General features: G+C 74.6%; 42 protein-coding genes and 2 pseudogenes. 12 read left to right on the top strand and 32 right to left on the bottom strand.

Translation table 11 applies throughout. The features are described from left to right. Positions 1-124: 124 nt before the first annotated feature. Positions 125-1,843 (top strand): right-handed parallel beta-helix repeat-containing protein, encoded by a 1,719-nt coding sequence (locus KMS84_RS13705; protein WP_256916467.1) that lies wholly within the window; start codon positions 125-127, stop codon positions 1,841-1,843. Beyond that, positions 1,840-2,247 (top strand): hypothetical protein, encoded by a 408-nt coding sequence (locus KMS84_RS13700; protein WP_256916466.1) that lies wholly within the window; start codon positions 1,840-1,842, stop codon positions 2,245-2,247. Before KMS84_RS13705 ends, KMS84_RS13700 begins: the two co-directional genes overlap by 4 nt. Before the next feature lie 104 nt (positions 2,248-2,351). Here KMS84_RS13700 and KMS84_RS13695 read toward each other — a convergent pair whose 3' ends face one another. The 5 genes from KMS84_RS13695 to KMS84_RS13675 all read right to left on the bottom strand — a co-directional run bounded on the left by KMS84_RS13695 (position 2,352) and on the right by KMS84_RS13675 (position 8,544). Next, on the bottom strand, positions 2,352-2,780 hold the full coding sequence (locus KMS84_RS13695; protein WP_256916465.1) for an OsmC family protein: 429 nt from the start codon (positions 2,778-2,780) through the stop codon (positions 2,352-2,354). A 71-nt stretch (positions 2,781-2,851) separates the two neighbouring features. After that, positions 2,852-4,648 carry a vWA domain-containing protein gene (locus tag KMS84_RS13690; protein WP_256916464.1) on the bottom strand — a complete coding sequence of 599 codons (1,797 nt, stop codon included), beginning with the start codon at positions 4,646-4,648 and terminating at the stop codon, positions 2,852-2,854. Continuing rightward, positions 4,645-5,706, bottom strand: a complete 1,062-nt coding sequence (locus KMS84_RS13685) for an ATP-binding protein (RefSeq protein ID WP_256916463.1) — start codon at positions 5,704-5,706, stop codon at positions 4,645-4,647. Before KMS84_RS13685 ends, KMS84_RS13690 begins: the two co-directional genes overlap by 4 nt. Before the next feature lie 108 nt (positions 5,707-5,814). Beyond that, the gene (locus KMS84_RS13680) at positions 5,815-8,103 is read right to left on the bottom strand and encodes a phage holin family protein (RefSeq protein ID WP_256916462.1); all 2,289 of its coding nucleotides are present in this window, start codon (positions 8,101-8,103) and stop codon (positions 5,815-5,817) included. Between the two features lie 30 nt (positions 8,104-8,133). After that, entirely contained in the window at positions 8,134-8,544 is a 411-nt protein-coding gene (locus KMS84_RS13675) for a hypothetical protein (RefSeq protein ID WP_256916461.1), read from the bottom strand. An 84-nt stretch (positions 8,545-8,628) separates the two neighbouring features. Here KMS84_RS13675 and KMS84_RS13670 point away from each other — a divergent pair, with 84 nt between their 5' ends. Both KMS84_RS13670 and KMS84_RS13665 read left to right on the top strand, forming a co-directional pair. Continuing rightward, positions 8,629-9,402: an MBL fold metallo-hydrolase gene (locus tag KMS84_RS13670; RefSeq protein ID WP_256916460.1), complete on the top strand. Its 774-nt coding sequence runs from the start codon at positions 8,629-8,631 to the stop codon at positions 9,400-9,402. Next, positions 9,399-10,025: a DedA family protein gene (locus KMS84_RS13665; RefSeq protein WP_256916459.1), complete on the top strand. Its 627-nt coding sequence runs from the start codon at positions 9,399-9,401 to the stop codon at positions 10,023-10,025. Before KMS84_RS13670 ends, KMS84_RS13665 begins: the two co-directional genes overlap by 4 nt. A 19-nt stretch (positions 10,026-10,044) precedes the next feature. Here the strand turns inward: KMS84_RS13665 and KMS84_RS13660 are convergent, their stop codons facing one another. The 4 genes and pseudogenes from KMS84_RS13660 to KMS84_RS13645 all read right to left on the bottom strand — a co-directional run. After that, positions 10,045-11,184 (bottom strand): MBL fold metallo-hydrolase, encoded by a 1,140-nt coding sequence (locus KMS84_RS13660; RefSeq protein ID WP_256916458.1) that lies wholly within the window; start codon positions 11,182-11,184, stop codon positions 10,045-10,047. After that, the gene (locus KMS84_RS13655) at positions 11,181-12,518 is read right to left on the bottom strand and encodes an aminotransferase class I/II-fold pyridoxal phosphate-dependent enzyme (RefSeq protein ID WP_256916457.1); all 1,338 of its coding nucleotides are present in this window, start codon (positions 12,516-12,518) and stop codon (positions 11,181-11,183) included. Before KMS84_RS13655 ends, KMS84_RS13660 begins: the two co-directional genes overlap by 4 nt. Before the next feature lie 250 nt (positions 12,519-12,768). Then, positions 12,769-13,515: a hypothetical protein gene (locus tag KMS84_RS13650; protein WP_256916456.1), complete on the bottom strand. Its 747-nt coding sequence runs from the start codon at positions 13,513-13,515 to the stop codon at positions 12,769-12,771. 486 nt (positions 13,516-14,001) lie between these two features. Next, a pseudogene (locus tag KMS84_RS13645) lies at positions 14,002-14,793 on the bottom strand (RNA polymerase sigma factor SigF); the annotation flags it as partial. 265 nt (positions 14,794-15,058) lie between these two features. On the opposite strand from KMS84_RS13645, the gene KMS84_RS13640 reads away from it, so the two are divergent. From KMS84_RS13640 to KMS84_RS13630, 3 genes are all read left to right on the top strand, one after another. Then, on the top strand, positions 15,059-16,948 hold the full coding sequence (locus tag KMS84_RS13640) for a thiamine pyrophosphate-binding protein (protein ID WP_256916455.1): 1,890 nt from the start codon (positions 15,059-15,061) through the stop codon (positions 16,946-16,948). 117 nt (positions 16,949-17,065) lie between these two features. Next, a complete protein-coding gene (locus tag KMS84_RS13635; protein ID WP_256916454.1) occupies positions 17,066-17,446 on the top strand; it encodes a DUF2795 domain-containing protein in 381 nt (126 codons plus the stop codon). A gap of 92 nt (positions 17,447-17,538) precedes the next feature. Then, on the top strand, positions 17,539-18,081 hold the full coding sequence (locus tag KMS84_RS13630) for a type 1 glutamine amidotransferase domain-containing protein (protein ID WP_256916453.1): 543 nt from the start codon (positions 17,539-17,541) through the stop codon (positions 18,079-18,081). A gap of 201 nt (positions 18,082-18,282) precedes the next feature. Here KMS84_RS13630 and KMS84_RS13625 read toward each other — a convergent pair whose 3' ends face one another. The 3 genes from KMS84_RS13625 to KMS84_RS13615 form a co-directional block, all read right to left on the bottom strand. Beyond that, positions 18,283-18,582: a DUF6158 family protein gene (locus KMS84_RS13625; protein WP_256916452.1), complete on the bottom strand. Its 300-nt coding sequence runs from the start codon at positions 18,580-18,582 to the stop codon at positions 18,283-18,285. Between the two features lie 170 nt (positions 18,583-18,752). Next, the gene (locus KMS84_RS13620; RefSeq protein ID WP_256916451.1) at positions 18,753-20,372 is read right to left on the bottom strand and encodes an ABC-F family ATP-binding cassette domain-containing protein; all 1,620 of its coding nucleotides are present in this window, start codon (positions 20,370-20,372) and stop codon (positions 18,753-18,755) included. 101 nt (positions 20,373-20,473) lie between these two features. Then, positions 20,474-21,133, bottom strand: a complete 660-nt coding sequence (locus KMS84_RS13615) for a histidine phosphatase family protein (protein ID WP_256916450.1) — start codon at positions 21,131-21,133, stop codon at positions 20,474-20,476. 256 nt (positions 21,134-21,389) lie between these two features. Here KMS84_RS13615 and KMS84_RS13610 point away from each other — a divergent pair, with 256 nt between their 5' ends. Next, complete coding sequence (locus KMS84_RS13610; protein ID WP_256916449.1) at positions 21,390-22,211, top strand: class I SAM-dependent methyltransferase; 822 nt, start codon at positions 21,390-21,392, stop codon at positions 22,209-22,211. A 124-nt stretch (positions 22,212-22,335) separates the two neighbouring features. On the opposite strand, the gene KMS84_RS13605 is transcribed toward KMS84_RS13610, so the two are convergent. The 13 genes and pseudogenes from KMS84_RS13605 to KMS84_RS13545 form a co-directional block, all read right to left on the bottom strand. Then, positions 22,336-22,620 carry a gas vesicle protein K gene (locus KMS84_RS13605; RefSeq protein ID WP_256916474.1) on the bottom strand — a complete coding sequence of 95 codons (285 nt, stop codon included), beginning with the start codon at positions 22,618-22,620 and terminating at the stop codon, positions 22,336-22,338. After that, entirely contained in the window at positions 22,617-22,805 is a 189-nt protein-coding gene (locus tag KMS84_RS13600; RefSeq protein WP_256916473.1) for a gas vesicle protein, read from the bottom strand. The genes KMS84_RS13605 and KMS84_RS13600 overlap by 4 nt, the downstream gene beginning before the upstream one ends. A gap of 43 nt (positions 22,806-22,848) precedes the next feature. Next, positions 22,849-23,598, bottom strand: a pseudogene (locus KMS84_RS13595) (GvpL/GvpF family gas vesicle protein); the annotation flags it as partial. After that, positions 23,595-23,966: a gas vesicle protein gene (locus KMS84_RS13590; RefSeq protein WP_256916448.1), complete on the bottom strand. Its 372-nt coding sequence runs from the start codon at positions 23,964-23,966 to the stop codon at positions 23,595-23,597. The pseudogene KMS84_RS13595 and the gene KMS84_RS13590, both read right to left, overlap by 4 nt. Further along, entirely contained in the window at positions 23,963-25,144 is a 1,182-nt protein-coding gene (locus KMS84_RS13585) for an SRPBCC family protein (RefSeq protein WP_256916447.1), read from the bottom strand. Before KMS84_RS13585 ends, KMS84_RS13590 begins: the two co-directional genes overlap by 4 nt. Next, positions 25,141-25,842 (bottom strand): DNA primase, encoded by a 702-nt coding sequence (locus KMS84_RS13580; protein ID WP_256916446.1) that lies wholly within the window; start codon positions 25,840-25,842, stop codon positions 25,141-25,143. Before KMS84_RS13580 ends, KMS84_RS13585 begins: the two co-directional genes overlap by 4 nt. After that, the gene (locus tag KMS84_RS13575; RefSeq protein WP_256916445.1) at positions 25,839-26,102 is read right to left on the bottom strand and encodes a gas vesicle protein GvpG; all 264 of its coding nucleotides are present in this window, start codon (positions 26,100-26,102) and stop codon (positions 25,839-25,841) included. The genes KMS84_RS13580 and KMS84_RS13575 overlap by 4 nt, the downstream gene beginning before the upstream one ends. Before the next feature lie 7 nt (positions 26,103-26,109). Further along, on the bottom strand, positions 26,110-26,865 hold the full coding sequence (locus tag KMS84_RS13570) for a GvpL/GvpF family gas vesicle protein (protein ID WP_256916444.1): 756 nt from the start codon (positions 26,863-26,865) through the stop codon (positions 26,110-26,112). Then, on the bottom strand, positions 26,862-27,293 hold the full coding sequence (locus KMS84_RS13565; RefSeq protein ID WP_256916443.1) for a gas vesicle structural protein GvpA: 432 nt from the start codon (positions 27,291-27,293) through the stop codon (positions 26,862-26,864). The genes KMS84_RS13570 and KMS84_RS13565 overlap by 4 nt, the downstream gene beginning before the upstream one ends. Positions 27,294-27,351: 58 nt before the next feature. Next, entirely contained in the window at positions 27,352-27,657 is a 306-nt protein-coding gene (locus KMS84_RS13560; protein WP_256916472.1) for a gas vesicle protein GvpO, read from the bottom strand. A gap of 483 nt (positions 27,658-28,140) precedes the next feature. Continuing rightward, the gene (ligD, locus tag KMS84_RS13555) at positions 28,141-29,082 is read right to left on the bottom strand and encodes a non-homologous end-joining DNA ligase (protein ID WP_256916442.1); all 942 of its coding nucleotides are present in this window, start codon (positions 29,080-29,082) and stop codon (positions 28,141-28,143) included. Further along, positions 29,079-30,926, bottom strand: coding sequence for a transketolase (locus KMS84_RS13550; protein WP_256916441.1), 1,848 nt, complete (start codon positions 30,924-30,926; stop codon positions 29,079-29,081). The genes ligD and KMS84_RS13550 overlap by 4 nt, the downstream gene beginning before the upstream one ends. Positions 30,927-30,930: 4 nt before the next feature. Next, positions 30,931-32,763 carry an FAD-dependent oxidoreductase gene (locus KMS84_RS13545; RefSeq protein WP_256916440.1) on the bottom strand — a complete coding sequence of 611 codons (1,833 nt, stop codon included), beginning with the start codon at positions 32,761-32,763 and terminating at the stop codon, positions 30,931-30,933. A gap of 147 nt (positions 32,764-32,910) precedes the next feature. Between KMS84_RS13545 and KMS84_RS13540 the strand changes: the two genes are divergently transcribed. Then, positions 32,911-33,864, top strand: coding sequence for an LLM class F420-dependent oxidoreductase (locus KMS84_RS13540; protein WP_256916439.1), 954 nt, complete (start codon positions 32,911-32,913; stop codon positions 33,862-33,864). A 102-nt stretch (positions 33,865-33,966) separates the two neighbouring features. Here the strand turns inward: KMS84_RS13540 and KMS84_RS13535 are convergent, their stop codons facing one another. Continuing rightward, positions 33,967-34,449, bottom strand: a complete 483-nt coding sequence (locus KMS84_RS13535) for a phage holin family protein (protein WP_256916438.1) — start codon at positions 34,447-34,449, stop codon at positions 33,967-33,969. Between the two features lie 132 nt (positions 34,450-34,581). On the opposite strand from KMS84_RS13535, the gene KMS84_RS13530 reads away from it, so the two are divergent. Continuing rightward, positions 34,582-34,932, top strand: coding sequence for a VOC family protein (locus tag KMS84_RS13530; protein WP_256916437.1), 351 nt, complete (start codon positions 34,582-34,584; stop codon positions 34,930-34,932). Between the two features lie 87 nt (positions 34,933-35,019). Then, a complete protein-coding gene (locus KMS84_RS13525) occupies positions 35,020-35,367 on the top strand; it encodes a DUF6204 family protein (protein WP_256916436.1) in 348 nt (115 codons plus the stop codon). Here KMS84_RS13525 and KMS84_RS13520 read toward each other — a convergent pair. The 6 genes from KMS84_RS13520 to KMS84_RS13495 all read right to left on the bottom strand — a co-directional run bounded on the left by KMS84_RS13520 (position 35,339) and on the right by KMS84_RS13495 (position 41,419). Continuing rightward, on the bottom strand, positions 35,339-35,890 hold the full coding sequence (locus KMS84_RS13520; protein ID WP_256916435.1) for a GNAT family N-acetyltransferase: 552 nt from the start codon (positions 35,888-35,890) through the stop codon (positions 35,339-35,341). The two genes, KMS84_RS13525 and KMS84_RS13520, sit on opposite strands and share 29 nt — an antisense overlap. Positions 35,891-35,910: 20 nt before the next feature. After that, positions 35,911-36,186 carry a LapA family protein gene (locus KMS84_RS13515; protein WP_256916434.1) on the bottom strand — a complete coding sequence of 92 codons (276 nt, stop codon included), beginning with the start codon at positions 36,184-36,186 and terminating at the stop codon, positions 35,911-35,913. 71 nt (positions 36,187-36,257) lie between these two features. Further along, positions 36,258-37,181 carry a S66 peptidase family protein gene (locus KMS84_RS13510; protein WP_256916433.1) on the bottom strand — a complete coding sequence of 308 codons (924 nt, stop codon included), beginning with the start codon at positions 37,179-37,181 and terminating at the stop codon, positions 36,258-36,260. After that, entirely contained in the window at positions 37,178-39,193 is a 2,016-nt protein-coding gene (locus KMS84_RS13505) for a S9 family peptidase (protein WP_256916432.1), read from the bottom strand. The genes KMS84_RS13510 and KMS84_RS13505 overlap by 4 nt, the downstream gene beginning before the upstream one ends. A gap of 15 nt (positions 39,194-39,208) precedes the next feature. Further along, positions 39,209-40,513 carry a M20/M25/M40 family metallo-hydrolase gene (locus tag KMS84_RS13500; protein ID WP_256916431.1) on the bottom strand — a complete coding sequence of 435 codons (1,305 nt, stop codon included), beginning with the start codon at positions 40,511-40,513 and terminating at the stop codon, positions 39,209-39,211. A gap of 72 nt (positions 40,514-40,585) precedes the next feature. Beyond that, the gene (locus tag KMS84_RS13495; RefSeq protein WP_256916430.1) at positions 40,586-41,419 is read right to left on the bottom strand and encodes a M55 family metallopeptidase; all 834 of its coding nucleotides are present in this window, start codon (positions 41,417-41,419) and stop codon (positions 40,586-40,588) included. 165 nt (positions 41,420-41,584) lie between these two features. Here KMS84_RS13495 and KMS84_RS13490 point away from each other — a divergent pair. Then, positions 41,585-42,142 (top strand): sigma factor (locus tag KMS84_RS13490; RefSeq protein WP_285893490.1); only part of this gene is annotated, 558 nt, incomplete at its 3' end.

The raw sequence follows: 42,142 nt of genomic DNA, 5'->3' as shown, positions 1-42,142 counted from the left end.
GGCCCGGGCGGCGGCGGGGCGGGTGAAGGCCTTGTGCGTCCCGGCCGTCGCCCGGGCCGCTCCGGTAGCATCGGTGACCGCGGGTCGACGATCCTTCACGGTCGGTGCGGCGGGGGAAGCGGGCATGGTCAAGAAGTACGTCGTGTCGCCGCACGGAGGCCGCGGCGGCCATCCGGACATCGCGTCCGCGCTGCGCGCCGCGGCCGCCCGGGGCCGTGCGGCGCGCGTGGAGATCGCTCCCGGCCACTACGAGGAACGGCTCGTCGTCCGCGGGGAGGTCGAGCTGGTCGCGCTCGGCGAGCCGGGCTCCGTGGTGGTGAGCCGGCCCCGGGGCACGGTGCTCGACGCTCTCGGCACGGTAGCCGTCCGCGGGCTGGTGCTGGTGGGGCGGGGCGCCGACGCAGGCGTCGTCGACTGCCAGGGCGGCGCCCTCGTGCTGGACCGGGTGGAGGTGCGGGCGCACGACGCGGTGAGCGTGCACGTGCGACCGCACGCGGCGGCCACGCTGACGGACTGTCTGTTCCGCTTCGGCCGGGTGGTGTTCGCCGGCTCCGCCGGACACGTCGAACGGTGCCGGTTCGCGGACTCCGCCGACAACGCGCTCGCGGTGATCGAGAACGCCCGGGTCACGGTGCGGGCCAGCCGTGTCGACGGCGCCCGCGTCCACGGCGTGCGGGTCAGCGACGCGTGGGCGCATCTCACCGGGTGCGAGGTCACCGGGACCGAGAAGGCGGCCCTCATGGCGGACACCCGGGCCGAGCTGACCGTCGAGGACTGCACGGTCGAAGCGGTGCACATGGCGGCGCTCGCGTTCATCGAGCAGTCCGGCGGCTCGGTCCGCGGCCTGCGCGTGACCGACGCCGAGAACGGGGTCCTCGTCGCGAGCGGCGCCGACCCCTCGGTGCACGGCTCGGTGTTCGCCGACTGCCGCGACACGGGCGTCCACGTCCAGGACGCGGGCCGGGGCACGTTCGACGACTGCGAGATCCTCGGCGCGGGCAACGTCGGGATCCTGTCCACCCGTGGCGGCGCTCCCCGGGTCACCGGGTGCCGCGTCTCGGGCGGCAACGTCGGCATCGCCGTCACCGACAAGGCCCGGGGCCGCTTCGCCCGCACCGCCGTCATGGATCTGACCGGCGTCGCGCTGCGGGTCTGGGACGAGAGCAAGGCCGTCTTCGAGCAGATGCGCGTCGAGCGCTGTCCGTTCGGCCTGGAGACACGCGGCAACGGCGGGACGACGGCCGAGCTCACCGACACCACGGTCCACGACTTCGCCATGGCCGCCGTGGCCGCGGTCGGTCAGTCCCGGGCCACGCTGGAGCGAGTGCGCGCGGAGCGCGGACTGCTCGGCTTCAGCGCCGGCGAGGAGGCGCAGCTGCACCTGCGCGACTGCGGCGTCTCGGGAGCGACCGCCGGCGGAGCGCTCGCGCACGGCTCCGCGCGGCTGGTCGCCGTGAACCTCGACGTCGCCGGCGCCGAGTCGTTCGGCGTGTGCGTGACGGGCTCGGCGTATCTGGACGTCGCGCACAGCCGTTTCGACGGCTGCGGGGCCACCGGCATGCGCTTCGACGGCTCGGGCGGCGGCCGGCTGGTGGAGTGCTCGGTGACGGGCACGGGGGCCACGGCCGTCCAGCACAACGGCCGTGTCGACCTGACGACGTTGCGCACGACCCTGCCGGTCGTACGGATCGCCGAACCCGCCGCCGCGCCGGCCTCCGTCGTCAACAACTACTACGGGCCCGTCTTCCACAGCGCGGTCCATCACGCCCAACTGGCCTGGAACAACAGCCAGGTCGTCCAGCAGCAGACCGACCGCAGCGACGAGGACGGAGCAGGCCGATGAGCGACCCGCAGCAGGTGAACAACTACGACGGGCCGGTGTTCAACTGCGCCGTCTCGGGATCCCAGTTCGCCTGGAACAACGAGACGGTCACCCAGAACCAGCAGCTCAACGGCCCTGTGACGCCGGGATACGAGGCGCTCGCGACCCTGGTGGGCGAGCTGTTGCGGCAGCTTCCCGGGGCCGGCCTCGCCGACCGCGAGCGCGAGGACGCCGAGGCCGCCGCCCGGGAGGTGCTGACCGAGGTCACCGCGGCCGAGGGCCCCGAGCCGGGCCGGCTGCGCCGTGCCCTGAACGGTCTCAGGGGAGCCCTGGCCCCGGTGGCGACCGGGATCGCGGCGGGAACGGCGGTGGGGGCGCAGGAGTGGGCCCAGGAGGCGATCAGGGGCCTCGGCGCACTGATGTGACCCTCCCCCGCTCCGGCCCCGGCCCGTTTCCGCCCGGAGTCGGCGGACGCGGCCCGGGGCCGGGGTGCGAGGGCCGGGGCCCGGAAGGGCGGCGGCGGGGCCGCTCAGGCGAGCTTGGCCGAGAGGGTGATCGGGACGGCCTTGAGGGCCTGGCTGACGGGGCAGCCGACCTTGGCCTGCTCGGCGGCGGCGACGAACGCCTCCTCGTCGAGGCCGGGGACCGTGCCCTCGACGGTGAGGTGGATGCCCGTGATGCCCTCGCCCGGCTGGAAGGTGACGTCGGCCGAGGTGGTCAGCCGGGTGGGCGGGGTGCCCGCGCCGGCGAGGGCGTGGGAGAAGGCCATGGAGAAGCAGCTGGAGTGGGCGGCCGCGATCAGCTCCTCGGGGCTGGTCTTGCCGTTCGCCTCCTGGGTGCGGGCGGCCCACGTCACGGGCTGCTGGTCGATGGCGCCCGAGGAGTCGAAGGTCACGACCCCGTTGCCCTCGATCAGACTGCCTTCCCAGACGGTGTGTGCGGAGCGCGTGGTGGCCACGGTTCTTCCTTTCGCGTGGGTTTCCCGTCGGGGGACGGGTTTTCCGTCCCCCCATCCGATCACACTCTCGCTCACTGCACCCGGAACACGGGTCCCCGTGCCGTGAACGGCAGCCGGCGTCCCTGCGGGACGAGGTAGGCGTGCTCGCGCCGGATCCGCAGGACGTCGCACCAGCCGTCGGTGATGACCAGGAGCGGCGCGCCGGGCGGGAAGTCGTCGGCGCGGTGCAGCAGGTCGACGCCGGGTTGCAGCACGGTGCCGCCGCGCCCGTGGACGCGGACCCGTCCGGCGATGTCGGCGACCGGCAGGTAGCCCGCGTCGTGCGGGGCCGCGTCGCAGAACACGACCCGGGCGGCCGGCACGTCGCGGGCCTCGGCGTAGGAGGCGATGGCGCCGAGCGCCTTGCCCAGAAGGGTGCGGTCCATGGAACCGGAGGTGTCCAGCACGACGCCGAAGGTGCACCGGGCGACCTCCTCGGGCGGGAACCAGCGGCCGGCGCGCGGGATGTCGGGGGTGGACGCCTGGCGGCGCGCGGGGCGGGCGTACGTCCGCAGGGGCTCGGGGCGGGGCACGAACTCGTCGAACCAGCGGGCGAGTCGGGCGTCCCAGGGCAGCGGCGGGTGGCTGAGCGCGCGGATCTCCTCGACCAGGCCGCCGGGCAGGAAGCCGCGTTCCTGCCGCTGGTGCAGGTCGAGGCCCTGGGCGAGGCCGCGGCGGTAGAAGCCGTCGAGGTCGACGTGGTCGCAGGGCGGGCCCAGCGGGGCGCCGAGGACGTCGCCGAGCCCCTTGCCGCGCAGGGTGGCCAGGCGTCGCGCGCGGCGCAAATCCACGGCGATGCGGTCGTAGACCTCCTCGGCGGACAGCCCCGCCAACTGGGCGTCGTACAACAGTCCTTCGGGCATCACGCCGACCTGCATCTCGCGCAGCCAGCCGTTGATGACGTAGTCGCAGGCGACGTTGAAGAGGTAGGGGTCGCGGGCGCCGCAGCGGTCGCCGTGGCGCAGGGCGGCGTGCAGCATCTCGTGGGCGAGGACGAACCGCCACTCCTCGTCGTCGAAGGTGCGCAGCGGGTTGACGTAGATCTCGCCCGCCTCCGCGTTCACGGCGGCGACCTGGATGCCGTGCGCGCGGGCGAGTTCGGCGTCGGCGACGAGCGTGATGCCGGCCGCGAGGGCGCCGAGCAGCGGGTAGGAGGAGACGAACCAGCTCAGGGCCCGCTCCCAGGGGCGCCGGTCGGGCACCGCGCCGTCCAGGGACTCGCGCCGGCCGCCCGCCATGTCCATCGCGGCGGACACGGTGCGGGTCAGGGCGGCCGCGAACGCCAGCTGCCAGTCGGGCGTCCCGCCGGCGTAGCGGCCCCATGGGACGAACACCTGGTCGGCCTCGCGGCCCGCGGTGCCGCAGTGCTCGTGGGCGGGCGGGAGCCCGGTGCGCCGCCAGCGGGCGGCGAGCTGCTCCTCGTCGCCGCCGGGGTACGTCGGCGGAAGGTCGTCGGGGGCGGTGCCGACGCGGAAGGTCAGCAGGAACCGGTTGACCACGGTGCAGCGGGCGGCGAGCGCGTACCGGTCGGGCTGGTCGCGCCGGTCCGTGGACGCCGGGAGGTGGCCGAAGCCCAGGTGGAGGGCGGCGTGGGCGAGCGACCAGGCCCAGCGGGCGGGTTCGGCGACGCGGGTGGGGTGCGCGTGCAGGGTGCCGTTGGAGTCGGCGCGCACGAGTCCGTCGCGGGGCGCGGCGGGGCAGTCCTCGCGGCGGCAGGTGTCGAACTCGACGGCGGCCAGCGCGGGGTTGGCCCGCATCAGCGCGAGTCCGAACTCGAAGTTCTCCTTGGCCAGGTCCCGCCGCTTCTTGTCGCGTTCGGCCCGGGTCACCGGCGGGCCTCGACCAGGCGGGGCATGTCCCGGGCCGCCTCGACCAGGAACCAGGCGGGCAGCACCGGGTTGCCGTCGGCGTCGGAGGCGATGACGGTCTGGGCGACCTCGACGGAGATCTCGGCGAGCTGCACGAGCAGCGACTTGGCGCGGTACGCGGTCTGCCGGCCCTTGGGCGACATGTGCTCCTTGACGGCGGGGAGTTCCTTGACCAGCCGCCCGCGGAACGAGTCGGCGAGGTAGTAGAGCAGGTCGCGGTCCTCGACGCGGTGCGGCCAGGAGGCCTCGCCCTTCAGGACGGCCTCGATGCCGTACCGGCTGCGGACGATCTTGACGTAGCCGCAGAAGGCGGTGGCGTGGGCGGGCGTCAGCGTGCCGTGCGCGAGGACCTTCAGGGTGTCCTCGTCGAGGTCGCGCCCGAAGGAGTGCAGGGCGTCGGAGAGCATGTGCCAGGAGCGGGGCGTGGAGAACGGCTCCTCGGTCTTCGGGGGCTTGGACCACAGGTGGTCGGGGCGGTCGGTGAGATGGTCGAGGATCCAGGGGTGGATGCCGTTGTCCGCGGCCCAGCGCAGCCAGTCCTTCGCGGACGCCTCCAGGTGGACGTGGGTGAGGCGGTTGACGAGCGCGGAGGCGATGGGCCGGGCGAGCGCGTTGTCCGTGGCCCGGTTCCCGGCCCCGATGACGATCGAGCCCGCGGGCAGCTCGTAGTCGCCGATCCGGCGGTCGAGGATCAGCGAGTAGAACGCCTTCTGCACGTCGGGGGTGGCCGCGTTGAGCTCGTCCAGGAACAGGCAGTAGGGCTCGTCGCGGGCGATGGCCTGCGGCGGGCAGAACACCGAGCGGCCGTCGCGGATCTGGGGCACGCCGATCAGGTCCTCGGGTGCGAGCTGGGTGCCGAGCAGGCTCACGCACTCCAGCCCCAGGGACCGGGCGAACTCCCTCACGAGGGACGACTTCCCGATGCCGGGGGCGCCCCAGAGGAACACCGGTCGCACGGTGGCGAGCCCGAGCAGGAGTTCGGGGACACGGGAGGGCGTGACGGCGACGGCAGCCTGCAAAGCAGGGACTCCTCGGGGAGAGGGCGAAGGGTGCGCGAGTGCGCGGAAGGGGCGGAGGGATCCGCAGGGACAGTGTGATCCCGCGCGTCCGGCGGCGCAGCCGAATTTTCAGGCGACGTGCTCCCCCGGCACCGTCTCCGTGTCCGTGCCCGTGCCCGTGTCCGTCGTCGTCCCCGTGTCCGTTGTCGGCCGCGTCTGCGTCGTCGTCACCGGCCCCGTCCTCGACTTCGGCTCGGGTCCCGGTTCCAGGGGCACTTCGGGGCCGTTGGACTCGCGCAGCCAGCGCCGCAGGATCCGGTGGACGGCCTCGGCCCCCACCGGCTCCGCGCCGTCGTCGCCGTTCTCGCCGAAGTCGCCGGGCGCGGACAGGGCGAGCGGGGAGAGCAGGAACGGCCGGGCCTGGGCGCCGCCGAGGCCGCCGTGGGAGCCGATCTGCTCCTCGAAGGCGAGGACCTCGCCGTCGGCCGGGTCGTGGAAGGAGTTGACCATGATGTCGGCGGTGTGCGGGAAGGAGTGGGTGCGGCGCACGGCGTCGGCCGCGCCCGGCCCGAACACGTCCAGCGGCCCGCGCTCGTCGTCGAGCCGGTCCAGGGGGATCTCCGCGCCGTGCGCGCCGAGGACGACCCCGCCGTGCCGCTCGCTGCGCACCAGGAGGAACCCGACGCCGGGATGGTTGGCGAGCGTGGACAGCAGCGCGGGGTGACGGGCGTCGATCTCCTCCTTGCTCATCCGGTGCGGCACGTCGGGGAAGGAGACGAGTCCGAGGTTGCCCGAGGCGAGCACGAGCGGCTCGGAGCCCCGGCCGGCCGGACGGTGGCGTGCGCCGCCCTCCTCGACGGGCCGGCGCAGCGCCGCGCGGACGGCCGCGCGGGCCTCCGCGCCGCTGTGGGTGCGCTCGGCCCTGCGCGGGACGGGCAGCCCGCAGCCGGCCCGGACCAGGTCGCCGAGGGTGAGGCCGTAGCGGGCGCGGAACGTCTCGCCCGGGCTCTGTCCGTGGTCGGACAGCACGACGATCCGGTAGGGGCGGGGGGCGTGCTCGGCGACGCTCTCGACCAGGGCGAGCGCCCGGTCGAGCCTTTCGAGCACCTGTTCCGTGTCCCGGCCGAGCGGCCCGGAGTGGTGCGCGACCTCGTCGTAGGCCACCAGGTCGGCGTAGACGGCGGTGCGGCCGGCGAGCATGTCGCCGGTGACGGCCGCGACCACGACGTCCCGTTCGACGACGGTCGCGAAGGCGCGCACGAGGGGGTAGAGGCCGCCGCGTCTCACCCGCGGGCGCTCCTTGCGCAGGCGGGAGCGGGTGGACTGCGCGATCTCGCGGACCACCTCGGCGACGAACGAGAGCGCCGTGCGCACCGCGTTGGCCGGGTCGGAGAAGTACGCGAAGTACCCGGCCCGCGACCGGGTCTCGCGGCTGCGGCGGCGCGCGGCGATGGACAGCACGAGCGCCTGCTCGTCGGCGCCGCCGCTGAAGAGGTTGCCGCGGCTCGCGCCGTCGGCGGACAGCAGCCCGCCGTCACCGGTGCGTTCGACCGCCCGGCGCTGGAGTTCGGCGGCGCTGGTGGGGCGGTTGCTGACCATCACCTCCCCGCTGTCCTTCTCGTACCAGCGGAAGGCGGGCACGTCGTGGTTGCTGCCGTGCAGGATGCCCAGCTGGCTCGCGCCGGTCTGGCTCGACCAGTCGGTGCGCCAGGGCGTCAGCCGGTGCGTGGCCCCGCCGTCGGCCGCGGGGGCCGCGCCCTGTCCGGGCCCGCTGCCCAGCCACCGGGCGACGGTCGGCATCAGCCCCTTGCGCACGGCCGCTTCCAGCACGTCGTGGCCGACTCCGTCGAGCTGGAGGAAGACGGTGCCGGGCGTGACGGGACAGGCCGGGCCGCGTCTTCGGCGGCGGTCGGCCAGCCGGTACAGGCGGCGGCGGTAGGCGTCGTCGTCGCGGACGGCGAGGGCGCCACCGGTGGCGGAGGCCACCGCGGACATCACCGCCGCGACGATGACGGCGGTCTCGGGCGCCGCCTCGCTCTGCCCGGAGGGGTTCAGCCGCAGGGCGAGCAGCAGCAGCGAGCCGTTGAGGAAGAACACCAGCAGGCCGAGGACCAGGGCCGGCACCAGCAGCAGCAGGCGCACCAGCAGCGGCCACACCAGGGCGGACAGCACGCCGAACACCCCGGCGCCGACGGCCGCGGTCACGGCGATGGTGGTGGAGCTGTCGCCGTCGGCGGACTGTAGCCGGAAGTCGGGCAGTATCCCGGCCAGCACCAGCATCGTCAGCGTGGACACGACCCACACCGCGATGCTGCGCCCGGCCTGGCTGACCGCCCGCCGCCATCGCACCCCACGCACGCCGCGTACACCTCGCGTTCCGGCCCCGACGCCCGTGGAGCCCGCCCTCCACCCTGCCATACGGTCGTACCGGGAGCCCGGGGCGGCCGACTACCGTCCGTCGTAGCCGGCCGTCGGCATCGACAGCCTGCGGTGCACCCGGGCCTTCATCTGCGCGTCGTAGGCGGGCTCGGCGCAGCCGACGGTCTCCACCCGCACCCCGCGCCGCGCGCACTCCGCGGAGAACTCCTCGACGGACGACAGCGCGCTCTCCAGCACCCGGCGGCTCGGCGCGACGAACAGGTCGAACCCGGGCCGCACGCCGTCCCACAGCACGCAGTGGTCGGCGCGCACCCCGCGCACCAGCAGCTCCCGGCCGACGACGTATCCGCGCTCCGCGGCCCACCGCGCGCACATCGCGTGCTGACTGCGGGAGTCCACCAGGAAGGGATCGGCGTCCAGTTCCTCGAGCGGCGTCAGACTCGCGATCGCCGTGACCCGCATGACCCGCGACGGTCCCATGGCGTCCCCCTCACCTCCGGGTTTCGCCGCCGACCCTACTCCTGCCCGTAGGCTTCGGGGGAGTCGCGCGAAGGAGGCAAAGAGGTGCCGGTGGAGATCACGTGGTGGGGTCACGCCACCTGCACGGTCGAGGATTCGAACGTGCGCGTGCTCACCGACCCCCTGTTCGCCCGTCGGCTCGCCCACCTGCGCCGCCGCCGGGGCGCCCTGCCGCCGCCCGAGGCCTGGCGGGCGGACGTGGCGCTCGTCTCCCACCTGCACGCCGACCATCTGCACGTGCCCTCGCTGGCGCGCCTCGCGCCGGGCACGCGCCTGCTGGTGCCCCGGGGCGCTCCGCGCGCCGTGCCGGCTCTGCGCAGGCTGCGCCACCTGCGGCTGAGCGAGGTGGCGCCGGGTGACGAGACGACCGTCGGCGGCCTCCTCGTCCGCGCCGTGTCCGCGCGGCACGACGGGCGCCGGCTGCCGGTCGGCCCGCACCGCTCCCCCGCGCTCGGATATGTGATCGAGGGCGGGGCGCGGACCTACTTCGCCGGGGACACCGGCCTGTTCGAGGGCATGGCCGAGGAAGTCGGTCCGGTCGACGCGGCGTTGCTGCCGGTGGGCGGCTGGGGGCCGTACCTCGGCGAGGGGCACCTGGACGCGGGGCGCGCGGCCGAGGCCGTGCGCCGGCTGGCGCCCGACAGCGCCGTGCCGGTGCACTACGGCACGTACTGGCCGATCGGCATGGACGCCGTGCGCCCCCATGAATTCCATGCGCCCGGCGAGGAGTTCGTGCGCCTGACGGCGGAGCGGGCGCCGGAGGTCGCGGTGCACCGGCTCGGGCACGGGGAGAGCGTGCGTCTGAAGGCAGACCGGTGACCCTGCCCGCGGTGGCCGCGGCCGTCATACCGACGCAGGCCACGCAGCAGGCGCTCGGCTACCCCTCCCTGTTCCTGCTGGTGCTGATCGGGGCGCTGGTGCCGGTGGTGCCGACGGGGGCCCTGGTGAGCACCGCGGCCGTGGTCGCGTTCCACCAGAAGGCGCCGTTCTCCCTGGCGCTGGTGTTCGTGACGGCGTCGCTGGCGGCGTTCTGCGGAGACGCGGCGCTGTACTGGCTGGGGCGGCGCGGGATGCGCTCCAAGAACGGCTCGCGCTGGCTGGAGGCGATCCGTTCGCGTGCGCCCGAGGAGCGGTTGGCGCAGGCGCAGGAGAAGCTCGCCGACCACAACGTGGCCGTCCTGGTGCTGTCGCGCCTGGTTCCGGCGGGCCGCATACCGGTGATGCTGGCCTGTCTGATGGCGAAGTGGCCGCTGCGCCGCTTCGTGCGGGGCAACCTGCCCGCCTGTCTGGCGTGGGCGGTGACCTACCAGCTGATCGGGATCCTGGGCGGCTCGCTGTTCGCCGAGCCCTGGGAGGGCGTGGTCGCGGCCGTGGTGCTGACGGTGGCGGTCAGCGCGGCCCCCAGCCTGTGGCGTCGCCTCAGACGGCCCCGCACCGCCTGAGTCCGCGGGCCGGCGCGGGTCACTCCAGGATGCGCGAGCCGCCCACGGGCAGGTCCCACAGGTCGTCGCGCTCCAGGCCCGCCTTCTCCCAGGCCGCGCGCACACGCGTGAGGGGTTCGAGGACCGGCTCCGCCGACAGCACGAACGTCCCCCAGTGCATCGGGGCCATGCGCCGGGCGCCGAGGTCGAGGGCGGCGCGGACCGCCTCCTCGGGGTCGCAGTGGACGTCGCTGAGCCACCAGCGCGGGTCGTAGGCGCCGATGGGCAGCAGAGCCAGGTCGATGCCCGGGTGGCGCTGCCCGATGCGGGAGAACCAGTGGCCGTAGCCGGTGTCGCCGGCGAAGTAGACGCGCTGTCCCCCGGGGGCGGTGAGCACCCAGCCGCCCCACAGGGTGCGGCAGGTGTCGACGAGGCTGCGCTTGGACCAGTGGTGCGCGGGCACGAAGTCGAAGCGCACGCCCGACAGTTCGGCCGCCTCCCACCAGTCCAGCTCGGTCACGCGGGTGAACCGGCGGCGCCGAAACCAGCGGCCGAGCCCGGCGGGCACGAACACCGGCGTGTCGCGTGGGAGCCGGCGCAGCGTGGGGGCGTCCAGATGGTCGTAGTGGTTGTGGCTGATGACGACGGCGTCGACCCGCGGCAGCTCCTCCCAGCGGACGCCGACCGGGGTGATGCGGGCCGGGGTGCCGAGGATGCGGCGGGACCAGACCGGGTCGGTCAGGACGGTGAGGCCGCCGATGCCCACCACCCAGCTGGCGTGTCCCACCCAGGTGACGGCGACCGTGCGGGCGTCCGCACGCGGCACCGGGGCGGGGGCGGGGGCGACGGGCAGCCGCGGGATGTCGGCGAGCCCCTCCTTTCCGGGCCGCACCGCGCCCTCGCGGGCGAACCGGGCGAGGGCCTTGAGGCCGGGCAGCGGCGACGTCAGCCGGTCGTGGAAACCGCGCGGCCACACGCGCCGCTCCCCCGGCGGGCGGGGCTCGGCGAGCGGCGGGACGGGCGGCGCGAGCGGCGAGGGAGAGGACGGCCGCGACGACGGAGGAGGGAGCGCGGACACGGGGGCCGATGCCTGGTCGTCCCGGGCGGCGGCCGGGTCGGCGGCGGTGGCGGCCTCGTGGGCGGCGACCGGGCCGGCGGCGGTCTCGGACTGCTGCGTCATCGAGGAGGCTCCCATCGCTGAGCTTCGTCACGGAGGTCGTCGAAGACGGACCTCACGAGCGTCAACGCGCGTTGCACGTGGGGCAGTTCCCACGGCGTGGGCGAGGTGAGGCATTCCGTGCGCTGCGCGTCCGTCCCGTGCAGGAGCAGCCCGGTGGACAGCCGGACCCGCAGCGCGCCGAGGTCGTCCCCGAAGCGGTGGGCGCCCGGCGCCGGCATGCCGAGCCGGGCGGAGAGGAAGTCCTCCAGGTCCTGGGCGTCCGCGACGCCGCGCGCCGCCAGCGCCTCGCGCAGCGGTCCCAGGTCGGCGTACAGGTGCCGGCCGGCCGCGGGCGGCCTGGCCAGGCCGCCCGCGGCGACCACCGCGGAGTGCAGGGCCTGCGCCACACGCGCGTGCAGGCGTACGGCGGCGGCCACCCGCGCGGTCACGGGCTCCGGCTCGGCCAGGGCGTAGCAGGCGGCGGCCGCCACGGGGGCGGCCACGCGCGCGTCGAGCGCGGTGAGGACGTCGAGCACGCGCGCGTGCAGGTCGTCGCCGGCGGCCGTGGCGGGGAACCGGGCGATCGCCGCCGGCCAGCCCTCGGGCAGCAGCGCCCCCGCGAGGTCGCTGACGACGGTGACCCGCTCGGGCAGCATCTCGGCCGGGCCGACCAGCACGGTCTCGTGCGGGCGGTGCACCGTGTCGCGCCAGGTCTCGTCGCTGACCAGGTGCAGACCCTCGCCCGCGGCGGCCTCCGCGACCTCGTGCAGCACCTCGGGCGGCGCGACGGTGGCCGTGGGGTCGTCGGCCACGGACAGCACCAGCAGCCGCGGGTCGCCGCCCTCGGCGCGCACCCGCCGCACGGTCTCCAGCAGGGCGAAGGGGTCCGGGACGCCGCCGCACTCGGCGGGCGTGGCCACATGGAAGACGGGCCGTCCCAGCAGACGTGCGTAGGGCGCCCACCAGGCCGCGCAGGGCCTTGGCACCAGGACGTCGCCGCCGAGGGCCGCGGTCAGCGCGAGCAGCAGGGCGGGGGCGCCGGGGCCGGCGGCGACCCGGCCCGGCTCGGCGGGTGCGCCGCGCCGGGACCAGTAACCGCGGGCCGCGTCGAGGAGCGCGGGGCCGCCGCCGACCGGTTCGCCCTCGGCGCGCCCGGCCGCCCGGGCCAGTACCGAGGCCAGTTCGGGCAGCACCGGCAGTCCGTCCGTGGGGAGCGGGGGCCCGTAGCGGACGGGTCCGCGATCCCGTCCGGGACCGTGGTCCTGGGCGGGGCGCGGGTCCTGGCCGGGGTCGTCGTCCGGCGCGCGGACGTGGTTGCGGACGGGTTCGTGGTCCCCCGGTTCCGTCCGTCGCATCGCGTCCTCCGCGCAGTCCGTGCGTGGTGCCGTGCCGGGCGCCCCGTGCCGCCGTCCGGGCCGCTGGACGGCGCGCGGGGCGCGTGGTGCGTGACGTCCCGTCCGGGACCCGGCGCTCGCAAGGGGCCGGACCCTCGTACGAGGCGGGTCGTGCCTTTGGGGGGTGAGTACCCGGTGGTGCGGCGCCCCATGACCGCCCGCGCGCGTTGCGCCGGTCACACCGGGGGCCGCGGCGGCCCGCAGGCCGCGCTCAGGCGTCGCCCCCGGGCGTCCGGCGACGCAGTCGGTGGACCGCGGCGCCGAACGCGCCCGCGATCAGAACGGCGCCGGCGACCAGGGCGGGCACGGAGTCCGTGAAGGCGCCGCCCTCACCGGCCTGTACGCCGTGCTCGACGGGGGCCGGGGCGCACGAGGCGTCCGCGGACGGGCCGCCGCGCTGCTGCGGCTCGGGCCGGGCGCACGGCCGGGCGGTGGCGCAGGGCTCGGCGTGCTGCTGGGAGCCGCCCGGCGCCGGCGGACACGGCCGAGCGGTGGGGCAGGAGGGGCCGGAGGCCGCGGCCGGACACGGCTGCGGCCAGGCGTTCGCGACCTCCAGGGTGGCGCTCCAGGGCTTGCCCGTGCCGCCGGGAGCGGCCGGGCAGGTCCCGTCGACGGTCCAGCCGGCGCCCGCCCCGGCCGCCGCGGGACCCGCTTCCAGGTCGTCGGCGGGGGCGATCCGGGCGGTGCCCCGGTAGGCGGTGCCGCCCTCCGCGTCGTCGCCGGGGACCTTGGTCAGTTTGACGGTGCCGTCGGCGAAGGCCTGCGAGGTGGCGTCGAGGCTCTCGGGCGCGGGGGCCGACAGAGGGCCGCAGGCGACCGACACGCTGACGCTGTCGCCGGGAGCGGCGCTGCCGGGGCTGACCTCCGCCGACGGGTCCGCGAAGGCGGCCGGACCGGCGACGCCCAGGACGGCGCCGGCCAGGGCCAGGGCGGAGAGGAAGTGGGCGGTGCGACCCATGGGACGGGCTCCTTCGGCCGGTGGCTGCGGGGCGGGGCGTCGCGGCCCCACAGCCATCACAGCCCGAGCCCGCCCGGGGCGCGCGCGGCCGGACGCCATTGGCGGGAGAGACACCCCCGTGCGGGTGACCCCACCCCTCCGGGGGCGTGGCTGACAGGCGGGGGCGAGGTGGCCGGGGGCGACCCCCGAAGATGCCGGGGGCCGGCGGGCCGATCCGGCGCACAGGGTCTTGGGGGGACAACGCCGCCGTGGAACCCCGCAAGGCAGCCGAGGCCGCCGTTCCCTCGTCCCGGGGCTTGCGTCACCGGGCCGGAGCTTGCGTCACCCGCGCGCCCGCCGGGCACTCGACCGGCCCCGCCCTCTCAGGGCCGCGGCCGCAGGGGCGAGGGCGCCGTCGTCGAGACCGGGAGGGCGTCGCCGGGACGGGGGGCCGTCGCCGGGACGCGCAGTCCTCGCCCGGCAGGGTCCGGCCTGCGGGGTGGGCTGACTCGCGTCGTTCAGGATCTGGTCGCGCAGCCGGCCGCAGCAGCGGTTGATCAGCCGGGACACGTGCATCTGCGAGATGCCCAGCTGCTCGGCGATCCGGCTCTGCGTCATGTCCCCGAAGAACCTCATGTAGAGGATCGTCCGCTCTCGCTCGGACAGTGCGGCGAGCCGGGGGCGGACGGCCTCCCGGTCGACGACCGTGTCCAGCGCGGGATCCGCCTCACCCATCGTGTCGGTGAGCGAGAAGCCCCCCTCCCTGCCCGGGAGTTCCGCGTCCAGCGACAGCGCGCTGAAGCTCTCCAGCGCCTCCAGCCCGGTGCGGACCTCGTCCTCGCTGAGCCGTGCGTGCTCGGCGAGTTCGGCGACGGTGGGCGGCCGGCCCACGGTGGTCCGGCCCAGCTCCTGCCCGGCGCTGCGCACCCTGTTGCGCAGCTCCTGGACGCGACGGGGCACGTGCAGGGTCCACATGTGGTCGCGGAAGTGCCGCTTGATCTCGCCCGTGATGGTGGGCACCGCGTAGCTCTCGAACGCGTTGCCCCGCGCGGGGTCGTAGCGGTCGACGGCCTTGACCAGGCCGAGGGCGGCGACCTGGCGCAGGTCGTCCAGGTTCTCGCCGCGGTTGCGGAAGCGGCCGGCGAGGCGGTCGGCCATCGGCAGCCAGGCCTCGACGATCCGGGCCCGGAGAGTGTCGCGGCGGGCTCCCGGAGGCAGGGCGGCGAGGCTGCGGAAGGCCTCGGCGGTGTCGGGGGCGTCGTCGTGCGGATGCTGCCTGGTGCGCGCTCGGTTCGGCATGGGATGCGACAACTCCCTGAGGACTGCCTTGGATCGGCCGGTCTCCCCGGGGGAAACGGCCGTGGCCCGATCGGGCCTCGCGGGGCCCACGAAGCCGGGGCCCGCCACGGACGTGCCTCCGGTCCGAAGCACTGGGGCTGCGCCTGCCCCGGGCGCACGCCTCCAAACACCGCGCAGGTTTTCGGACGGGCTGCGCGGTCACCCGTGCCCGTGCACGAACGACACCCGCCTTTCCGCCTCTTCCCCTGTCAGGGAGGTCCCGTTCATGACCGCCACGGTCTGCGAACACATTCTGAGACGCCTGCGCGAGTGGGGTGTCGATCACGTCTTCGGCTGCCCCGGCGACGGCGTCCACGCGCTGCTCGCCGCCTGCGACCGCACCGAGGACGCCCCGCGCCTGGTGCGGTCGTCGCATGTCAGGACGTCCGCGTTCCAGGCGGTCGGCCACGCCCGGTTCGGCGGACGGCCGGGGGTGTGCGCGGCGGCGTCGGGACCGGACGCGGTCCAGCTCTTCGACGGCCTGTACGACGCGAGGCTGGACCGTGTCCCCGTCCTGGCGATCGTCGGCCGCCCGCGGACGGGGCGGGACGGCGCGCACCGCCCCGGTGCGGACCCGGAAGCGCTGTTCCGGGACGTCGCGTCGGAGTTCCTGGAGACGGTGACGGCCCCTCAGGACCTCCCGGACGTCCTGGACCGGGCGCTGCGGACCGCCTGCGTCCGACGCTGTCCCGTCGTGGTCGTCGTGCCCGAGGACGTCCAGGAACTCGACTGGCCGGAGCCCCCCGAGCCCTTGGGCCCCCCGGAGCACCCGCGGGCCCCGGCCGGCCCGGGCGCGGCGGCGACCGGTCCCGGCCGGGACGTGACGACGGCGGCTCCCGCGCGGGAGCTGGAGCGGGCGGCGGAGATCCTCAACTCCGGTGACAAGGTGGCGATCCTGGTCGGTCCGGGCGCCGCCGGTGCGAGCGCCGAGGTGCGGCGGATCGCGGGACTGCTCGGCGCGGGAGTGGCCGAGGAGCTGGCCGCGAAGGATGTCGTGGGGGACGAACTCCCGTACGTCACCGGCGTGGTCGGCCCGATGGGCACGCGCCCGGCCTACGAGCTGCTGCGCGACTGCGACACGTTGCTGACGATCGGCTCCTCGTCCGGGCATCCGCGGTTCCTGCCCGAGCCGGGCGGCTGGGTGCGCAGCGTCCGCGTGGACGTCGACCCGGATCCGGCCGGAGCGGCCTGCCCGTCGCCCCACGAGCCGCACGAGCCGTGCGAGCCGTGCGAGCCGCACGACGTGGAGCTCGTCGGGGACGTGCGGGAGACGCTGGAGCTGCTGATGCCGGCGATCCGGAGCGGGGAACGCGGCCGCGAGTGGTTCACGACCGTCTGCGACAACGTGCGGCGCTGGCAGGACGTCCTGGACCGCCGGTCGCGGCTGTCGGCCGATCCGATCAACCCGGAGCAGGTGGCCCGCGCCCTGGACCCGCAACTGCCGCCCGACGTGATGGTCACCTGCGACCCGGGCCCCCTGACGGGCTGGTACGCCCGCCATCTGACGCTGCGGCCGGGCATGCGCGGCGCCGTCTCCGCGGGCCTGGCCGCGACGGGCTGCGCGCTGCCGTACGCGATCGGCGCGAAGTCCGCCCACCCGGACCGGCCGGCGATCGCGCTGGTGGACGACGGGGCGATAGGGCCGGACGGACTCGCCGAGCTGGTCACCGTGGCGCGGTGCCGGGACCGGTGGCAGGACCCGCGGCTGGTCGTCGCGGTGTGGAACGACCGACGCCTCCCGCGGCACGCGCAGGACGCGCAGGACCCGCAGGCCGCGCCGGACTCTCAGGACGAGCCGTCCTCCGCCGCGTCGCAGCGGCCGCCGGAGGCGTCGTACGCGGAGTTCGCCCGCTCCCTTGGGCTGACCGGCGTGCGGGTGGAGACGCCGGAGGAGGTGGAGGCGGGCTGGCGCACCGCCCTGGCGGCGGACGGCCCGGCGGTCGTGGAGTTCCTCACCGACCCGTCCGTGCCGCCCGTGCCGGCGCACGCCACCTGGGAGCAGCTGGGAGCCGCCGCCGCGGCGGTGCTGAAGGGCGAGCCGGACGCGGGCGCCGTGGCCCGGCACGCCTTCAAGGCCAAGATGCAGGAGTTCCTGCCGGGCCCGGAGGCACGGTAGCCACGGCGACCTCGTCGCCGCAGGTCAGGGCCGATTTCGAGAGTCCGGCAGTGATTTCCGTGTCGGCCCGTCCTCCTCGGGTACGCGGGGGCCACCCGAAGATCTGGAGGGCGAACCATGCAGCGAGGCAGTGACCGGCTGAGCGTGCACCGGGACGACGAGATGAAGCACGAACTGCAGGGCCTGCTGAGGTCCGGACACCCCACGCGCACGGAGGAGTGGCACGACCCCGAGCCGTCCGCCGAGGACGACCCGCAGGTGTGGGGCGGCCCGGTGGTGCCGGGCAGTCCCCGGGCGTCGCTGGAGGCGGTCCGGCTGGAGCTCGCGCGGATCCTCGGACGGAGTTCGTTCCCCGCCGGGCCGGGCGCGCTGGCGGTCGGACTGCGGCGCGAGAACGCGCCGGACGCGCTCGTGGAGGCGGTCCAGGAGCTGCCGCACAAGGAGCGTTACGGCAACGTGCAGCAGCTGGCCGAGGCGCTGGTCGGCGCCGGCCGCTGACCGGCGCGGCCGGACGCGGCCCGCACGGCCCGACACGACACGGCAGGCCGGCGCCTGCCACCCCAGACGACACGGAAAGGACGTCGAATCCCATGCGCATCGCGTTTCTCACGGCACCGGAAGGCGTCGAACAGGTCGAGCTCACCGAGCCCTGGCAGGCGGCGGTGGACGCGGGTCACGAACCCGTGCTGGTGTCGACCGACCCGGGCAAGGTGCAGGCCTTCAACCACCTCGACAAGGGCGACACGTTCGCGGTGGACGAGGTGGTCGGCGAGGCCTCCGCGGAGTCCTTCGGCGGGCTGGTCCTGCCGGGAGGCGTCGCCAACCCCGACTTCCTGCGCGGCGACGACAAGGCGGTCGCGTTCGTCAAGGCGTTCTTCGAGCAGGGCCGCCCGGTCGCCGCGATCTGCCACGCCCCGTGGACCCTGATCGAGGCCGACGTCGTGCGGGGCCGTGTGCTGACCTCGTGGCCCAGCCTGCGCACGGACGTCCGCAACGCGGGCGGCGACTGGGTCGACGAGCAGGTGCGCGTCTGCGACCACGGCCCCAACAAGCTCGTCACCAGCCGCAAGCCGGACGATCTGCCGGCGTTCTGCGAGGCCTACCTGCGGGTGTTCGCCGCCGAAGGCGACTGACGGACGCCTCCGGAGCCTCAGGAGACGGACGCCTCCGGAGCCTCAGGAAAGGGGCGCCGGGGACAAGGCCACCAGGGCGGCCGGAACGGAGCGAGGCGCCGGTGAGGGACGTGGATCCCTCACCGGCGCCTCGTCGCGGCCAGGGCGGTCACGGCCGGCCGGGGCAAGCGAGGCTGCGGGAGGGGCGGGCCGGAGCCTCGGTCAGGCGCCGGGGCCGGCCGTCGTTCCCGGCCCCCACTTGCCGACCGGAGCGGTCGCCGCGCCGCGGCCGTCCGCCCCGGCCTTCCGCTCCCGGGCGCCCTCGCGTGTGCGGCCCGGCGAGACGAAACGGCTCGGGTTGCGGCGCAGGTACTCGCCCTCCAGCCGGGCCATGCGGTCGTTGTGGGCGCGCAGCGCGTCGTTCGAGCCGTACAGCAGCGTGTCGTGGCGCGTGCGGTGGATCGTCTCCAGCTCTTTCATCAGCTGCTGGTCGTCCAGCCGGTCCGGGTCGACTCCGGTCATCGTGGTGCCCCGCTCGTCGTGGTCGTCCGTACGCTTCGGGTACCCGCCCCCGGGATCGCCACCGGCACTGCCCCGAGCGGCGTCCGGGAGGGAGCCATGGGTCTCGCCCTCCTGCCTCCACTGTACGAACATTCCGGCCCCCGGGCCTCGCCGAGGGCCGTCCCGGTCCGCTAGCGGGCCCGCTCCACGCGCCGCTCGTCCCACACCGGCTCCGCGGTCTCCCGGACCCGGCCGTCGCTGCCGAAGACCAGGTAGCGGTCGAAGGAGCGGGCGAACCAGCGGTCGTGGGTGACGGCCAGCACCGTCCCGTCGAAGGCCTCCAGGCCCTCCTGCAACGCTTCGGCGGACTCCAGGTCGAGGTTGTCGGTGGGCTCGTCGAGAAGGAGCGCCGTGACGCCCTGAAGTTCGAGCAGCAGGATCTGGAACCGGGCCTGCTGGCCGCCGGACAGCCGGTCGAAGGTCTGTTCCGCCTGCTGGGTCAGCTCGTAGCGGCGCAGCCGGGACATCGCCGCGCCCCGGTCCTGGGAGTGCTCGCTCCACAGGATGTCCAGCAGGGTGCGGCCCTGGAGCTCGGGGTGGGCGTGGGTCTGGGCGAAGTGCCCGGGCACCACGCGAGCGCCGAGCTTCCATTGTCCCGTGTGCGCCACGTCCTCGCCGGCCAGCAGCCGCAGGAAGTGGGACTTGCCCGACCCGTTGGAGCCGAGGACGGCGACCCGCTCGCCGTAGAAGACCTCCAGGTCGAAGGGCTTCATCAGGCCGGTGAGTTCGAGCCCCTCGCAGGTGACGGCGCGCACGCCGGTGCGGCCGCCCTTGAGGCGCATCGTGATGTCCTGCTCGCGGGGCGGCTCCGGCGGCGGACCGGCCTCCTCGAACTTGCGCAGCCTGGTCTGGGCGGCCTGGTAGCGCGAGGCCAGCTCGTGGCTGATCGAGGCCGCCTGCCGCAGGCTCAGCACGAGCTTCTTCAGCTGGGCGTGCTTCTCGTCCCAGCGGCGGCGCAACTCCTCGAAGCGGGCGAAGCGTTCGCGCCGGGCCTCGTGGTAGGTGGCGAAGCCGCCGCCGTGCACCCAGGCGTCGGCGCCGGCCGGACCGGGCTCGACGGAGACGATCTTCTCGGCGGCGCGGGAGAGGAGTTCGCGGTCGTGGGAGACGAACAGAACCGTCTTGCGCGTCTCCGCGAGCCGCTCCTCCAGCCACCGCTTGCCGGGCACGTCGAGATAGTTGTCGGGCTCGTCGAGGAGGAGCACCTCGTCGTGGCCGCGCAGCAGCGCCTCCAGCACGAGGCGCTTCTGCTCACCGCCGGACAGCGTGCGCACGAGGCGGAACTGGGCCTTGTCGTAGGGGACGCCGAGGGCGGCCGTGGTGCACATGTCCCACAGCGTCTCGGACTCGTAGCCGCGCGCCTCCGCCCAGTCGGAGAGGGCCTGCGCGTAGGACAGTTGGGCGGCCTCGTCGTCGACGGTCATGATCGCGTGCTCGGCCTCGTCGACGGCCTTCGCGGCCTCGCGGATGCGGGGCGAGGCGACGGACACCAGCAGGTCGCGGACGGTCGTCTCGTCCCGTACCGAGCCCACGAACTGGCGCATCACGCCCAGGCCGCCGCTCACCGTGACGGTTCCCCCGTGCGGTTTCAGCTCCCCCGAGATCAGCCGGAGCAGGGTGGTCTTGCCGGCGCCGTTGGGACCGACCAGGGCCACGACGGCCCCTTCGCCCACCCGGAAGGAGACGTCGCCGAGCAGCGCCCTCCCGTCGGGGAGGTGGTACTCGAGATGCGCGGCTTCCAGATGTCCCATGAGGACGCATTCTGCGGGCCCCCCGCCGCCCGCGGCAAACCGATATCCACCCGGCGGACCGATGTCGGCGCAGGCCGGGGAAGCGCGGCCGGCCCCGCCGGTCAGCCGCCGGCGCCCTCGAGGGGCTGCCCGGCCGGTCCGCCCTGCCCGGCGGGCGCCACCGTGGCGCCCGCCCAGGACAGCGCCTTCCAGCCGTCCGCGGGCGAGCCCTCCAGCACGACCGTGCCGGTGTTGGCGAGGCGGTGGGCCGCGGCGAAGGGGACGTCGACGTTGTGGGCGCGGGCCGCCGCCCAGGTGCGGATCGCGGCGCCGTGGCTGACCAGCACGACGGTCCGCGCGCCGCTCGCCGCGATCTCGGCGACCACGGCGTCGTAGCGGGCGAGGAACTCGGTCCCGCTCTCGCCGCCGGGCATGCGCAGGTCCGTCTCGCCCGCCGCCCAGGCGAACGCCGTGCGCATGTACAGCGCGCCGTGCTCCGTGTCGCCGCGCAGCCCCTCCATGTCTCCGGCGGAGATCTCCCGCACCCCGTCGCGCACGACGACGTCGAGGCCGCGGGCGGCGGCCAGCGGCGCGGCCGTGAGCCGGGTGCGCACGAGGGTGGAGGCGTAGAGGGCCTCGACGTCCTCGCCGGCCAGGGCCTCGGGCAGGGCGGCGGCCTGGCGTGCGCCGAGCTCGGTGAGTCCCGGGCCGGGGACGGCCGTGTCGAGGAGGTAGTCGACGTTGGCCGGGGTCTGGCCGTGACGGACGAGCAGCAGTCGCATGCGGGGACCCTCCGGTGTCGGGACCGTCTCCGGGCCGGAAACGGCCACTTCAGGGTACCGGTGGGGGGCGGGGCCCGGTCGTCGGCCCCCGTGCCGGGCCGCGGCCCCGCCGGACGGCGCCGACCGCACGGAACACCGTACTTGACGACCCGTCAGTCCATATCGCAGGACGATCTGTCTCACCATCCGACTGTCGGCGTAGCGTGGAGCCAGCGGTGGCCGGGCCGGACCCGGTCCGTCGACAAGGGGAGCCGTCATGCCGAAAGCCCGGGAGAGCGCCGTCTACACGCACGGCCACCACGAGTCCGTGCTGCGTTCGCACACCTGGCGGACCGCCGCCAACTCCGCGGCCTATCTGCTCGGCTCGCTCAAGCCCCACATGAGGATCCTGGACATCGGCTGCGGCCCGGGCACCATCACCGCCGACCTGGCCGCGCTGGTCCCCGACGGGCACGTCACCGGCGTCGACCACGCGCCCGGGATCCTGGAGCAGGCGCGCGCCACGGCCGCCGAGCGGGGGCTGGCCAACATCGACTTCGCGGTCGCGGACGTGCACGCCCTCGAACACCCCGACGACACGTTCTGCGTCGTCCACGCCCATCAGGTGCTCCAGCACGTGGGCGATCCCGTCCAGGCGCTGCGGGAGATGCTGCGGGTGACCAGGCCCGGCGGCTTCGTCGCGGTACGCGACTCGGACTACGCGGCGATGACCTGGCACCCCGCCGACGGGGGCATGGACGACTGGCTGGACCTCTACCGGCGGGTGGCCCGCGCCAACGGCGGCGAGCCGGACGCCGGGCGGCGGCTGAAGTCCTGGGCGCTGGCCGCCGGGTTCACCGAGATCACGGCCACGTCCTCCACCTGGACCTTCAGCACCCCCGAGGAGCGGGCCTGGTGGAGCGGCCTGTGGGCCGACCGCACCGTGGCGTCGGCCTACGCGGAGCTCGCCGCCCGCGGCGGACACGCCACGACGGAGCAGCTGGACGCCGTGGCGACGGCCTGGCGGGAGTGGGGACGGCGGGAGGACGGCTGGTTCGCCGTCCTCCACGGGGAGATCCTGTGCCGGAAACCCGCCTGATCCGCGTTCCGAACCGGCTGATCCGCGCGTTCCGAACCGGCTGATCCGCGCGTTCCGCGGGTTCGCCCGTCCGGCGCCGGGCCGGCCCGCCGCCGGGAGGGCCGCCGGCTCCCGCCGGACGGGCTCACTCCCGGGGAAGCAGCGGTCCGAGGGGTCCGAGGTCCAGATTGAGGTCCTCGGGCCGCAGCCCGTACCGCTCGCGCAGCTCGGTCATGCGGTCGTCGAGCAGCATCAGGGTGAGCCCGATGCGCTCCTCCTGCTCCTCGTTCAGGTCGCCCTGGTCGAAGCGGCGCAGGGCCTGCCGTTCCATCAGCTGGCGCAGCAGCTCCACCACGGTCAGCACCAGTTTGACCAGGTCGCGCTCGACGGTGTCGGGCTCGAGGTCGATGTGGTTGCGTCGCTCCGTCACGGCGACTCCCCGAAGGGCGAGGGCACCTGCTCGTTGACCGAGCTGATCAGGGCGTTGAGGTCGATGCGGACGAGGTCGACGTCCGCGATGCGCAGCGTGATGTCGCCCGTGATGACCACTCCCCCGGCGAGCAGCCGGTCGAGCAGGTCCACCAGGGCGACCTCGCGGCGCTCCACGACGGTCATGAGCCCCCCTCGCCGACGGGGACTCCTGCGCCGACGCGTTCCCGCTGTCGTCCACGAAGGAGTACGCGGCCCAGGGACCGGTGAGCTCGACGCGCATCCCGGGCTCCTCGCCCTTCGTGCGGTCCACGAGTTCCACGAATTCCTCGGACTGTGCGCGCGGCACCAGGTAGGCGGCGTTCAGGACGTTCTGTCCGGGCGCCTTGGACAGGGCCGAGTTCTGCGGCGCGTGCAGCCGGGCGCCGTCGGCGTGCTCGGACAGGGTGGCGTGCAGCCGGCCGGCGAAACGCTCCGCCCGCTGCCAGCTGTCCTCGTGCGCCCTGCTCTCCATGCGCCGCCGGCGCAGGTAGTCCCGGCCGGAGGCGGGCTTCGCCGCCGGCTCGGAGGCGGCCTCGGGCTCACGCTCCACGTAGACCTTCACGCCCCACTCGACCCGGCCCTCCAGCCGGTCCAGGGTGCGCAGGAAGTCGGCCTCGCGCTCCTCCATCATCACGCGGACGCCGCTGTCGTCACGGAACACCGTGGCGAGCCGGAGCGGCAACGGCGTGGTGACGGCCGTCAGCGCGTCGATGACCTGCTGGTGGGCCCGGGCGGTCTCGGTCAGCCAGTCGAGGTCCTCCAGATGCCGGTGCAGGGGCGCCTCGGCGAAGTCCGCCTCGGGGACGTGGCTGACCACGGCGATCAGGCCGCGGTGGCCGAGCAACCGGGGCGGGTCGCCCGCCACCCCCTTGAGGGCCGACTGCAAGGGCGCGCCGAAGGGACGGCAGACGGCGTAGACGTATCGCAGCCCCGTCACGGCGACTCCTTCCTGACGTCGCGGGAGCCGGACTCCCGGGCGTCCTCCGGGGCGCGGCCCAGCTCCAGTTCCTCCAGCCGTGCCAGCCGTTCGCGCAGCTCGGCGTTCTCACGCGCGAGCTCGTCGCGGCGGGCGCCGGAGGACAGCGCCGGGTCCGTCTCCCACCAGTCGATGCCCATCTCCTTCGCCTTGTCGACGGAGGCGACGATCAGGCGGAGTTTGATGGTGAGCAGTTCGATGTCGAGCAGGTTGATCCGGATGTCGCCCGCGATCACGATGCCCTTGTCGAGAACGCGTTCCAGGATGTCGGCGAGATTGGCTCCGCCGCCCTGACCGTACGGCTCCGGCAGCCGGCTCGACATGCTCATCGCCGGCTCCCGCCCTTCGCGTCCTCGTACTCGGGCTCGGGCTCCTCCTCGTACTCGTCGTCGGCCTCCTCGTACTCGCCCTCGGCCTCCTCGGGCTCACCCTCCTCCTCTTCGTCCTCGTACTCGGCCTCGGGCTCGTCCTCCTCGACGTCCTCGGCGTCCGGGCCCTCGTCCTCGGTCTCGTACTCCTCATCGTCCTCCGGGCCGCCGTCCGCGGCATCCCGCGCCTCGGCGTCCTCGTCGGGCTCGCCGTTCTCGTCGAGCTCCTCGGACTCCCGGTTCTCCTCCTCCTCGGCGACCGCGTCGTCGTGGGAGCGGACGACCTCGCCGTCGCGGATCTCGCCGCGCCAGCCGTCCTTCGCCTCACCCTTGATGGTGATGAAGCGGGAGAAGTTCTTCAGGTCGAGGCGGGCACGTCGGCCCTGGGCGCGCCAGATGTTGCCGGTCTTCTCGAAGAGGCCCGTCGGGTAGTACTCGATGACCAGCAGGATGCGGGTCAGGTTCTCGGCGAGCTCGTGGAAGGAGACGACGCCCTTCGTGGTGCCCTTGGCGCCCTCCGACGTCCAGGCGATCCGGTCGTCCGGCACCTGTTCGGTGGTCTTCGCCTTCCAGCTGCGGTTGGACCAGAAGACCTTCGCCTGCCAGTCGCTGGTGGTGTCGTCGGCGCGGTTCGCGCTCTTGACGCCCTTGGCGAAGGTGCTGAAGTCCTGGTACTGCGTCCACTGGTCGTAGGCGGTGCGCAGCGGCACGCCGACGTCGATCGTCTCCATGATGACGGTCGGCTTCTTGCCCGCGCTCTTCTTGCCCTTGCCGCCCTTGCCGCCGCCGAGGTTCTTCAGCGCGCCGGTCACCTTGTCCTTGGCGCGCGAGGCGCCGAGCTCCAGCGCGGAGCGGACCGGGCCCTTGCCCTCGGCGATCTTCTTGCCGCCGTCCAGGGCGAGTTTGGCGAACCCGGGGCTGTTGCCCTCGGCGATGTCGTTGAGCTTGTTCGTGGTCTCGCCGAGCTTGCTGCCCACCCCGGTGAGCAGACGCGTGGCCTGGGCGGCGAGGTACTCCTGCACCTCCGCCTTGAGCCGGTCGGCCGCCTCGCTCTGGGCCAGGCCCGAGAGGGGGTTGCCGCCGGTCGCCTTACCTGCGGCGGAGGTCGCGGACTTCGCGGATCCGAGGGTGTCGGTCATCGGTCACCGCCTCCCTTCGGGCGGCGGGCGCCGGAGCTGCCGCCGGAGGCGGGCCGGGACGCCGTCTTCGCGGCCGTCTTGCCGGCCGACGCGGTCTTCTTCGCGGCCGTCCTGCGAGCCGGAGCCTTCTTGGCGGGCGCCTTCTTCGCAGGGGCCTTCTTCGCGGGCGCCTTCTTGGCCGTCTTCTTCGCCGCGGGCTTCCTCGGCGGCTCCTCGTCCTCCTCTTCCTCGTCCTCCTCAGAGTCCTGAGGCTCGTCCTCGTCCTCGTCCTCGTCCTCGTAGTCGGCGTCCTGAGGCTCGTCGTACTCCTCGTCCGCCTCCACGTCGTCGTCCTGCTCGTCGTCGGCCTCGTCGTCCCTGCCGCGGCCCTTGCCGGGCACGGCGCCGGCGAGCTGGTCGCGGACCTCGGCGGTGCGGCCGTGCAGCCGGTCCGCGAGCGCGTCGATCTGCCGCTCGACCATGGCGCCGGAGGCGGCCTTGCCGACTCCGCGCAGGTCCTGACGCAACTGGTCCCCGATCTCCTTGAACTGCGGGTTGTCCCGCAGCTGCTGGGAGACCAGGTCGGCGATGCCCTTCGGCGTCAGGTTGAGCCGCTTGCCGGCCACCAGCGATCCGACGGCCACCGCCATTTTCAGTTTCCTGGTGCGGCCGAGCAGGTAGCCCGCCCCGACCGCGAGGCCCAGTCCCATTCGGTTCATCTTGCCGTCCCGTCGTCCGATTGCGTGGTGCCGCCTGGGCCGGCCTCCAGCCGGTCCAGGAGTTCGTCCTCCTGTCGGTCGAACTCCTCCTCCGTGATCTCCCCCGCCTCCAACTGCTGTTCGAGGCGGGAGAGTTCGGCCCGGATCGTGGAGGGGTCGTAATAGATCCGTTCGGCCTCACGGAGTACCTGCCGGATCACCCATCCACTGCCTCTGACCGGAGCCAGCGGCAGCAGGAAAACCTCTCCGAGCAGTCCCACGACGCACCTACTTCCCGGTGATCGTCTCCGCGGGCTCGGAGGGTCCGGGCTCGACGAAGCTGTAGGGCGGAAGCGGCCCGTTGAGGCGCACGTCGAGGTGCGGATGGGCCTGTCGCAGCTCGTCCACCGCCTCCGCGAATCGGGCCGCCTCGTCCCGGTCCACCAGGAACGACACGTTGGCCAGCCAGCCCGTGGACTCGGGGCCCAGACCGACGGCGGCCGAGAGCGGCTCCAGCGCCTGCTGGACGACGCCCGCGTCCTCGGCCTCCTGGGCCTTGACGGCGGCGGCGACCATCTCGCCGAGCTGTAGCTTCTGGTCGTAACTGCCGCCGCCCGCCTTGCGGTTGGCCTCGGCGAGCGAACGCAGCTCGGGGCTGCCGGCCATGACGTGGTGCAGCACGGCCTCCTCGATGTGCGTCGCCTTGACGTTGTACTCGACCTTGCCGTCGAGAGCCCGCAGCCGCTCCTGGTAGTGCTCGGCGCGCTCGGCGAGCACACCGGTCACGGCGCTGTCCTCGGGGGCGACGCTGCCGAACCGCATGGGCAGCACGCAGCCGCCCGCGCCCGCCTCGGCGAGCACGTTCTGGTGCGCGAGCAGCTCACGCCGCTTGGGGCGCAGGCCCTCCGGCGCGTCGCTCACGACGGCCGCCAGATCGCCCTCCTTGAGCACCCGCACGGGCATCGGAGGGTCTCCGACGCCGCCCAGTCCCTCGGGAAGGGCAGGGTGCGAGCCCGCGGTGATGCCGTAGACGTAGGTGCTCACTCCTGCTCCTCCTTCCGGCGCGAAGCCGCGGTCTTGCGGGCACGCGGCCTGGTCTGGCGCTCCTCGGAACCGTCGTCACGCGCCTGCTTGAACGCGTCGGATATGGTCTCGGCGGCGCCGGACAGCGCGCCCTTGGACTTGCCGCGCGCGCCGGACTCGGTGACCTCGCCGACGATCTCGGGCAGGCCCGGGCTCTTGTTGGAGCCGGATTCCAGGTCCAGCCGGTTGCACGCCTCGGCGAAGCGCAGATAGGTGTCGACGCTGGCCACGACGACACGCACGTCGATCTTGAGGATCTCGATACCGACCAGGGAGACCCGCACGAACGCGTCGATCACCAGCCCCCTGTCGAGGACGAGCTCCAGAACGTCGTAAAGACCGCTCGAGCCGCCTCCGCCACCGGACTGCTGTGCCGGGACTACGGTCATGCCGACCGCACCTCCTTGCTTTCGTGATTGATGATCGGAAATGGTGTGGTGCGGCGGCCTAACGGCCGCCGGCCCGGTGCGCGTCGGCCCGCCCGCGCTCGTAACGGCGAACGCGCCGATAGCCGGTGAGCTGCCCGTCGGGGTCGAGCTCGACCTGGTAGGTCGCCATGAGGCTCATGGTGTCGGGGACCCGTTCCAGTTCGAGGACCTCGACCTCCAGGGACCAGCCGTCCTCCGTCTGCGCGAAGGAGGACACGCTCTCGGCGGTCATGCCGGTGAGCTCAGCGAGCTGGGCACGTGCCTCGCGCAGCACCTCCATGGGGCGCGGCCGGTCGTCCGTCACGATGTGGTCCTCGCCCTTCATGTCGTCGTCCTCGTCGGCTTCCGGCTCGTCGCCGTCGCCGCCTTCGGTGTCCGGCTCGTCACGCTCCGCCTCGTCGGCGTCCTGCTCCTCGCCGTCGAGCTCCTCGGCCTCGGCCTCGGCGTCGGCGTCGGCTTCGTCGGCATCCGCCTCCTCGACGTCCGCCTCCTCGGCTTCGGCATCGGCCTCCTCGGCCTCCGCGTCGGCTTCGTCGACGTCCGCCTCCTCGACGTCCGCCTCCTCGGCCTCCGCCTCTTCGGCCTCCGCCTCTTCGGCCTCTGCCGCCTCGGCTGCCGGCTCCTCGGTGTCCCGCTCCTCCCGGTGGTGCGTGGGACGGCGCCGGGACCCCTCGTTCTCGGGTCTCTTCTTCCGGGTGTTTCGTGAAGACCGCGCACCCGGTGTGTTCTCTGTGGAATGCGATGTGTTCTTTGTGTTCGCCATGGCCACCTCTCCTTCCGTGTGGCCGGAAGCCTCATGGCCAAACCTTCACGAGCCGATCAGTGCGCCGAGCCGCCGCCGGGCCGGGTCCAGGGAGCGCCCCCGGCCGGTCAGCGCGGCCCAGGGGCGGGAACGCGCCTGCTCGACCGCTTCGGCGATGGTCCAGCGGCGCGGGCCGAGCTCGGGATCGTCGAGCTGGTCCCAGGTGATCGGGGTGGCCACGGGGGCGCCGGGCAGCGCGCGCACCGTGTAGGGGGCGACGGCCGTCTGTGCGTAGGCGTTGCGCTGGATGTCCAGGTAGAGCCGGTCGCCGCGGTCCTTCTTGCGGGCGGCCGTGGTGAGCCGGTCCGGGTGCTCGGCGGCGAGCAGTTCGGCGACGTCCCGGGCGAAGGCGCGCACCTCGTCGAAGCCGTGGCTGCCGTCCACGGGGACCACGACGTGCAGCCCGCGCGAGCCGGTCGTCATGAGGCCCGAGGGGAGCCGCAGCTCGTCGAGGAGTTCGCCGAGCCGGCGGGCGGCCTCGCGGACGACGGCGAAGGGCGCGTCGTCGGCCGGGTCGAGATCGAAGATCATCAGGTCCGGGCGGTCGGTCCGGTCGGCGCGCGACAGCCAGCGGTGCAGGGTGAGGCAGGCCTGGTCGGCCAGGTGGACGAGGGTGGCGGTGTCGTCGCAGACGGTGTGGAGGACCGTGCCGCCCTCCTTGGCCACCTCGACCCGCCGGATCCAGTCCGGATAGTGCTCGGGGGTGTTCTTCTGCATGAACCGGGGGCCGTCGATCCCGTCGGGGCGCCGTTCCAGCATCAGCGGGCGGCCCCGCAGGTGCGGCAGCATGAACGCGGCGACGGAGCGGTGGTAGGCGACGACGTCGGCCTTCGTGTACTCGTGCGCGTCGTCCCCGGCCGGGAAGAGCACCTTGTCCGGCCGGTGGACCTCGACGGTACGGCGGCCGGCTCGCACCGTCCGAACACCGCCGTCCGCCCGCGTGCTCACGGCGCGATCGCCTGCTCCACCAGCAGCCGGGCGGACGCGGCGATCGACTCGGCGTCGATCCCGGCGGCGTGCAGCTGCTCGTCGGGGCCGGCCGACCCCGGCATCGTGCGCACGGCGAGCCGCACGAGGCGGGGCGTGGGCCGACCGTCGACGAAGGCGTCGAGGACCGCGTCGCCCAGGCCGCCCTGCTCGTGGTGGTCCTCCACGCTCAGCAGGCAGCCGGTCTCCCGCGCCGCCCGCCGCAGCGTGTCCCGGTCGACGGGCTTGACCGAGTACAGGTCGATCACCCGGACCGCGACGCCCTCGGCGTCGAGCGCCTCGGCGGCCTTCAGCGCCTCGTGCACCGTGACGCCGGCCGCGACGATCGTCATCCGGTCCCGGTCCGAGGAGCGCAGCACCTTGCTGCCGCCGACCGGGAACTCCTCGTCCGGGCCGTACAGCGCCGGGGCCTTGCCGCGCGAGGTGCGCAGATAGCGGACGCCGTCGAGGCCGGCCATCGTGGCGACGAGCCGGGCGGTCTGGTTGGGGTCGCACGGGTACAGCACGGTGGAGCCGTGCACGGCCCGGAACATCGCCAGGTCCTCCAGGCCCATCTGCGAAGGGCCGTCCTGGCCGATGGCGGACCCGGCGTGCGAGCCGACCAGGTTGACGCCCGCGCCGCTGACGGCGGCCATGCGGACGAAGTCGTGGGCCCGGGTCAGGAAGGCGGCGAACGTGGAGGCGTACGGCACCCGGCCGCGCGCCGCGAGGCCCACCGCGGCGGCGACGAGCTGCTGCTCGGCGATGTAGCACTCGAAGAACCGCTCGGGGTGCTCCTTGGCGAAGACCTCGGCGCGGGTGGAGTCGCTCACCTCGCCGTCGAGCGCGACGACGTCCTCGCGGGCGCCGCCCAGCGCGGCCAGCGCCTGGCCGTAGGCGTCCCGGGTGGCGGCCTCCTCGCCCTTGTCCCAGCGCGGCAGGTCCAGGCGTCCGCCGGGGACGGAGTGCAGCATGCGGGCGTCGGCCGGCGCGTGCACCCGGACCCGTAGGTCCCGCACGCCGCCCAGTTCCTCGATCGCCTCGTCGGCGTCCGGGAGCGGCTTGCCGTGCAGCCCCTCGCGGTCCTGGACGGACGACACGCCCCGGCCCTTGAGGGTGCGGGCGAGGACGACGGTGGGCTGGCCCTTGGTGGAGACCGCCTCGCCGTAGGCGCGGTCCACGGCGTCCACGTCGTGTCCGTCGACCTCGACCGTGTGCCAGCCGAACGCCTGGAAGCGGCGGGCGTAGGCGTCGAGGTCGTGGCCGTGCCGGGTCGGTCCGCGCTGGCCGAGCCGGTTGACGTCGACGATCGCCGTCAGGTTGTCGAGGTGCTCGTGGCCCGCGTGTTCGGCGGCCTCCCACACCGATCCCTCGGCGAGCTCGCTGTCCCCGCACAGCACCCACACCCGGTAGCCGGCGTGTTCCAGCCGCTTGCCCGAGAGCGCGATGCCGACGCCCACCGGCAGTCCCTGGCCGAGCGAGCCGGTGGCCGTCTCCACCCACGGCAGCCGTCGCGGGGTGGGATGGCCTTCGAGCCGGCTGCCGAGCTTGCGGAAGGTCAGCAGTTCCTCGTCGTCGACGGCCCCCGCGGCCTTGTAGGCGGAGTAGAGCAGCGGGGAGGCGTGGCCCTTGGACAGGACGAAGCGGTCGTTGCCGGGGTGGGCGGGGCGGTCGAAGTCGTAGCGGAGGTGGTTCGCGAGGAGCACGGCCATCAGGTCCGCGGCCGACATCGACGACGTCGGGTGCCCGGATCCCGCGGCGGCGGAGGCGCGCACACTGTCCACCCTCAACTGCTGGCCGAGTTCGATGAGTTCGGCGGTGTCCATCGGGTTACCGGTTTCCTTCCGCACGCTCGGGGGCGCTGTCGGCGGGGCGGGCGGGCGGCTGGTTCCTGGCGGGCTCGCCACCGGGCTGGTTCTTGGCGGGCTCGCCGCCCGGCTGGTTCCTGGCGGGCTCGGCGGCCCTGTCGTCGCTCCCGGTCGCCGGTCCGGAGCTGTGCTGTCCGACCTCCGGGGTGGGCGAGGTGATCGACTGGGAGCCGTCCTCGGGCGACGAACGATCGGTCCGGGGGCCGTCCGCACCGCTTCCGTGCCGGCCCACCTCGGGCGTCGGCGAGGTGATCGACTGGGAGCCGTCCTCCGGAGAGGGGCGCCGCTCGTCGGGCCCGCCGGTCGTCTGGTTCTCGTCGTTCACGTCGTTCACGTCGCTCACCTGATCTCTGTCGTGGTGGGTGTTCATGTCGTTCACGCCGTAGGCGTCGTTCTCGGCGTTCCGGTCCGTGTTCTCGGTGTTCCGGTCCGTGGGGGCGGTCGCCGCCGCCGGGGCGGTCGCGCGGACGTCCTCCTCGGTGGCCGCGCCGGGCCCGAAGACCGTCGGCGCCCGTCCGCGGACCCGCGGGATCCGGGCCGGCCCGGGCGGAGCCGCCTGCTGCGGCGCCGAGTCCAGCGGCGCCGGTCCCGGCCGCACGAGGCCCCACTGGACGGGCCGGCGCGGCAGCACGGCGTCCAGCAGGCGGTCGGCCGCGCCGCGGACGCGCTCGCCGGGCATCGCGGCGAGACGGCGCGTGCCGGCGGCCGCCCGTCCGTGGCCGGGACCGGCGGCGTACCCCGGATCCCGGTACCGGTAGGGCCGTAGGGCGCCGGAGCCGTCGAGGGAGGCGGCGACGTTGTGTGCGGCCGCTCCTCCCTGCCGCCGGGCGTGCCACGCGGTCGTCGGCGTGTACTCCCCGGGCCGGTCCAGGTCCGGCACGGCGGCCGCGTCCCCGCAGGCGAACACCTCGGGCCGGCCGGGCACCTGGAGCGTCGGCTCCACGAGCAGCCGGCCCCGCTCCATGGGCAGTCCGAGCGAGGCCGTCAGCGGACCGGGCCCCGCGCCCACGCACCACACCAGCGTGCGACTCTGCACGAACTCGCCGTCGCTCAGCAGCACGCCCTCGTGCGTGGCCTCCTGCACGGAGGTCCCCGTGCGCACCTCGACGCCGCGTGCGCGCAGCACCCGTTCGGCGGTGCGGGCGTGCCGTTCGTCCAGCTCGGGAAGGACGCGCTCGGCGGCGTCGAACAGCAGCCACCGCGGCCGCATGCCCCCGCGGGCGGGATGGTCCCGCACCAGGGCGTCGGTGAACGGCTTTCCCCGTGCGGCGACTTCGGCGCCGGTCCAGCCCGCGCCGGCGACGACGAAGGTGCAGCGCGCCACCTGTTCGGCCGCGTCGTCGCCGGACGCGGCCGCCTCCACCTGGCGCATGAGGTGATCGCGCAGCCAGAGCGCCTCGGGCAGGTCCCGGCAGCCGTACGCGTGCTCGGCCACGCCGGGGACGGGCGGCAGCGCGCCGGCGCCGCCCACGGCCAGCACCAGCCGGTCGTAGCCGAGGAAGACCGCCTCGCCCTCGGGGCCGGTGCAGCGCACGGTGCGCGCGTCGAGGTCCACGCGGTCGTCCTCGCCGAGCACCAGCCGCACGCCGCGCAGGGTGCGCGACAGCGACACGGCGACCCGGTGCGGTTCCAGGGCGCCGGCCGCCACCAGGGGCAGCGCGGGCAGGTGGAGGAAGTGGTCGGTCGGGTTGACGAGGGTGATGTCGGCCCGGCCGCGCGCCGCCCGGGCGAGGGTGCGGGCCGCCCGGTACCCGGCGAGGCCCGCTCCGGCGATCACGACGCGGGGTCGACTCACGGCTGGCCTCCGGCGGGGGTTCGGACGGTTGTCGTAGGAGGGTTTCCGCGTCCCCCTGACGGGGTCGGCCAAACGTGCGCCGGTTTCCCGTGCGGCCGTCGGGTACCCGGTGCCGGACCCGAGTCACCCATGTCGGAGGTATCCCCCATGCCCGAGTACGGCTACTTCCTGTCCTGCGAGGAATTCGGCCCCGCGGACCTGATCGACCAGGCGCGGATGGCCGAGCAGGCGGGCTTCCAGGCGCTGTGGATCTCCGACCACTACCACCCCTGGAACGACGCGCAGGGGCAGAGCCCGTTCGTCTGGTCGGTGATCGGCGCGCTGTCGGAGGCGGTGTCGCTGCCGATCGAGACGGCCGTGACGTGCCCGACGGTGCGGATGCACCCGGCCGTGGTGGCCCAGGCCGCCGCCACGGCCGCCGTGATGACGAACGGCCGCTTCCGGCTCGGCGTCGGTTCGGGCGAGGCGCTCAACGAGCACATCCTGGGCGACGCGTGGCCGCCGGCGACCGTGCGCCTGGAGATGCTGGAGGAGGCCGTTCAGGTGATGCGCCGCCTGTTCACCGGCGAGGAGGTCAGCCACTACGGCACGCATTACACGGTGGAGAACGCCCGTCTGTACACCGTCCCCGACGAGCCGGTGCCGATCGACATCTCGGGGTTCGGCCCCAAGGCGACGTCCCTGGCGTCCCGGGTGGGCGACGGCTACATCACGATGATGCCCGAGGAGCCGATGGTGGAGCAGTTCCGCAAGGGCGGCGGCGGTGCGAAGCCGGTCAGCGGCGGCACGAAGGTCTGCTACGGCGCCGACCGGGACGAGGCCGTCCGCACGGTCCGCCGACTGTGGTCGAACCAGCTGCTGCCCGGCGAGATGGGCCAGATCCTGCCCACGCCGAGCCACTTCGAGCAGCTGGAGCCGCTGATCACCGAGGAGATGGTCGGCGAGAACACGGTCTGCGGCGACGACGTGGACGAGCACGTCGCGGCTCTCACCGCCTTCGCCGACGCGGGCTTCGACCGGGTCTACGTGAACCAGATCGGCCCGGACCAGCGCGGCTTCTTCGACTTCTACCGGACCAAGGTGCTGCCCCGCCTCCAGTGAGAGCCCCTCCAGCCGGACAGGGGCCCACGGGAGCGGCCCCGGCCGGACGGCCCGGCCCCGCGGCGGTTGCGCCGCGGGGCCGGGCCGTTGTCGTGTCGCGGGTCAGACCTGCGGACGCGGGTCCGACGGGCCGGCGTCCTGCGGGCGCGTCGTCCCGGCCGCCTCCGGCAGGTGGGCGTCCGGCGCGGTCCGCGGCATCGGCGGGACCGGCGGGTGCGGCGCCCCGACGCCGGTGGACGGCCCGGACGGCGCGCTCCCGGGGAGGGACCCGTGGGCCCGGCCCGGCCGGGCGGGGTGCGGCTTCGCCGCGTTGCGCACGAGATAGGCGGCCACTCCGAGGATCGCGGCGGTGATCAGCGCCGCGGCCCAGTCCGGCAGGCCGATGCCGAGCGCCAGGCCGACCGCGACCGCGACGGCGGCGCCGGCGTAGAGGGCGAGTGCGCCGGAGGTGGCGTACAGCATCGCGGTGCGGCGCTGCTTGCGCGTCTGCTCCCGCAGCTCCTCCCGGATCGTCTCGCGCGCCACCTGCGCGAGTTCGTCGACGAGATGCCTGTCCAGATGCTCCATGTGGTCGATGCGCTCCATGGCCGTCGGGTACCCGCGGTCAGGAGGCCTCACGCCCGGCGAGGGGCCCGCGGGACGGGCCGCGGTGCGGGCGGCGGACGGATCGCGTGAAGGATCACCGGGGCGCCGCCGGCCCCAACTAGGCTCGGGCGCATGGACATTCTGGGAGCCACACTGCGTGTCTGCGTCGACGATCTGGACGCCTCGGTCGCCTTCTACGAGCGGCTGGCCGGCACCCCCGCGCTGCGCTTCGAGCGGGGCGGGGTGCGCGTGGCCGCCGTCGGCTGCTTCCTCCTGATGAGCGGGCCGCCGGCCGAGCTGGAGGTGCTGCGCAAGGTGGCCGCGACGATCGCCGTCACGGACGTCGACGAGGCCCTCGCGACCCTCACCGGGCTGGGCGCGGACGTCATCGCGGGGCCGGTGCCGACGCCGGTCGGCCGCAACCTCATCGTCCGGCACCCGGACGGAGCGGTGTACGAGTACGCGGACCGCCGCGGGCGGTGAGCCCTGCGGGCACGCCGAAATTCCGGGCGGGCGCGGGCGGCGCGCACGTACAGTCACTCCTTCGACGGCCGACGCGAAGGAGCGACAGTGAGTGAGCAGCACACCTACCGGGTGATCGTCCGCGGCACCTGGGACGGCCTCACCGAGGAGGCCCGTGCCCGTCTGCTCGCCGAGGCCGACGATCACGGCCTGACGAGCATGCGGTTCACCGAGGAGGGCACGCTGTCGTACCAGCCGTCGCCGCTGAAGCACTTCTCGATGCGCTTCGTGGTGGTCTCGGACGCGGCCGACGGCGAGGAGATGGCGGGCGCGCTCGCCGAGGAACGCGCCGAGACGACGTTGCGTGCGCTGGGCTGCGGGTTCACCGGGCTGAAGTCGACCGTCACCGACCTCGACACGATGAAGGTCAACCGGAAGTCCGCATCTCGGCGGTGATCGCCCACCGCTCGTGGTCCCGCCACTCCCCGTCGATGTGGATCATCTTCGGGGAGAACCCCTCGCGCCGGAAGCCGCAGGAGCGGGCCAGGGCGATCGAGGCCGTGTTGGCGGGCTGCGCGTTGATCTCCAGGCGGTGCAGCCGCAGCGGCCCGAAGGCGTGCCCGACGGTGAGGCCGAGGGCCTCGCGCATCAGCCCCCGTCCGGCCGCGTGCGCGAAGACGCCGTAGCCGAGCGCACCGGACCGGAACGCCCCCTGGACGATGTTGTTGATGTTGACGAATCCGGCGATCGCCCCGTCCTGCCGGGTGCACACGAGCAGGCCGACCTTCGACGGGTCCTCGATCAGCCGGCTCGCGTACGCGGTGTACGCGTCGGCGGTGGCCGGCGGGAACAGCCACGGGCGGTGCAGCTCCGCGCTCTCGCTCGCCCGGGCGGTGAACTCGGGCCCGTCCGCCAGGGTGAAGTGGCGCAGCCCGACGCGGGGCCCCTCGGCGAGATACACGGATCCGGTGTGCGGCATCCGGACAGCGTACGACGCCGCTACCGGCGCCGGGTCCTGGTGTAGGCGAAGTACGCCCCGCACAGCGCGCCGATGAGGCCCGTGGCGAGCAGGGCCGTCCACAGCGGCATCGTCACGACCGGGACCAGCAGCCGGATCTCGGTGGCACGGGTGTTGCCGAAGACGAACACCAGGGCGAGGACGGCGAGCACCAGCACGGCGATCCGGCCGGGCGTCGCCGCGCCCAGGCCGCCGCGCCGCCCGCCGCTCTCGGCGGCCTGCGCGCTCTTCGGGGGCTTCGGGGTCCTGGGACTCATACGACCAGCGTGGGCCGGGCGTACGGCGCACGCGCGGTGGGGCGGCCCTGCGGGTGACGCGGCCGGGCGGGTCAGCGCAACGCGGGGGCGTCGAGGGTGAGCGTTCCCTCGTCCGCGTCGAGTACGGCCGCCACGCCGAAGGGCACGGTCAGCGCACCCTCGCAGTGCCCGAAGCCGAGCTCCTCGACCACGGGGACGCCGAGGCCGCCGAGCCGGTCGGCCAGGACCGGGCGCAGGTCCTCGTACGGGCCGCACCGGTCCCAGGAGCCGAGCGCGACGCCCGCGACGCCGTCCAGCCAGCCGGTGCGCAGCAGCTGGGTCAGCGCCCGGTCCACGCCGTAGGGCGGCTCGCCGACGTCCTCGAGCAGCAGGATCCCGCCCCGGGCGCCGGCCCGGGAGTGGGGGGTTCCGTAGCCGGTGGACAGCAGTGTCAGGCAGCCGCCCAGGGTGACGCCCCGCGCCCGTCCCGGCGCCAGGGGGACGCCGCCGGAGCGGAGCGTGCGGACGGTCTCGGGGGCGAACAGGGTGGCCCTGAGGTGCTCCTGCGCGCGGGCGCTCTTGACGAAGTCGATGCCCGCGGCCACCGGTCCGTAGAGCGTGACCAGGCCCAGGCGGACGGCGAACGCCTCGTGCAGGGCGGTGCTGTCGCTGAAGCCGATGAACACCTTCGGCCCGGCCGCCGCCATGGCGTCCCAGTCGAGGAGGTCGACCAGGCGCTGGGCGCCGTAGCCGCCGCGTGCGCACAGCACGACGTCGACGCGGGGGTCGCACCAGGCGTGCTGCAGATCGGCCGCCCGGTCGGTGTCGGAGCCCGCCAGGTGGGGCAGGGTGCGGTGCCGGTCCAGCACATGGGGGGCGACGAACGGGTCGAGGTCCCAGCCGCGCAGGAGGTCGAGACCGGCCTGGAGCCGTTCCTCCGCCACCGGTCCGCTGGGCGCGACGACCGCGACGCGGGCGCCGGGGGCCGGCCGCGACGGCCGTACGAGTTCCTTCACCGCACAAGCTCCAAACTCGCCGCGCCGGGCGGATGCAGCCCGAAGACCTGAGCGTACAGGGACAGCTCGGCCTCCAGGGCCCGGACCGTCGTCGCCGCCCGCCGGAAGCCGTGCCCCTCCCCCTCGAAGGCGAGGTAGGCGTGCGGGACCGGCCGCCCGGCGAGCCGGGTGAGCCGGTCGAGGAACCGTTCGCACTGGGCCGGCGGGCAGATCACGTCGTCCAGGCCCTGGAGGAGCAGGAACGGCGCGGTGATCCGGTCGGCGTGCTCGACGGGCGAGCGCTCCGCGTAGCGGGCGGGCACGTCGGCGAGGGGTCCGACGAGTCCGTCGAGGTAGTGCGACTCGAAGTCGTGGGTCCCCCCTGTCGCCCAGCCCACCAGGTCGAGCACCGGGTAGCGGATCGTGCCGCAGGCGTAGACGTCGGTGCCGGCGAGCGAGGCGGCGGCGGTCCAGCCGCCCGCGCTGCCGCCGCGGATCGCCAGCCGCCCGCGGTCGGCGGTGCCCTCGTCGGCGAGGGCCAGGGCGACGGCGGCGCAGTCCTCCACGTCGACGACGCCCCACTGCTCGCGCAACCGTTCCCGGTACTGCCTGCCGTACCCGGTCGAGCCGCCGTAGTCGACCTCGGCCACTCCGATGCCCCGCGAGGTGAAGTAGGCGATCTCCAGGTCCAGGGCGAGCGGGGAGCGGTCGGTGGGCCCGCCGTGCGCCCGGACGACGTACGGCGGCAGCTCGTGGCCGGGGGCGACGACGCCGGGATGGTGGGGCGGGTAGACGTGCGCGTGGACGTCCCGGCCGTCCGGCCCGGTGAAGGTGCGGATCCGGGGCTCGGGGTAGTGGGCCGGGTCCACCACGTCGTCGTGCGCGGCCCCGATCACCCGCGCCCGGCCGGTCCGGGCGTCCAGCTCCACCACCTCGTAGGCGCTGCGCGGACTGGCCGCGACCGCGACGACGGCCTCGCCGCGCACCGCGAGGGTGGGCGCGAACTCGGTCCACGGTCCGGCCGCGTCGACGAGTTCGCCGCTCCGCGGATCGAGGATCCCGAGCGCGGTGGCGCCCCGGCCGTGGACGACGGCGACCAGGCCGTTCTCCAGCGGCGCGAACCAGCGCTGCCCGAGCTTCCACAGGGCCCCGCCGAACTCCTCCGCGCGCGGGCAGAGCGGTTCGTGGTCGCGGTACAGGTTCCACCAGCCGCTGCGGTCGCTCGTGTACAGCAGGCCCTCCCCCGTCGTGCGCGCCGCCGGGCCCGCGGGCCGGTCCCCGGCGTCCGCGGGCCGGGTCCAGTCGACCTGGGCGATCGACTCCCCCGGCCCGCCCGCCACCACGCGCGCGTCGGCGAGGCGGCCGTCGGCCGTGACGTCGGCGACGACGACGTCCGTTCCGTCCCAGGGCATCAGGGGGTGGTCCCAGGCCAGCCAGGCCGCCCGCCGCCCGTCGGGCGACAGGCGCGCGCCGGTGACGAAACGGCGGCTGTCGTCGGTGAGTTCGCGTACCGCCGTGCGGTCGTCGGCGGCCGAGCCGTCCAGCGGCACGGCGGCCAGGACCCGGCGCAGGTCGGTGGGCGCCGGGCCGGTGAACTCCTCCAGCACGCACCAGACCTCACCCCGGCCGGACAGCACCCGCGGTTCCGCCCAGCGCAGTCCGCCGCCCACCGGGGAGAGGGGAGTGAGAGGGCGTGGTTCGCCGCCGCGGTCGGGCTCGTACGCGTAGAGCCGCTGGTCGTCGAAGTGGGTGAACACCACGAGGGGGCGGCCCGCCACGACCGTGCCGGCCCAGGGGTGGCCGCCGTACTCGACGACGCGGCTGCGGACGTTCCAGGGGGCGGGCAGGACCGGCTCCTCGACGCCGTCCACGCGCCGGCGCACCAGGGCGCGGCGCCCGTTCTCGGTGGGCCGGGGCGCGGTCCACCACACCTCGTCGCCGACGAAGCCGACGTGGTCGGGGCGCCCGTCGTGGGCAGCGGCCAGGGCCGCGTCGATCGGGGACGGCCAGGAGCCGTAGGGCAGGACCCGCACGTCGTCCTCCTCCGCCTAGGCCGTCCGCAGGAACCGGTCGAGGACGCGGACGCCGAAGTGCAGCGCCTCGACCGGGACCCGTTCGTCCACGCCGTGGAAGAGCGCCTGGTAGTCGAAGCCCTCGGGGAGCTTGAGCGGCGCGAAGCCGTAGCCGGTGATCCCGAGCCGCGAGAACTGCTTGGCGTCCGTTCCGCCGGACATGCAGTACGGCACGACGTGTGCGTCGGGCGCGAACTCCTCGACCGCGGCGCGCATCTGCGCGTACAGCGGCACGTCCACCGGCGCCTGGAGGGCGACTTCGCGGTGGTGGAACTCCCAGTCGACGTCGGGGCCGGTGAGTTCGTCGAGGGTGGCGCGGAACTCGTCCTCGGCGCCCGCGAGATAGCGGCCGTCCACGAACGCGGCGGCCTCCCCCGGGATCACGTTCACCTTGTAACCCGCCTCCAGCATCGTGGGGTTGGCGCTGTTGCGCACGGTCGCTTCGACGAGGGCGGCGGCCGGTCCCAGCTTGCCCAGCAGGGCGTCCACGTCGTCCAGGTCGGCGTCGACGCCGTAGAGCGCGGCCAGTTCGGTGAGCGCGGCGGTGACGGTCGGGGTAAGCCGGGTCGGCCAGACGTGCTCGCCGATGCGGGCGACGGCCGCGGCCAGCCGGGTCACCGCGTTCTCGCGGTTGACCTTGGAGCCGTGCCCGGCGCGGCCCCGCGCGGTGAGTTTGAGCCAGCCGGTGCCGCGCTCGCCCGCCGCGACGGGGTAGATCCGGCGTCCCGCGCCGTCGTGGAAGGTGAACGCGCCCGATTCGCCGACGGCCTGGGTGCAGCCCTCGAACAGGTGCGGGTGGCGGTCGGCGAGGAAGCCGGCGCCGTCCGCGGCGCTGGCCTCCTCGTCCGCGGTGAAGGCGATGACGAGATCGCGCCGGGGTCGCACGCCCTCGCGGGCCCAGGCCCGCAGCACGGCCAGGATCATCGCGTCCATGTTCTTCATGTCGACCGCGCCGCGCCCCCACACCACCCCGTCGCGCACCTCCCCGGAGAAGGGGTGCACGCTCCAGTCGGCGGCCTCGGCGGGGACGACGTCCAGATGGCCGTGGAGCAGCAGCGCGTCGGCGGACGGGTCGGAGCCCTCGACGCGGGCGACGACGTTGGTGCGGCCCGGGGTGCGCTCCAACAGGACGGGCTCGACGCCCGCCTCGGCCAGCAGCGCCGCCGCGTACTCGGCGGCGGGCCGCTCGCGGCAGTCGCCGCCGCCCCGGTTCGTGGTGTCGATGCGGATGAGGTCCGAGGTGAACCGGACGACCTCGTCCCGCGCCTGTCCGTCCGTCATGCCGCTGCGCTCCCGTTCCGGCCGCTTCGCCGTGTCCGCCGTGTCGGCCGCTGCTCCGTCGTGCCCGGCCGCTCAGCCATACTGCTCCTCGATCGCGGCCGAGACGATCGTGGTGACCGCCTTGAAGGTGCGGATCGCCTCGTACATGGTGGCGCCGGTGTAGGCGGCTCTGCGTTCGCCGACGCGGGCGACGCCGGGCACGACGGTGGCCGCCGACGCGAGGTGCTCGGCGTCGAACTCCACGGCCACGGTGAACGGCCCCTCCGAGACGGGTTCCCGACGGACCGCCAGCCCTGCCGCCGTCTTCGCCGCGGCCCGGATGTCGGCGGCGGTGCGGGCCGGGGTGCGGCACACGGCCGCGTAGCGCGAGACGTGGTCCTTGACGGCGACCTTCAGCGCCCCGGGCGCGTAGCCGAGCGCGTCCTCGCAGGCCACGTCGTCGCCGGTGACCAGGACGACCGGCACCCCGTACTCGGCCACGACGTGCGCGTTGAGCAGCCCCTCGCTGGCGCGCACGTCGTTCAGCCAGACGCCGGTGATCGAGTTGGCGAGGTAGGTGTGGGCGAGGACGCCCTCGGATCCGGCGCCCGCGTGGTAGCCGACGAACGCGATGCCGTCGACGTCGCCGTACTGGACGCCCTCCACCATGGACAGCGCCTTGTGCCGGCCGGTGAGCATCTCGACCCGCTCGTCGAGCCGTTCGAGGAGCAGGTTGCGCATGGTCCAGTGGGCCTCGTTGACCAGGACCTCGTCCGCCCCGCCGTCGAAGAAGCCCTGCGCGGCGGCGTTGACGTCCGAGGTGAACATCGCCCGGCAGCGCTCCCACTGCGGGGTGCCGGGCAGGACGTCGGCGGGCCAGGTGACGCCGGTGGCGCCCTCCATGTCGGCGCTGATGAGGATCTTCACGTCCGCCCCCTGCCGTCTTCGGGCCGCCGCCGGCGGGTCCACCGCTCCAGGAAGCCCGAGCCTAACCGGCCGCCCCGCACGACAAGGCGTTGGCGCGGCCGGCCCGGGGCGTGCTGTGATCTGCGCGCACACCGCGAGACCGACGCCACGGACGGGGACCCTGCCATGACCGCGCTCACCACGCTTGCGCCCGAACGCTTCGAGGCCGACCGCCCGCATCTGCGCGCCGTCGCCCACCGCATGCTCGGCTCGCTCGGCGAGGCGGAGGACGCCGTGCAGGAGACGTGGCTCCGGGCGGCCGGCGCGGACCTCGCCGCCGTGGACAACCTCAGCGGCTGGCTGACCACGGTGGTGGGCCGGGTCTGCCTCAACATGCTGCGCTCGCGCCGAACGCGCCCCGAGGTGCCGCTCGACGACCGGCCGGCCGAGCCCGTCGCCGGCCCCGGCGAGGGCGGCGACCCGGAGGAGGAGGCGCTGCTCGCCGACTCGGTCGGGGTGGCGCTCCTGGTCGTCCTGGACACCCTCGCCCCGGCGGAACGGCTGGCCTTCGTCCTGCACGACCTGTTCGCCGTGCCGTTCGACGACATCGCGCCGCTGATCGAGCGCACCCCGGCCGCCACGCGGCAGCTGACCGCCCGCGCCCGACCGAGGGCGGCGACCCGGAGGAGGAGGCGCTGCTCGCCGACTCGGTCGGGGTGGCGCTCCTGGTCGTCCTGGACACCC

Origin of the sequence: Streptomyces hilarionis, assembly GCF_024539675.1 — a bacterium.
GTDB lineage: Bacteria > Actinomycetota > Actinomycetes > Streptomycetales > Streptomycetaceae > Streptomyces > Streptomyces hilarionis.
This window is presented reverse-complemented; position numbering and strand designations above follow the sequence as displayed.

Bases quoted from the DNA above. Each gene is read 5' to 3' on its own strand.
- KMS84_RS13705 (WP_256916467.1), top strand. From the start codon at position 125: ATGGTCAAGAAGTACGTCGTGTCGCCGCACGGAGGCCGCGGCGGCCAT.
- KMS84_RS13700 (WP_256916466.1), top strand. From the start codon at position 1,840: ATGAGCGACCCGCAGCAGGTGAACAACTACGACGGGCCGGTGTTCAAC.
- KMS84_RS13680 (WP_256916462.1), bottom strand. From the start codon at position 8,103: ATGGCAGGGTGGAGGGCGGGCTCCACGGGCGTCGGGGCCGGAACGCGA.
- KMS84_RS13675 (WP_256916461.1), bottom strand. From the start codon at position 8,544: ATGGGACCGTCGCGGGTCATGCGGGTCACGGCGATCGCGAGTCTGACG.
- KMS84_RS13660 (WP_256916458.1), bottom strand. From the start codon at position 11,184: ATGACGCAGCAGTCCGAGACCGCCGCCGGCCCGGTCGCCGCCCACGAG.
- KMS84_RS13655 (WP_256916457.1), bottom strand. From the start codon at position 12,518: ATGCGACGGACGGAACCGGGGGACCACGAACCCGTCCGCAACCACGTC.
- KMS84_RS13650 (WP_256916456.1), bottom strand. From the start codon at position 13,515: ATGGGTCGCACCGCCCACTTCCTCTCCGCCCTGGCCCTGGCCGGCGCC.
- KMS84_RS13640 (WP_256916455.1), top strand. From the start codon at position 15,059: ATGACCGCCACGGTCTGCGAACACATTCTGAGACGCCTGCGCGAGTGG.
- KMS84_RS13635 (WP_256916454.1), top strand. From the start codon at position 17,066: ATGCAGCGAGGCAGTGACCGGCTGAGCGTGCACCGGGACGACGAGATG.
- KMS84_RS13630 (WP_256916453.1), top strand. From the start codon at position 17,539: ATGCGCATCGCGTTTCTCACGGCACCGGAAGGCGTCGAACAGGTCGAG.
- KMS84_RS13625 (WP_256916452.1), bottom strand. From the start codon at position 18,582: ATGACCGGAGTCGACCCGGACCGGCTGGACGACCAGCAGCTGATGAAA.
- KMS84_RS13620 (WP_256916451.1), bottom strand. From the start codon at position 20,372: ATGGGACATCTGGAAGCCGCGCATCTCGAGTACCACCTCCCCGACGGG.
- KMS84_RS13615 (WP_256916450.1), bottom strand. From the start codon at position 21,133: ATGCGACTGCTGCTCGTCCGTCACGGCCAGACCCCGGCCAACGTCGAC.
- KMS84_RS13610 (WP_256916449.1), top strand. From the start codon at position 21,390: ATGCCGAAAGCCCGGGAGAGCGCCGTCTACACGCACGGCCACCACGAG.
- KMS84_RS13600 (WP_256916473.1), bottom strand. From the start codon at position 22,805: ATGACCGTCGTGGAGCGCCGCGAGGTCGCCCTGGTGGACCTGCTCGAC.
- KMS84_RS13590 (WP_256916448.1), bottom strand. From the start codon at position 23,966: ATGAGCATGTCGAGCCGGCTGCCGGAGCCGTACGGTCAGGGCGGCGGA.
- KMS84_RS13585 (WP_256916447.1), bottom strand. From the start codon at position 25,144: ATGACCGACACCCTCGGATCCGCGAAGTCCGCGACCTCCGCCGCAGGT.
- KMS84_RS13580 (WP_256916446.1), bottom strand. From the start codon at position 25,842: ATGAACCGAATGGGACTGGGCCTCGCGGTCGGGGCGGGCTACCTGCTC.
- KMS84_RS13565 (WP_256916443.1), bottom strand. From the start codon at position 27,293: ATGACCGTAGTCCCGGCACAGCAGTCCGGTGGCGGAGGCGGCTCGAGC.
- KMS84_RS13560 (WP_256916472.1), bottom strand. From the start codon at position 27,657: ATGAAGGGCGAGGACCACATCGTGACGGACGACCGGCCGCGCCCCATG.
- KMS84_RS13550 (WP_256916441.1), bottom strand. From the start codon at position 30,926: ATGGACACCGCCGAACTCATCGAACTCGGCCAGCAGTTGAGGGTGGAC.
- KMS84_RS13540 (WP_256916439.1), top strand. From the start codon at position 32,911: ATGCCCGAGTACGGCTACTTCCTGTCCTGCGAGGAATTCGGCCCCGCG.
- KMS84_RS13535 (WP_256916438.1), bottom strand. From the start codon at position 34,449: ATGGAGCGCATCGACCACATGGAGCATCTGGACAGGCATCTCGTCGAC.
- KMS84_RS13530 (WP_256916437.1), top strand. From the start codon at position 34,582: ATGGACATTCTGGGAGCCACACTGCGTGTCTGCGTCGACGATCTGGAC.
- KMS84_RS13520 (WP_256916435.1), bottom strand. From the start codon at position 35,890: ATGCCGCACACCGGATCCGTGTATCTCGCCGAGGGGCCCCGCGTCGGG.
- KMS84_RS13515 (WP_256916434.1), bottom strand. From the start codon at position 36,186: ATGAGTCCCAGGACCCCGAAGCCCCCGAAGAGCGCGCAGGCCGCCGAG.
- KMS84_RS13500 (WP_256916431.1), bottom strand. From the start codon at position 40,513: ATGACGGACGGACAGGCGCGGGACGAGGTCGTCCGGTTCACCTCGGAC.